Here is a 57,671-nt window from a genome sequence, read left to right on the forward strand (position 1 = left end):
GTCCGATCCAGGGTCCGGTGGACAATGGCGGCAGCACGGACGACACGACGCCGACGCTGGTGGGCAAGGGTGAACCGGGCGACACGATCGTCGTGATCGACAACGGCACGCCGGTTGGCGAGACGGAGGTCGACGAGGATGGCAACTGGAGCTTCACGCCTGATACGCCGCTGGACGAAGGCGAGCACGAGTTCACGGTGGTGGAACGTGATCCCGCGGGCAACGAAAGCAGGCCTTCGGAGCCGCACGTGGTGATCATCGATACGACAGTGCCAGCACTGGTACTGAAGGCACCTGAAGTACCGGAGATGGCAGATGGTGTAATCGACGCGGCAGAGGCCAGCGATGGCACATGGGTGTTGATCCCTGCCTATACGGGCATGGTCGAGGGTGACGTGATCACGATTGACTGGAACGGCAAGAGCTACGAGCACGTGGTGGGGGCGTTCGACCTACTCACCGGGATCAAGGTGAAGATCCCGGCAGACGATCTGATCGGGCAGGACACGGCGTTCGACATCTCCTATACGGTGACGGACGCGGCGGGCCACGTCTCATCGCCGAGCCCGACTACCCATGTGAGGATTTACACGATGGGACCGGACAAGCCAGAAATTGACGAAGTGATTGACGACGTGGGTCTGGTTCAGGGTCCGGTGGGCAATGGGGAGAGCACGGATGACACGACGCCGACGCTGGTGGGCAAGGGCGAACCGGGTGACACGATCGTCGTGATCGACAACGGCACGCCGGTTGGCGAGACGCAGGTCGACGAGGACGGCAACTGGAGCTTCACGCCTGATACGCCGCTGGACGAAGGCGAGCACGAGTTCACGGTGGTGGAACGTGATCCCGCGGGCAACGAAAGCAAGCCCTCGGATCCGTGGACGGTGATCGTGGACACGACCCCGCCGGATGCTCAGGCGACCATCACGTCAATGGGCAAGGACAGCGGCTCGTCCCACAGCGATTTCCTGACCAGTGATGGTTCGGCGGGCCGTTCGATTACGGGCTCGCTGACGGCGGCACTCGCACCTGGCGAGACGGTTCAGGTCTCAGTAGACGGCGGAAAGACCTGGCAGGACGCGTTAGTCGAAGATAATGGCAACTGGGTGTTCCAGGACAATACGGCGCATGACGCCAGCTGGACGATCCAGACGCGCGTGGTCGATGAGGCAGGCAATTGCGGCGATGCGGTGTCGCAACAGGTAGTGCTCGATACGATCGCCCCAGCTGCGCCGACCTCGGTCTCGCGTAGTGGCAGTGTCGTCACCGTGGAATTGCCGAAGAGTGCCGCAGTGGGTGACATCGTCAACATTGCCGCGGGCGACTATCGGTTCGACCATCGCCTGACGGCCGCCGATATTGCTGCAGGGAAGGTAAGTTCTACTGTCGACGGCAATGTAGATGGATCATATGGGGCTGCAATTGTTGATCAGGCTGGCAATATTTCTAGTTATACGGTGAGTACCGTGCCATCCGTGAAAATTGAGGAGGACTTTGAAACTTCCTCGTCATTAACACAGTTCAACGGCTTTACAATGGTGGCGTCTAGGTATTCGAGCACGCCTTACATCAACTACCTTGGTGATAGAGGTATTTGGCTTGGGACTGAGGGCAGCGACTCTACTGGTGATCACACAACAAGCTATAACGCAGTTATTACGCTAGATAGTCCTGCAAGCTCAGTGTCATATAAGCTGAGTTCTGTTAACAGCAGCGCCTCCTATGCAGTCTATCTGGATGCGGCAGGACACGAAATTGGAAGAACCAATTTTGCAAATAGTGGTCCTGCCCAAATCTATGGCTATACCGTGCCGTCAGGCGGCGTGCCTATCGCCTCGGTCAAGTTGTTTTTCGTCAATGAAATAAACGGCGCTATCCTTCAGGACTTCGCTTACCAGACTGTCGGTGGTTCCGACATCCCTGTCGACACGGCACAGCAGCATGTCGTGTCTGAAGGAGGCTATTACGGCACCAATGAGGACAACCTCTTTGCGGTGGGCAACGTGGATGTATTCGACAAGGCTGCTACGCACATCGATGGCAACGGCGGTACCGATACGCTGAAGCTGACAGGCGTAGACCAGACCCTGGACCTGACCAGCCTGCATGGCAAGCTGTCGTCGATTGAAGTGTTCGACATCACTGGCACGGGCAACAACACGCTCAGGCTTTCGCTGGGCGATGTGCTCGATCTGGGCGGCAAGGACCTGTTCGTTGCCGACGGCCGCACGCAGGTGATGGTCAAGGGCAATGCGGGCGACAAGGTCGACCTGTCCGATCTACTGCCGGACGGAGGCGACGTCGGCAACTGGATGCAGCAGTCTGGCACCACGACCGTGGGCGGCGTCGCGTATGACGTCTTCTACCACTCGGGTCTGAACGCCGAACTGCTGGTACAGCACGGTGTCGATACGACGCTGCTTAACCACTGAACTCCGGCCGGTCCGCGACGCATGACCTGCGTCGCGGACCCGGAATCACCAACCATTTAATCAGGCTCCCTGAACAGCATCGCGCTGCCCGGGGGACCGCTTTTGACGAACTGATCATGACTTTCAATCAAACCCTGATGCGTGCGCTCGCAGGCGCATTGCTCGTGACGGCGGGTACCTTGCCCGCCATCGCACAACAGACTTTCTCTAACCCGCAGCCGCCGGTCACCCAGGCAGCCGCACCCGGCACCGCGCCGACGGCCCGTGCCGGTACGCAGCCCGGCAGGGTATTCGGCCAGAGCTACGCGCCGGTTGGCCAGGTCGGCCCCCAGCAGGCGCAGATCGTCTACTACCGTGATGCATCCGCGGGTGCGGGCCGGTCGGCCGCTGCCGACGTCTACGTTGATGGCGAACTGCAGACCGCGTTGCTGCCCAATGGCTACAGCATCTTCTGCGTCAAGCCGGGCCAACACATGCTGGGCGCGTACATTCAGGATGCGCCGCTGTACAAAGGCAAGACCACCGGGCGATCCGGCGCAGAACTGAAGGGCGGCATGACCTACTTCGTGAAGGTCGGGCCGGCCGGCAGCAACGATGCACCGATCATGGTGCCGCGCAACGAAGCCGAAGCCCAGTTGCAAGGCATGCGCGCCCAGATGCACGTGCTTTCGCGCGCATCGGCAGTGGAGGCGTGTGACCCTGCGTCGATCCCGGTGACGTCAGCCCCGGTGGCGCAGCCTGTCGCGGCGAAAGAATACACGCTCAAGGGCGACACGCTGTTCGCCTTCGGCAAGTCTGGCAATCGCGACATGAATGTCAAAGGCCATGCGGCAATTGCACATCTGGCTGAGCAGATTCGCGCGGAAAACACCTCGCTGCAAGCCGTGACGGTGATCGGCCACGCGGACCTGATCGGCTCGGCGGCGGCGGCACAGAAGCTTGGCGAGCAGCGTGCGATGACGGTTCGCCGGATGCTGATCGAGCAGGGTATTCCGGCGCAGAAGATCACCGCGGAAAGCGCGGGCAATTCCGATCCGGTGGTCGCCGACTGCAGCGGCACGATGCAGCAGAAGATTGCCTGCAATGAGCCCAACCGCCGGGTGGTGGTGCAACTGAGTCTGTCGGGCCCGGCCCGATAAAGGTATGGGGGGATGCTGAGCCCTGATGTTGAGCCCTGAGGCGCGATCTTCCTGAATCGGGAAGGTCGCGCACCTACCGGCCTTCACCGCATGCCCAGGCAAACGGTGAGGGCCTTCCGAGAATGGGAGTGTCGCGATGACCAGACAAACAGAGATTCCTGCAATCAATGTGCTGCTCGCCTATGCAGAGTTGCGCGACAGGGATCAGGTATTTTTTAACGGGAAGCTCAACGAGTTCGTGTTTGCGTCCCGATCGAGCAAACGTGAGTTCATCAGGCAGTGGCAGCGAGCGCTCGCGGCTACCGGAACAACGCCGATAGACACGAATCTTCAAAATGAAGGGCACTGTCAGGTGCAGTCAGATCTCCAGGCTGCAACGGATTAGTTGCGGTTGATTCAGGGTTCGCGATGCCGAAATGCAGATCCTGGCGGCTGGAGAATTTGCCGGAATGCAGAGCATGAGTCTTTCGATCCGCGTGGAGCGTGCCCCTGCAAAAATCTCGAACAACAAATGTATATACTGAAGGGCGAAATCGTGTTCGGTAAGATTTTAATGGCTGCCTCTACCCAAGGGTAAAACCACATGACATCTACCCCGTCTGAGCACGCGCATCCCAACCCCACAGGCTTCGCCGCATTGTTCGCGCGATTGCGCTCCGTCGTTGAACCGCAGGTCAATCCCCTTGCGGCGTCCTGGCCATCCTTTGTCCTGTTCTTTTCATGGAGCGACGGGCAGCGGCGGGCCGACGTCGTGACCGCAACGGCGGCGACATTTGCCGAGGCCTGGGACGCAGGCATGGAGCAGGTGACGCAGGCTGCCGGCGCGGCCGGACTGGTCGTCCAGTGGCTTCGGGTGGACTGGGTTACCAGCGTTGAAGGAATGACCTGGGAGGCACTGCGGGGCCGCCTCGAACAGACCCGGCGCAGTTATTTTCGTTGCGGCCTGTCGCTGGACAGTAATTTCAGGCATGCCTTTCTGGAGACCGAACTGAATGGCAATGCCATGCTGTATGGCGGCCCGGCACAGACGCATGCGGTTGTGAACACAAAGAACTTCGAACGGTATGCCGCCATTCGGCACCAGCTTGCCAGCGTGAATTTCGAGGATCAGCAAAACGTTAATGTGTTCTCGACCCGTGGGGCGTTCGCAAGCCTGCAAGCGCCGGAGGTACACCTTCTGCACGGGACGGGTCTGAACGCGGGCCGCCGCATCATCGAACATCTCCGGCCGGCAGACGTGAGGGCGCTCGTCGCATCCGGCAGCCGCTATCTGGCCGGCCAGGTACAGCCTGGCGGGCGCTTTCACTATGGCTGGCATCCCTGTTTCGATCGCGAAATCGGCACTTACAACACCCTGCGTCATGCAAGTTCGATCTATGCGATGCTCGAAGCCTGGGAAGTGACCCAGGACAACGACCTCAAGACAGCAATCGACGCAGCGCTGCATTATCTCGTCAATGAACTCATCATGCCGGCGGAATTGCCGTCCGGTGCCCGCGCGGCGTTTCTGGTTGACCGGCAGGGCGAAGTCAAACTGGGTGGCAACGGCGTGTGCCTTCTGGCGCTGGTCAAATACAGCCAGCTGACCGGCTCAGACGAATATCTGACTCTGCTAGAACAGCTCGCAACAGGCATCCTCTTCATGCAGGATGCGGACACCGGCAAATTCAGCCATGTGCTGAACTATCCGGATCTGTCGGTTAAGCAGGCATTCCGGATCATCTATTACGATGGCGAAGCGGCCTTCGGCCTGATGCGCCTCTATGGTCTGACTGGCGATGCGAGGTGGCTCGCAGCAGTAGAAAAGGCGTTCGGCCATTTCATCGAGGCAAAACACTGGAAGGCGCATGACCACTGGCTCAGTTATTGTGTGAACGAATTGACCCGTCACAGGCCACTGGAAGCGTATTACAAATTTGGAATCCAGAACTTCGCCACCTATCTTGACTTCGTGGCTGAAAGGGTGACGACGTTTCCAACCCTGCTTGAATTGATGACGGCTGCCGAGCAGATGATTAGCCGCATGCAGCAGCAGCCGGGCCTGGAGCACCTGCTTGCCGAGGTCGATCTGGATAAGTTCTTCCATGCACTGCATGCGCGGGCGCAGCGCCTGTTAGATGGCCATTTCTGGCCGGAACTTGCCATGTACTTTGCCAATCCGGGCAGGATCACCGGCAGCTTCTTCATTCGCCACCATGCCTTCCGGGTCCGCATTGACGATGTCGAGCACTATCTATCGGGTTTTGTCGCCTATCTGAACTATCTGGAGTCGCAGCGGCATTCAGTATCCGCAACGCTGGCGCGGGAATGGAACGCGTCCCTGATCGAGGCGGCCACGCAGGGGACGTGGCTCAAGCAGCCGCCATTGGAGTGGACGGCAAGCGGCCTTTGCATTTACGCGCCTGCCATGCAGCCTGGAAACGTCGTGGTTGCCCGAACCGGTGAGGTAAGCCGGGGGATCCCTGTTCCTGTCATTCGACAGATGCAGCCGCGCCCCGCGGGTGTTATCTCGAGCCATTCTGATGTGCAGGCTCAACTTGCCGATTTGCCGGTCCTGCATGTCGCGGATACGGCCACGGCTATTCTTGCGATGGGAGCCTATGCACGCAGCCAGATGAGCGGCACTGTCCTAGCGGTGACCGGAAGCGCTGGCAAGACCACGCTCGTGGCCATGCTGGCTGACGCCCTCAATGCTTACGGTCCGACAGCGGCGAGCGCGTTCAACGCAAACCTTCCCCAAGGTGTGAGCTGGAATCTTGCGTCAATCAAGTGGGACACCCCTCATGTCGTCCTGGAAGTTGCCGTGGGCAAAATGAGACAGAGCGCGGCCATTGCCCGCCCGGACGTCGGCATTTTCACTAACATCCAGCCTGCTCACCTCGGGAAAAACAGCACAATCACTGATATTGCCCGGACCAAAAGCATGCTTTTTCTTGGCATGTCTGCGGGAAGTGTCGTGGTGCTCAATCGTGACATGCTGGAATGGGATACCGTCTACCAGGCGGCCATTGAACGGGATCTGAAAATCTTTACTTACGGCACGACTGCGGAGAGCGAGTTTCAACTCGTGGATCATGACGCGTCGGGGCAGCGGGTCGATGCGCGTATTAGAGGGCGCGATATCACCTATCCGATCGGGGCCGCAGGCTTGCACATGGCGTTGAACAGCTTGGCAGTACTTGCCGCTGTCTCGGCGCTCAACTATCCGTTCGCACCTGCGCTCGAACGGATCGCACGCTTTGCTGCCCTGTCCGGCCGCGGCGAGGAGTTTGAGCTGACACTCGACGGACGGCACGTGACCATTGTCGACCATGCCTACAATGCCAATCCCGGCTCGATGCAGGCCGCTCTGGAACATTTGCGGGACATGAAGAATGCAGCCAGACGAGTCGCTGTGCTGGGCGAGATGGCGGAGCTCGGTCCCCAGGCGTCGCTGCTTCATACCGACCTGGCTGCAGTGGTCGAGCGTTGCGGGATCGATCGCGTCTATGTCATGGGCAAGCTCTATACCGACTTCTGGGAACGGTTGCCGGCTGCACGCCATGGGCGCTACACGAATTCGCTTGACGAATTGAAGCTTGCACTCCAGGAAGAGCTTGTCGACAAGGACGTAGTGCTGCTCAAGGGCTCGAACAGTACGCGTCTCCATGAGGTCGTAGCGTGGCTGAGGGCTGGCGCGCAAAAGTAGCATTGACCTCTGGCCCTGCGAGCAATGGGTCTTCAGGCGTGCCTGAACGACCCGGAAGCTTCCAGCGCTCACCCCCGATGGCGGTAAGCCGCGCGGGGTAGTCTGCGCGCAGCACGGGGCCCGAATGCCAAATCAGCCGTACCACCCAAGGTGCTCGCCTGCGTCTGGTGCAGGCGAGTTCGTTGCCCGCGCGCATGGCCATCGTTGATCATTTCTGTCTTTTCTGCATAACCTCACGGAACCTTATTTATGAAATGGTTTGGCCGACATGGTCGGCGTTTATCGCACCTTCTGCGCTGGAGACTCCGGCGCTTCCTGTTCGTTGTCTTTGGCGTTTTTGGCGTTACCGAGCCCAGTCTGGCGGACCGACCCACACTGGGGCCGTTTGAGACTCCACGGCCTGGGGAGCTTAATATCCCTGTGGGAAGCGAGCCATTCGATGCCGCACAAGCCCTGAATGGTTCATTCAGTTCACCGGAACACTGCGCGCGAGTGCCCGATAGCCTGTGGGTCGAAGTCAACGGCAAGGGAGATTGCATTCGATACTACGCGCATGGATTGTCCGGCAGCGAAAGCCCCACTGTGCTGGTTTATTTCAGCGGGGATGTCATGCTGAGAACGACGAAGGGAGTCAGGTACGTTACACAATCCTACCTGGCTGTTTCGCCCATGGAAATTGGGAAAGATATGGCTAAATGGTCCGCCGATTCCGGCCGTCCCACGCTCTATCTTGCCCGGCCGGGTATCTATGGCTCCTCTGGCGACCATAACATGCGCCGCACGCATCGCGAGATCGAACTGATGGATCGCGCACTGGACATGCTCAAGGAGCGTTACAACATTGCATCATTCATTCTGACCGGACATTCCGCAGGAGGCCAGATCGCCGCTGCGCTCCTGAACAGACGCGCAGACGTTGCGGCATCGGTGGTTTCTTCTGCCCTTGTTTCCGCCAAACAGGTCGCGGCGTACTGGGAATACAAGCGGGAAATCCCCGGTCGACTGCTTTACGATGCCCGGAGCTATTACGATCCTGTGGACGAAATCGGGCGCATTCGCCAGGATCCACGACCGGAAATCTATGTGATTTCTGATCCGGAGGATCGTGTGGTTCCCTTTTACAGCCAGCTGTATTATGTTCGCCGTCTGCGTGCCGCCGGCCTCAAGCCGCATCACATCTACGCCAATGCTCCCGGGCCGCAGCATCACCTGCTCGCCGGACACGCGAAACGCGCTGCAACGCTTTTGGCTCAAGGGAAATCAGCGAAGGAAATCCACATGGCGCTTGCAGAACTTGACCTGTCGCAGGTTAAGTAAGCCACGAAAAGGTGCGACCTCCAGGGAGCACTGACTGGCGTTGTCATGGTGAGGAGCATTGGTCAGCAAATCGGGCCGGGCGTGGGGGCTGACGTTGATGCCGTCAAGCGACCCATGCAGCCGATTCGTAGTGGTCCGAAAGCTCGTTGTGTCATTGTCGCCGTCAGCCTGCGGCAGCCGATCGGACAGACCGCGCGCTTTCGTTTGGGTAGTTGTTTCCGTCGTTACGCTAGCCCGGAACAGCATCCACTGTCGATGGACACCTGACGGTATTTTTCCTAAACTTGTTCACGGCTGGTTGCTTGTTATTCGCTGCGTCCGTGGCTTCGACAGTGAGATTTGTGGTTGAAAGTTGCCGCCTCAATTTCCGTTCCGATTTGGCTGTATGACGCTTCGAAACCGGGCTCGTGCCGAAGTTGCTTGCGATGGGATGATCGCGAAACGGTGGTCGTGGGTTTGAGCAGGGGGCTATGTCTTTCGTCGCGCGTTAGGGGCACCCCCAGATACCGGCCTCGCTGGTCAAAGTCTCGATTAGCGGACGAGAAGATAAAGGTGCCTTGCGCATAAATAGGGAGCTCGATGGACAGTATCGATCCGAAGCGATTCGGCAAGGTGGCAGTGTTGTTTGGTGGAGTGTCCGCCGAGCGTGACGTGTCGCTCAATTCTGGTTGTCTCGTGTTGCAGAGACTGCGCGATGCAGGCGTCGACGCACACCCCTTCGATCCATCCACGCGGCCGTTGTCAGCGTTAAAGGACGAGGGCTTTGTGCGCGCGTTCAACGTGCTGCACGGCGGCTACGGCGAAAATGGACAGATTCAGGGCGCGCTCGATTTTTATGGGATCCGATATACGGGCAGCGGCGTGCTTGGTTCGGCGCTCGGGCTGGACAAGTTCCGCGCGAAACTTGTGTGGCAGCAACTGGGTATTCCGACGCCGCCGTTCGAGGCCGTGATGCGCGGCGACGATTACGATGCGCGTGCGCAGGAGATCGTCGCGCAACTCGGGTTGCCGCTATTTGTGAAGGCGGCGAGCGAAGGCTCAAGCGTCGCCGTGATCAAGGTAAAAGCGGCCGAGGCGCTACCCTCAGCGATCGCGGAAGCAGCAAAGTTCGACGCTATCGTGCTGGTCGAGAAGAGTATCGAAGGCGGCGGTGAATACACTGCGTGCATTGCGGGCGACCTCGATCTGCCGGTCATCCAAATTGTGCCAGCGGGCGAGTTCTACGACTATGACGCGAAGTACGTTCACGATTCGACGCAGTACCTGATTCCATGCGGACTGGCATCCCAGGAAGAGATGCGCCTGAAGCAACTCGCGCGCCGCGCGTTTGACGTGCTCGGTTGCTGGGACTGGGGGCGTGTCGACTTCATGATGGATGGCGAGGGCAAGCCGTACTTCCTCGAAGTGAACACATCACCAGGAATGACCGATCACTCGCTGTTGCCGAAGGCTGCTCGCGCGGTTGGTATCAGCTATCAGGAACTGGTCGTGAGGGTATTGTCGCTCACGCTGAAGGATTGACCTCGCCGAGAGGTATAGCAGAGTTCGTCAATCCGGTCCCGGCGTCGGCGCCCTGCTGGGTAAGGGCTGTGGGGCAATCGCAGTCCCGACCGGGGCAAAGAACGGCGTTGTCACATTAGCGTTCACGCGGCGGAAGATTGGCAGGCGATGCCACCATTCAAAGCTTAACGGACGGACCTTGGGCGACGCCTATGAAAAACGCCACGCATTGCGTGGCGAACTATTGGCGATAAAGCGAACAGCGCAGCAGTTGATGTGCTTCACGCTCGCCAGCGCGGCGAGTTCTGCTTTCGCGGTCAGGTAAATGCGTAACAGCTCGGTAACGATTTTCTTCGGTGCTTCGGGACAGGCCGTCAGCACGCGTGTAAAGAAGCGTTTCGCTGTTGCGCCGCGCGGTGGATAATCAGGTTGTTACCTGCCACGTGAACCTTCCTTCGAGGGGGCACCCGGCGAAAGCGTCAACTCCGCTGGCACCTATGACTCGATACGCACAACGCAATGTATTGGACCGCTTTCGCCGCTATCAGCATTTGTTGATGTTCGGCGGCGGGGCAGTGGTAACGGCGGTGGTGCTGGTTGCGTTCGTCCTGAACACGGTGGCCACTGTACGTACCTATGTTGCGCTCGAGCATCAAGAACTGATGTCCGGCGTGAACCGGCTCACCGACCTTAACTCGCGCAACGTCGTGCTTATGCAAAACGGCGTACGGCTCATCGAGGTCGCCTGGAGGGCCGGCGAACAGGCCGAGCCACGCCTTATCGAACAGTTCACAGGCAATGGCCAGATGCTTCGTCTTCAGCAGGCCCCAGATCATCTGCCGGTGCTCGTGGTGGGTGCCTCGTCTGCAACGCCTCCCGATTTGTTGGCAACCCGGTACATTCGGCTTGCTAAACAGATAAGTCAGGCGGCGACGGCAGCTTCCGAACGAAACGGAGGCCTGCTGACATTCTGGTTGTACAGGCCTGACCGTCCACTGCTCATCCTGGTACCATCGCCTGGCGATGCCCGGATGGCGACGTTGCTTGCCGATCGTGCTGCTTTTTTTTCTGCACTCGCGGGACCTGGCGGCAATCTCCTTGTTCCGCGAGACGTGCCCTTGCTCGATCCCCGCACCGGGGGGCGTGCATTTCGGTGGCTCCCTCCCTACGATAGTCCGTTAAGCGGCAGGCGATCAGTTCGAGTTGCAGCGACCCTGTTTGACAAGGAGCGGAAGCCGTTCGCCGTCGCTGTTTACGAGTTACCGGTCACCATTATCACTGCCGCTCTAGGGGACAGTGGGCTTGACGGCTCTCTTATGCTCTTCGCGCGCAATGGACAGGTTATCACTTCATTTTCGCGTCAACCGGTCGACCCGAAGGCGTCGGATACCGCGCGTGCTTTAGGTGTCGCAGGAATTGTCGAGCCGACAGGCAGGATCTTTCGTGACGGCCACATGCTGTTTGGCTGGCCAATCGGCGAGACTGGCGCAACGCTCGTGTTTGTGCAGTCGTGGCGCTCGATTGCCCGGGCACTGACTGGTCAGATTGGAACGTCGGCCGCGACGACTGGAGTGATCCTCCTCGTGGTGTGGTCGCTGATTCTACTGTTCAACCGGCGCGTGTTCCTGCCTGTTCTTGAGCGCTCTCGACGCGTGTTCGAGAGCGAGCACCTGAGCCGCGCGCTGATCGAGACGGCACCGGTAGGGCTGGGGCTGATTGCGGTGGAGAGCGGTAAGCCGTTGTTGCGCAGTCCGACGATGATCGAGGCCGCGGCGCGGGTGGTCCTGCCGGCGGCACGGACACTTTCGGCAGAACTGGTTCACCGTCACCGGCAACGCGCAGATGTAAGCGGTGTAACCGGTACAAACAGCATGGCGCACGAGGCGTGGTCGCTGCCGACACGCGAGGGTGGGACGATGGATCTCTCGGTGAGTGTCGTGCCGGCGCGCTACCAGGGCGAGGACGTGCTGGTGACGGCGTTCACGGACGTGACGGTGGAAAAGCGCCTCAATCGCCAACTGCGTGAAGCAAAGCAGGCGGCGGACTCGGCCAATGCCGCGAAATCCGCTTTCCTGGCGGCGATGAGCCATGAGATCCGCACACCGCTCAACGCGATCCAGGGGAATCTCGAGCTGCTGTCGCACTCGCAGCTCGATGCGCTGCAGCGTGACCGGCTGAAAACGATCCGGGGTTCATCGGACGGACTGCTTGCAATCGTGAGCGACGTGCTGGATTTCTCGAAGATCGAGGCCGGTGAGATGACGCTCGAGCGGATCGTGTTCGACGCGCAGGAGGTGGCCTCGCGGGCACTGACGATGTTCGGGCCGGTGGCGCGGGCGAAGGGCGTGAGGTTGTCGGGCGAATTTGGCACATCGACCACTCAACCGATGCAGGGCGATCCGACGAGGCTTGGCCAGGTGATGAACAATTTGCTGTCGAACGCCATCAAGTTTTCCGGGCACGGAGAGGTGACATTGAGACTGTCGGCGGAAGCGGGCGGTGATAATCAGCCAGAGCTTGTGATCGAAGTTGAAGACAGCGGGATCGGGATATCGCCGGAGCAGCAGGCGATGCTGTTCCGCGCGTTCAGCCAGGCGGATACGACGATCAACCGTCGCTTCGGTGGCACCGGTCTGGGGCTGGCATTATGCGCGCGGCTGACGGATGCGATGGGAGGGACGATCGCAGTGCACAGCGTGCCCGGCGAGGGCAGCCTCTTTACGGTGCGGGTGCCGCTGGGCGACTGTCACGGCGAGCCTGGGCTGGATATGCCGCACTTCGAGGGCGAGCAGGTGCTGTTCGTCGCGGCGGCGGACACCTGGCACGCGTATGCGGTGCCGGCACTGGAGGCCTGGGGGCTGAAGGTACAGGCGTATCGTCATCCTGCGCAACTCGATCTGGAGACGCTGGAGGAGGCGGATACCCTGATTGTCTGCGGCGAGCACGACACCTGGCATGCGGACGACGTCCGTCGTCTGCTGGAAGCGTCGTCCTGGATGATTGACTGCAGCGCGGAAGGACCGGCGTATCCCGTAGCGACGGGACGGGCGGTGAAGGTCTCGAGCTATGGTCTGAAAGGGCTGGCGGCGGCGCTACGCCATACCTTGCAGGGCATGCCGCTGGAGGCGGGCAAAGAGACACAGCGGGTATTGTCGCGCCGGCTGAAGGTGCTGGTGGCGGAAGACAACGCGGTGAACCGGGAACTGTTCAGCGAGCAGTTGAAGATGCTCGGGTGTGAGCCGCAGGTGGCGGAAGACGGGCTGCAGGCGCTGGAACGTCTCTCACGGGAGCGCTTCGATGTGCTGGTGACCGATCTGGCGATGCCGGTGCTGGACGGTTATGGGCTCGTGCGAGAGGCGCAGGCACGCTGGCCAGAAATGCCGATCGTGGTGGCGACGGCGAGCGTGTCGCAGGAGGAGCGAGCGCGTTGCGAGGCGGCCGGGGTAATGCGGGTAGTGGCCAAGCCGCTGCAGCTGGACGAGCTGTCGGCAACGCTGTCGGAGGTGACCGGCGTGCCGGGTGTGGCGGTGCAGGCGGAGGAACAGGAACAGGAACAGGAACAGGAACAGGAACAGGAAAGGAAACGTGATGGGATGCTGGGCGGCCGTGCAATGCCAGCCCACGTGCGGGCTACATTCCTGAAATCGTGCGAAGAGGCGCTGGCGGCGATCCATGCCGCGTACGATGCCGGCGACGCGGCCCGGATACTCGCCGAGTTGCATTCGTTGCGGGGCGCGCTAAATGTGTTTGGATACCGCACTCTTGCAGAGCAGTGCGCTCAAATGGAAGTCGCGATATCGAAGGAGGGTGTCGGGGCGGCGCAGGACATGATTGATGCTTTCGATAGCCAGTTGAGTGCCACTATCCTGACTTGATCCACTTGAAGTTCAAGGCCTTCATCGTCGGCGCGCTGCACAGCTTCTTCATCCGCGTATTCCTGATGCCGCAGCCGCCATAAGCCTGCACGCAGGCCGCTCTCGCCGGTTTATTGCATCGCGCGGGGCCAGGATAAAAGGCGGTGTGCGTCGCACAAACATTCGTGCAGTCATGCTACTCGTGGCACGATTAGTAATACTGGTCATATTGACATTTGTTGGGATCATATTCCATGTAGCGACGCAATCCGGATTCGTGCTTTTTGAGCAAGGTTCTTGCTGGAAAAACGCGGGCAGACATGCTAAGGTTAACTTCGAAAAGGAGTGGTAGTTCAGTTGGTTAGAATACCGGCCTGTCACGCCGGGGGTCGCGGGTTCGAGTCCCGTCCACTCCGCCAACATCTCAAGAAAATCGTCAACCTTTTCGCGGGCTACTTAAGTGCCCAAACGCGTCGAGACTCATCACGTTTCGGCGTAGGGCATCGTCGGTTCTGTTGTATCTGCTACGCAGGCAGCGAGGTTGCAACGTGCCGGGCGGGAATAGCTGATCGGATCGTCAAGGTGCCTCCACTATCCCCCTGCTGACCATCATTCCGTACATCCGTCGCTTGCCCCGATCGGGGCTGCGATACCCAACAGCCCACGCCCCGCAACACAACACGCTGCCACGGCCGCCATTTCGTATGCCGGCGATTGACGGAGCAGATGGTGAATCCGGTTGTGGCGATGGCGGCGTTGCACAGACACCCGCCCAACATTCCTACCTGTCGGGCAGATGAGTGGTCCTCATCGTGGCACAACCCGTCCCTGTGTCTGCTCCACTACTTAATGCTTATCGCGCGGTCTGGTTGCGGAACAGCCAGCGTCCATTCCGTTCTTTCGCGTGATGTGGCTGCTGCCTGATCTCGACCGTGATACCGCGGCCCCGTGCATCGACGATGAACGCGTTGATCAGGTCGCGCACATCGTGATCGATGTAGTCGGCACGGGTCATGTCGATGATAACGGCCGATTGGTCAGGAATCTGCCACAGGTAGTGCTTGACCTTCACTTGCCGACAAATGACACATCCTTGCGGAAAGACAGCAGGTAGTGGTCGTCTTGCTGCGCAAACATAACGGGACCACGCAAATTCGCACACGCGACCATGAGGACAACGACCGCGAGTCCGAGCGCGATGCCGAACAGGAGATCCACGGCGAGCACGCCGATTATCGTCGCGATGAACGGTGCGAATGCACCCGGTCCCTGTTTCGCAACGGACAAGAACAAACTCGGTTTGGCGAGCTTGACGCCGGTATGGATGAGGATCGCGGCAAGACTTGCCAGGGGGATCTCGTTAATCAGGCCGGTGAGTGCAAACACGCTGACTAGCAGACCTGGAATATTCGAACGATGTGGAATTGAGGAATTGTCAAATTGCCAGAATGACGTGAATGAGAAAGTGAGTGAAGTTAGTCATACTAATCTAGTAGAAAAAGCGATCCAGAATCGGATTTCCGGTTTCAGCTTCTTGCGCCTCGAAGCCCTTAGGTCTTCACCGACCAGCGTCGCACCGTTTCGTATGTGAATTTCATATTGTCTCAGCAATATCCGACTGACGCTCTCGCCGCCCGAAGCTCGTTGAAAACGAACCACTCCGTCGTCGGATCATACGGACGGCAATGCGCTATCTCCAGATATATCCCGTTGGTTTTTCGGATCAGTCAGACAATTTGGTGGATTGAATGAGGCTAGTAAGATACCCGCCCTCGATGGTCGCCGTTACATTAAGCATTCCAAAATTCGATTCATAAATGCAGTTGACCGATCGAGCGAGCAATGAAAATCAAGCTGCTACTTGCAGACGACCACCCGGCATTAATCACTGGCGTCAAATACGAACTATCCAGAGTCCATACTCTCAGCGTCCTTGGGACGGCGCAGGATTCGACGGAAATCGTCAATTTTCTGTCAAATGTCGAATGTGACATTCTCATCACAGACTACTCCATGCCTAGGGGAGAATACGGTGACGGGATGGCCATGCTTTCGTTCTTAAAGCGCCGATATCCCGACCTTAAGATAATCGTCTTCACCACGATCGACAATTTCGCCATTGCTTCCAAGATGCGGAAAATTGGTATCCAATCCGTACTGAACAAATCGAAAGATGTTGACTATCTGATTACCGCCATACATGCAGTTCACGCGGGTGCAACCTACTTTTCACCGACTTCACGCGAGCAACCCGGAAGAGTCGGCCCAACGCAAGCCATACCCCCGCGCAATCTTTCGGGGCGGGAAGCCGAGGTTGTACGTCTGTACGTGTCCGGCGTCACGATTAACGAAATAGCCGCCCAGTTGAATCGGACGAAGCAGACAGTGAGCGCACAGAAAAGGGCGGCGATGCGCAAGCTGGGCATAGAACGTGACGCTGATTTATTCAGGTTTGCATATGAAAGCGGATTTTCGGCCTCCGCGATTCACGCAGAGGATATCGACGCGAATGTCAGGTTATACCCAAATATGGGTGTCTAATCGTCAGCCAATGCCTGGTACTATTTAGTGGAAAGAATTCGAGCGATTTTGTTGAAAGGAGGAGTCGACGAATCTGACGAATATATATGAACTGGAGCGCAGACTTTAGGACGCCATATCGCCATATCGCCATGTCAGGCTTGAGGATTGATGTCGGGCTTGGTACTGCCATTGTCACGCAAGAGCGTCGAGCCTTATCCAGTTCACGCGAGCGCGAAGCATCGTTGGCGTGATGGACTCGTCGCCGTTGATCGGAGCAATGCCCGCTGACGCTCAGAAGGCTTCGAGTTCCGTTGTGACGATGGCTCGCCGTTACGTGAGACCTTCGCGCTGGACTGCCATGACCGGTAGGTGACATCCATTGGGCAGCGACTACTGGCGCACATAATGACGACGCGTCGTGCGTGATGTGATGCTCGCCGCGGTCGAGCGACGCTTCGGAGCGACCCAGGCGGGTGCGGCCGTCGAACGGCTGTCGGACAACGGCCCTGCCTACATCGACCATCACACGCGCAACTTCGCTCGCGGGTTCCGGCGAACTGCTGCGCCATCAACCTAACGGTGTCCACGTCCTGAGTTACAGGAGCAACTTCAGCCTCTCTCTATGCGCCGCCACAACCCCAAAAACAAATTTATGACGAGTCCGACTGGTGTAAAAGAAAAATAACACCCGTCGCATTTCCGTCGATACTCAGAAAAATAGAATGTATGAAAGGCGTTGGTTGATGCTATTTGCATAGCAAGTGCTTTTATTCCAGCATGAATATTCCGAGTGCGATCTGAATTCATAAAACTCACGGCAATGAAGGGTTTTGGATTGTGCACCTGGAGTCGCGACTCAGACGAGATGGCGCGAAAAACTGTCTTTCCGATAGATCGCGAGGTAGTAAAGTGCAAGGAATAATCAATATTATTGTGGCCGATGATCACCCTGTCGTATTATCGGGTGTCAGAATGGTACTGAGCGGACATACTGATTTAAAAATAGTAGCGACTGCGTGCGACTCGACTGATGTTGTTGAACGTCTTGCTCGCGTGCCCTGTAATGTACTCGTCACTGACGACGCGATGCCCGGAGGCGAATACGGCGACGGAGTTCCCTATCTGGCGTTCTTGAGAAAGTGTTTTCCGGATTTGAAGATCATCGTATTCAGTATGAATGGCGACCCTGATCTTCGACGGTCGCTCGCGCGGATTGGAGTGCATTCCCTTATTCTAAAGAGTGCTGACGTCGGCGAGCTTGTATCGGCAATACGCAATGCGTTCTCGGGCAACCTTTGCAACTTCAGTTAGCAACGTTTGGCTGTTATTTTTGTTGAGTTCTGGTTGATTTTTTCAGGGCGATATAAGTCTTTCCCTTCTTCGGCAGTTTTACAACTTGCGATGTAGTGTGAAGATCAAAGGAAATCGAAATGTCGAATAACAAAGAGGCCGCAACTGTTCAGGCGCTACTCGCGTTCGTCAATCTCCAAAAGAATGAAGAGCGCGAATTTTTAGTAACATTGAACCTCCTGCTTCGAGCCTCTCCAAAAGGACGGCGGGAAATCATTGCCCAACTTCAGGGGAAAACTTTGGTGAACTCTGATGTTCCCGGAAGGCCATAGGCATTGTCGTCGCTGGCCCGGCGCGGCGAATACAACGGTTTGATAGCCGTTATCGACGGTAAACACCATCAAGCAGACGGTTGATTGAGCGGCTCCGCGCGATAAGCCTCGTTCGTATGGGCGTCGTCAAAGGTGGCAAATTCATTCTTCACGCGCTCGCCGGCTGAGGCCCGCAAATACCTGGGCACGACATTGGCGATTTACCGAAGAAAACCCAGCGCACTTTGCGCCACGAGACGCGCAACGGCTCATCCGCCACGTTTCCAAAGTATTTGGGCGTAGATTAATTTCTCTCAAGGCTTGACGCTGCCAGCGCATGGCACGGAAGGTTTCGGATCTGCACCACCGTGAGATGTGAAACGGGAATCGAACCGACCAGCGACCGCAGTCCGTCCTCTATTCCGTTGCGCTCGAGCGACGTTGTCAGTTGCTGAGGTCGTCGCGAAGATGGCGAGAAGAAGAAATCAAAATCGCGGCTTCACGATCACCATTTGTCCGCTGACGTCATCGGTGCGCGATTAATGGGACGTACGCTCGAGTGTCTCGACACTATTCATCTGAGCCAAGCGATAGCCATAACCGTAAACCGCTGCGAGCCGATAACCGTTTTCCGGGCGCAGATTGAGCTTGGCACGTAGTACCGACACGTGCGTGTCAATTGTCCGCGACGAGATTTCGGCAATCTGATTCCAGATTACATCGCGAATGTGGGCGCGAGACAACGGTCGGCCCAAGTGTTGGAACAGCAGCAGTGCAAGTTCGAATTCCTTTGGGGTAAGCGCAGCAGCGGTACCCTTAAGCAGCGCCTGCTTCGCAATCAGATCGAAGTCGTAATCTCCATAGACTTCGCGCCCAGCAGCACTGAGCTGATAGGTGCGTCGCAACAGCGAACTGACGCGCGCGAGCAGGACACTTCCAGGGACCGGCTTGACGACGTAATCGTCGGCTCCGTGATTAAGTATTGACGCGATATCCGCTTCACCGCTGCGGCTCGTCATGAACAGAACAGGAAGTCGTTCAGAGAGGCTACCTCGAACCCAGCACAAGATCTCTTTGCCCGACATGTCTGGCACGTTCCAGTCGAGTATGAGTAGATCAAAGGTCTGCCGTCTCAGCTGCCGTGCCAGTTCCCGGCCAGAGGAAAACGCGTGGCAGATATGCCCTGCCGGCGATAACGTCTGAGAGCAAAAGTCGGTTTGTGCCTGATCATCGTCTAGGACAGCAATTCTCATAGAATCCTCAAAAGTATTGTCAAGTTGTCGTTCAGCGCGAGTTCTCTAATGGACTGCCCGCATCATCGATTCCTCTTCGTAAAAGGCCCCGAAAAAGCGTATTTGCGTGATAGGTATTGCTAAATTAATAATGAAAATTACAAAGGCACTGATGAAATCATTAACTAGTTCGTAGTCGATCGGGTGCTATATCGACATGCTTTTACTGCAGTAGGGTTGCGAATCACGGGAGTTCCTTTTGCGGACGACGCAGATGCCACCGCTGATCCCGGCTCATTCCCGTCTTGATGGTCGGTTAGATCTTGCCGATCGCGTTAGTCTTGACGTCCCTGGTTGGGCGTCTCGTCTGGGATTAGGCTCCTGAAAATAGCTCGCCAGCCGGATCAACCGCAGACGCGTTGCTTGGTCGGCGGCAAACATCTTGATAGCAGCAGACCGATGCGGCCCGGATGGCCGTCGACCATCTAGTAGATCTTGCGCGTGAGCTGTTTGAGAAACCGCTTCGTGAGTTCGATGAAGGTGGCATTCCTGAGCATTCCTTCGAAGATCATGAAGTTCAACTCGGCGCGGTTGGTGATCGCCGAAATCATGTTGTACCTTGAAGGGCTTTTCGGCCGCACGCACCGGCGTCTCGCCTTGCGGGCGAAACTAGTACCGTTCACACGGTTGCTGTGCAATCCCGTTTCTTCGTTCCAATAGATTCCATGCGCGCATTCGTGGCGAGTGGGTAGGTCCACTGCATAGACCGTAAATTGTTCAGCGCGACCGGGGCTACAGTTCTGAGAATCATCGACAGCGCCTGTAAAAACATGGCGTCACGCCGGCGCTCGCAAAAATCGGTTCACCACACGGCAGTGGTCTCGGAGAAACGCATTGGCCAGTCGAACGATCGATTGCTTGGCTTCGCTCGTTTTGACGCCTGAAGATTCGCTACGAACGATACGCCCATATCCATGAAAATTTCCTTTCTCTCGCTTGCGCTTTGATGTGTTGAGCGTGTCTCAAGCCGATGTTTAACTAATTTCGAAACAGCTTCTAACGGTAGAACTTGTCATCGCAAAGGCGAGAGCGGTCGTCTCTGGCATGTCTATGCCGATGAGCTGTATTCGTCGCGGTCTGTCAATGCAAGCGCCATCGCCGAGTTAGCCGCGAGGGATGGCAGATGTGATCCGTGCATGCCCGTGCGCCTGTCCGAATCAGTTTTGACGATTCACGGCATTCAGCCAATATGACACGTATGAATTTTGGGGCTCTGGCGAATTAGAAGAGGCTCGTATTGGACTTTCTGTCAACGCGTGGCTTAACCGCCCAGATCGGGCGGAAACTTGCCACCCTGTGCGGCCAGCGTCGCCGTCACCTCGCTATGCAGCCAGATGTTCACGCTCGCCGAGTCATTCAAGTGTCCGGAATACTTCAGATCCTGCGTCAGCTGTTTGCGATATTCAACGCTTCTGTGCCGGATCAGGAGCAGGCTCAACTGTCGGCGTCCTCGCGTCGGGATTTGCCTCGTGGAACAGCTTGTTCACGATGTCACCGAAAATGCCCAATTTTTTCCCATGAGTCGAAATTGGCCTGTTGGCAAACCCGTCGGCGTCATGAATCGCGCGGGAATCAGCCCAGCAAGTTGGATGCACTAGCTTGCGCCGGCGATCCCGAGAAGAACAACCGATAAAAGCGAGGAGGTATAAGGCGCGCCGCTTTACAAGTCCGAAATTGCATGCCTCCGGTCAAAGCAAATTGGGCGGGCGAAGAGTCGAATCTCCATGAACCTCTGGCGCTCGTCTGAGGTCGTCGAGCTTCGTGATTGTGCCGTGCGCGGGGGCGATGCGACTCGCTGCCGCAGGTCGATACTTACGGGGACAGAGTTCTTTCGGATTGGTCACATAGGGCGAAATGGGGCGCCGCCTTACTCTATCTCTATCGCATTAACCCTTTTAGGACTCGCATGTAGATAGCGAAGGGACCCTTTCCAACGGTTTCTGACCGGATTGTGTAGGCGGAAGGGTACCCAGACTGTTGGATTTTCGCTCTATGCCGTTTCCGCCCGCTGCCGCGCGTTTCAAGCACTGTCATTTACGCCTGCAGCCCTCTATTTTGACTGCGAGGTTTTGACATGATGTCGTTCCACTTTCTAGGTAACACCTTCCCCAAGGCGCAAGCCATTGCCATCGAAGTGGGCAATTCTATGCGTTCCAGATGTAAATCTCCAGCGAGTTCCATCGCGGGCGCAGGAGTGCTGTGTGGCATGGTCGCGATTCTGGGCCTATCAGTTTCGACTGCAGCACCAGAAATATTCAATCGCGTGAAGGCATCCAGCGCGATCTGGTCCGGCCTTGGGGTGACCGTGCCGGCTGCGCAACCCGTCGAGCGACCTCGGCAGATGTCCGAAGGTTCGGCCGATATTGCCGGCAAGTTCAGCGGGTTCGTTGGCGAGGCTCAAAATAGTCCGCTATCTGGCGCTGTGCCGTTTGTCGTGCCGGAGGCCGAAATCGGGTCATACGCTGGGCGGATCGAAGGCAACTTGCGCGATACTCTGGTGCGGGCCGACGTGCCTGTCGAGATACGGGAACAGATTGCACGTATTTTTGCCTCCCGGCTCGACGTTGCGGCGCCCGCGCAGAAGGGCGACACCTATCGCGTTTTCCACGGGCGCGATGCCGCGGCGCCACAGCGCAGGCGCGTGACGGCCGTCGAACTCCGCTCAGGCGCTAAGGTCTATCAGGCCGTGTGGTTTGTCGCACCGGGGCACGCCAACGGGGACTATTATTCATTCGACGGACGGCGGCTTGCCGCTGAACCCTTTTCGATGCCGCTCGATTACGTTAGGGTCAGTTCGACTTTCGGCAATCGTGTCCATCCGGTCGGCGGCAAGCAGCATTTTCACACTGGCGTGGACTTTAGCGCGCCGAAGGGGACGCCCGTAGTGGCGGCTGCTTCGGGAACCGTGAAGTTCGTAGGCAACGAAAGCGGATATGGGCAGTACGTTGTGCTCAATCATCCGCAAGGCTATACGACGTATTACGCACATCTGTCTAGCTTCGCCCGCGATTTGCGCGTTGGCGCGTCCGTGACTGAAGGACAACGACTCGGCGCAGTAGGCAGCACCGGCAGGTCCACGGGACCTCACCTGCATTTCGAGGTGCGGCGGAACAATCACCCTACCGATCCACTCGCATTGACGAGCCGAACTGGCGCTTCGCCGCTTACGGCCAGTCAGCGCATCGCGTTCGACGGTATGACGGGCGGCATGCGTGAGCAACTGGCGGCGTTAGCGGTCGACGCCCCGACGGTCAGGACAGCATCGAACGCCGGACGCACGCTGAACCACGCAGAGAATCCTAAAGACTCGTTGGTCTGAGTTACGACACTATGCTTCTCTGGATGAGTCGGTCGCTTCGCGCTCGGTGAGTCTCGCGTGCTTCAGTCGATATTTTCCGTGACTGGCATGTCAACTTGCCGAATGACGTGCATGCGAAATCGCATGACATAAGTTTGGCTCACCTGGTTGGCAAGGCGATCCGGAATCGGATTTCCGGTTGCAGCTTCTTACGCCTCGCAGGCCTCCTTGCGTGTCTGCCGCTTCTGTTGCGCGTTCGCGCTGTACCGGCAGCGTTTGAACCGATTGCTCACCTGAGCATGAGCCGACGCGAATCGCGTCAGATAGCGCGCTGATTTGGAGCGTGCAACACTTTTTCGCGCACTCGCGTCGGCTGGTGCCCGTTCTACGCCCGGTTGTGCAATTCTTTGTGCTGTGGGGGTTCCACGTCATTGGTGATCAGAACACGCGGAGCGCGGCGGTGCTTCCTAAGCAGATCACGCATGATGTGCGTCGCCGCATGCCACTCGCGCCGGCTTTGTGCGAGTACATCCGGTACCGCGCCAGGCTGGTCCATAGCACGCTACGGCGGGTACTGCTTGCCGTCGATCGTGATCACCACTTCGTTGAGGTACCACCTGTTGGCCCGGTCCAACGCGGTGGAACGGATGCGTCGAGCAATGGCAAGCCCGAACTTCACCGATCAGCGTCGCACCGTTTCGTACGTGAGCTCAATGCCGCGCCCAGCCAGCGATTCTCTGGCTATGCGCAAGTATCGCCACACCGCCTAGCCAATCGCGTCGGACGGAAATCGGTAGCCGGCATAAGAAATGACGTCTGTGGCAGGTGTGTTGTGTTGCTTCTCACCGCGATCCCGTCAACATGCCAGCAACGTGAAGATACCTGCATGGGTGAGGCGGCATTTTCAAATGTCGTAAAGACCACGATTCTGAGCTGAGCGCAGGATACTTTCGCAGCAGGAAGGCTAAAAACCTCAAGCCGTCACCGTATTATCCCCATGGCATCGCGTATTCCGTGACGAGGATGTCGCAAGAGGAAGCGTCTAGCGACTTGCCTGGTTCGCCTGAGTCCTTCGCCGTGCCTAAAACGTCGTGGGAGGACTACAGCCAGTAATTGCTTAATGCCGAAAAAGCACCGCGGGATGATCGTCAGCGAGCGCGATGCGGGATCTTCATTGCGCTCAATACAGTCTGCACAGAGATGAGTGAGGCAGGGGTGAAGAACCACTGTTGGCAAAAATGTTCGCGAGTACTGACTCGTCCGAACCTACTCGCGAAGCCTTGACTCACACTCAGTGCGCACGCCGGCACGTTGACGGGTCTGATTATTATTTGCTTTCGCATCGCATGGGTCTGATTTGTGGGGGCGGCTGATCGGATCCGCTCTCGCGCCGCGATAATCGTTTTGGTCCGGTGCGCTACGTCAGTGTGATTGTCAAAGGTGCATCGACAGTCTCCAGAACGAACCCGGTGCCGCCATGTCCTCCGCTCCACAGAATGATGCCTTGAACCAGTTGCAGCGCTACAAGAAGCTGCTGGTGTTCGGTGGGGGATTGGTGACCACGATCATGATGCTTTTCGCTTTCACGCTCGCGGCGTTGTCGGCGGTACGCGGGCAGGTTGCAGCCGAGCGGCAGAACTTCCTCGTCGATCGCAACCTCGTCATGAGCGAAGTCAACTCGAGCGAAGCATTGTTCCGCTCCGCGCTAGTCAGCGCGGAGCTGGCGTGGCAGGACGCGGATCAGGTCGATCTTGAGCTAATCACGCGATTTCGCAGTCAGGGGTACGCATTCGTGCCATTGCCCACGTCCACGGCACAACCGCCGTTGTTGTTCGACATGCCGGGTAAATCCCTGACCCACGATGAACGCCGTCGCTATCTTGGTCTCACTGCACAACTCGGTCGTGTCAGCGCAGTAAATTCATTGGTGCGGGGCCAGCAGGCGAGCCGCTATTTCTATGGTGCGCAGCACAATATTGCCGGAATTCTGTCTGCGCCCTTGCCCCACCAGGCAGCGATGGCCGGGACGTCTGCCGGCCGTGCGCATTTGATTGCGGATCTGGGGGATGGGCTGGATGGTCTGGCCGGCATCCATGCGGGCGAGCAACCCGATAATCGTCGGCCCGTATCCTGGATGCTGCCTGCTATCAGTCCCTTGACGGGAAAAATGGCGATTCGCATCGCCGCGCCGGTGTTCTCAGACGGATCACCGTTTGCGATCCTCGTGACGGAATACGACCCGGAGATCTTGACAGCACCTCTGACCGTTGGCGGGTTCGATGGCACGTATACGGTCGTGTCAGAGAAAGGAGAAATAGTAGCGAGCACGGCCTGGAATGAGCAGGCCCCTGCATTGATTGATCGCGTTCGGGCGTTAGGTGTCGCGGGAGCGACCGGCAGCATGCAACGCGAAACCTGGCGGGACGGTGTATTCACGATTGCGGATCGTCTTGGCGATACGGGCTGGGTGCTTGTCTATGTATTGACGTGGCGCGACCTTGTTGCGGGCATCGGCAAACAGATCGGTATCGGTGCTGTGCTTACGCTTGCGACGCTTGCCGTCGTATGGGGGTTTCTGATCTATCTCAAGCAACGCGTTTTCCGGCCGGCAATTGAGCGATCGCGACGGGTGTTCGAGAGTGAGCACCTGAGCCGCATGCTGGTCGAAACGGCGCCAGTGGGGCTGGGGCTGATCGCAGTGGAGAGCGGAAAGGCGCTATTGCGCAGCCCGACGATGATTGACGCTGCGGCGCGGGTAGTGGTGCCGACCGAGACGCTGTCGGCGGAATTGGTTCGACGTCACCGGGAGCGCGGCGGGGCAACGGGGGCGAACGGCATGCTGCACGAGGAACTGACGCTCCCTACGCGCGAGGGCGGGGCGATGGACCTCTCGGTGAGCGTCGTGCCGGCGCGCTACCAGGGACAGGACGTGCTTGTGACGGCGTTCACGGACATCACGGCGGGAAAGCGTCTGGAGCGGCAGCTACGTGACGCGAAGCAGGCGGCCGACTCCGCCAACGCGGCGAAATCGGCGTTCCTTGCGGCGATGAGCCATGAGATCCGCACGCCGCTGAATGCAATCATGGGAAATCTGGAACTGCTGTCGCGCTCGCAACTGGATGCGTTGCAGCGCGACCGTCTGACGACGATCCGGGCCTCGGCGGACGGACTGCTTGAGGTCGTCAGTGATGTGCTGGACTTCTCGAGGAGCGAGGCCGGCGAGATGAGACTGGAGCGGATCGCATTCGACGCGCAGGAGGTGGCGTCTCGGGCGCTGTTGATGTTCGGACCGCTGGCGCGCGCAAAGGGCGTGAGGCTGTCGGGCGTGTTCGGAACGTCGCCGGTGCTGCCGATGCAGGGTGATCCGACTCGGCTTGGCCAGGTGATGAACAACCTGCTGGCGAATGCCATCAAGTTTACGGCGTATGGGGAGGTGACGCTGCGGTTGTCGGTGGAGGCGGGCGTGGACGATCAGGACGCGATGTTGACGATCGAGGTGGAAGACAGCGGGATCGGGATGTCGTCGGAACAGCAGGCGCTTCTGTTCCAGGCGTTCAGCCAGACGGATGCAACGATCAACCGTCGCTTTGGCGGCACGGGACTTGGCCTCGCGTTGTGCGCGCGGCTGATCGATGCGATGGGCGGTACGATCGCCGTGCGCAGCGAGCCAGGTCAGGGCAGTTGCTTTACGGCGCGGGTGCCGCTGGGCGAGAGCGAAGGCGAGTCGGACATGCCGCGTTTCGCGGGAGAGCGGATACTGTTCGTGGCTGCGGCGGACGCCTGGCACACGTATGCAGTGGCAGCGCTGGAGGCGTGGGGGCTGCAGGTGCAGGCATACCGGCATCCGGCGCAACTTTACCCGGCGATGTTGAACGAGGCGGACGCGCTGATCCTCTGCGGCGAGCGTGACACCTGGCACGCGGATGATGAAAGCGGTTTGTTAGCGGAGTCGTCGTGGGTGATCGACAGTATTACGGAAGGTCCGGCATATCCGGTAGCGGTAGAGCAGGTAGTCAAGGTCTCGAGCTACAGCCTGAAGGGGCTTGTGGCGGCGTTGCGGTACACCTTGCAAGGCGAGGCGCTCCAGGCGTGCGATGAGACGCAGCAGGTGCTGTCGTCGCGCCGGTTGAAAGTGCTGATCGCGGAGGACAACGCGGTGAACCGTCAACTGTTCGAGGAGCAGTTGAGGATGCTGGGCTGCGAGACGCGGGCGGCAGAAGATGGGCAGCACGCACTTAACTGGCTATCGCGGGAACGCTTTGATGTGCTGCTGACGGATCTGTCGATGCCGGTACTGGACGGCTACGCGCTGGCACGCGAAGCACAGGTGCACTGGCCGGACATGCCGATTGTGGCGGCCACGGCGAGCGCAACGCTGGAGGTGCGAAGGTGGTGCGAGGCGACCGGCATGGCACGCGTGGTGACCAAGCCGCTACAACTGGATGAGTTGTCGGCGGTTCTGTCGGAAGTGACTGGCGTGCCACGCGTGGTGATAGAAGCGGATGGAAGCGAGCCCAGGCGCGACGGCATGCTGGGGGGGCGAGCCGTCCCGGAACAGACGCGTGAAACGTTCCGGAAGTCGTGTGAGGCATCGCTGAGGGTGATCTGTGCGGCACACAATGACGGGGATGCAACCCGGTTGCTGGCTGAGTTGCATTCGCTGCGAGGCGCGTTAGCGGTGTTTGGGCATGGCGCCCTGGCAGATCAATGCGCCCGGCTGGAAATGACGATATCGAAGGATGGTGTTCAGGTGGCGCAGAAAATGATTGAGACTCTTGACGCCCGTTTGCGCACCGATGTTCTGACCGACACGAAAACACTGCGTGAAGTTCTTGCGGAGGTATCAGAATCTGAGTGTCCTGAGGTCGGTTGAGAAATCTGATTCTGGTGAAAGGACGTCCGCAGGATGGGTTATCAACGTGACGATCCAGTGCCAGCGCATGTTGAGGCGGTTTGTCAAATAAGCCTCGCATGCGGCGCCCACGTTTACGCGTGGGTTGATGACTGTTCGGGGCCCGGCGTCATGTTCGTCAAGCAGGGAAGGGAGGGTGCGCAGCGTCAAAAACATCGCATCGAGATGCCGGGTGCTATCTGTCTCGCGTCGGGCCGCTTTCAAGCGGCATCAAAGCCTGCACGGAATCTGTCGCGCCAGCCTCGGATCGTCTCGTACGTCACGACCACGCTGCGCTCGAAGAGCAACTCCTCGATGACGTGCAAGCTCAACTGAAAGAGAAAATACCAACGCACGGCGTGCTGATGACGCCAGCGGCCAAACGGTGACCGTGAAGCGGCGATTTTGATTTCTTCATCTGGCCCTCTTCGCGACGACCTCAGCTACCTGACAACGTCGACAATGGCCCGGCTCTCGGTTCCAGGTGGCCAGCCCTCGGAAATCCGACACATACGAGGGAAAGCCATAAATTCTCCAGTCAGTCGAATTTGCCCCACTTTTTTTGCTTTCCAGTTTTCCAGAGGGTATTCTCGGATAAGTCAGATTCGGGTACATTGAGCTTGCCGTCGCGGCCCGGTTCATCCCATTTCCGCGGAGCTTTGCATGAGCAAAATGAAAATCCGTGTCGTGCTGGCCGACGATCATCCGGCACTCCTTTCCGGTATCAAGCACGAACTTTCCGCTGTACCTACGCTGGAAATTACAGGCACGGCAGGAGACTCCGGCGAGCTCATCAAGGTGCTGAACAGCGCCCCTTGCGATGTCCTCATTACCGATTACGCGATGCCCGGTGGAGAGTACGGGGACGGCTTGACGTTGCTGGCATTCTTGCGACGAACCTACCCGGCGCTCAAGATCGTAGTCTTCACGACTATCGAAAACCCTGCCATTACGCGTGAAATGTCAAAGCGTGGCGTGCATTCGGTGTTAAGTAAAGCTCATGACACGAGCCATTTGATCTCCGCGATTCACGCTGTCTATGCGGGCGCCACCTACTTTCTTTCTACCTCGCGAAGCCTGAAAGACGCTATTCCGGATTCCTCTCCTGGTCGGAACGAACGCACCCAAACGCTGAGCACGCGCGAAACGGAAGTCATCCGGCTGTTCGTGTCAGGTATGTCTGTGAATGAAATCGCCGACCGACTACATCGCACTAAGCAGACAATCAGTGCCCAAAAGACCCGCGCGATGCGAAAGCTCGGGATTGAACGGGACGCCGACCTGTTTCACTTTGCATACGAAGCTGGGCTCGGTGTGGCGACCGATGGGTCGCAGCCGGAGATCTGACCGGATCAGTCTTCGCATCACACGCGTCCAAACTCATCGCTTTTGCGCTTTTAGTGTTTTTTGTTGCGATGCTACCCTCGGTCGCGTATGCACTTAAAGGCCCTCGTCGCCGCTCTCATCTCGTCGTCAGGGTTTGCCGTCGCGTGGCTGCGTCGGATCGGACGCATCATGGGCACCATCTTCCGGTACGAGGGTAGGCGCCGTGTCAATCGAACACTTGATCAGCTCGATGTCGTTTCCCACGCCTAGCTTGCGCATTGCGCTGGCTTTCTGCGAACTGATGGTTTGCTTACTGCGCTTGAGTTGCGCTGCGATTTCGTTGACCGACCGTCCCGACACGAAGAGTCGGACCACTTCGGATTCGCGTGCAGTAAGCGCTCGACTGCCGGAGGCAGGCGTATCCACGTTGAGTTGCCAGACAATCTTTGAAATGGTTGGAGAGAAATAACGTGCGTCTGCATATGCGCCGTGAATCGCGGCGACCAGATGTTCCATCGGGTCGGCCTTGCTCAGAATGCACTGAATGCCGAGCTTGAGCAGCGAGCGGATGATACCTGGGTTGTCGATCATCGTCAGCACGACAATGCGCATGGCCGGATATCGGCGCCGCAAAAATGAAAACAGCGTAATGCCGTCACCGTAATTGCCGCCCGGCATGGAGTAATCGCACACCAGTACATCGCATGGCTGCGTGCCGAGTTCCGCGATCAGCTCGGTCGAGTTTGTGCAGGTGCCCACTGTCTTGATGGTACGGTGTTCTTCAAGCATGTAAATCAGTCCGGCAACGATCGCAGGGTGATCGTCGGCAAACATGACCTGGATGGCGGCATTCTCCATTTGGGGCGTCCTTTATCTCCGGGCACAATGCCTTGCATTACAACGAGACAAGATTAACAGGCGAATAGTGGGTTGGCCACCATTGATACTGGCGGCCCTATCTGGTCAGACAATCGCCGCGGAAATCAGTGCTTGTGAAAGACTGTGAACTAAAAATTCGTACCAGTCTCACTATGTTGTCGCGGCTGTCTGATTTCGCGGGGTCACCGATATCCGGACAATTGGAGCCAGTACGAAATCTTATGTTTCGTTCATCAGGTCACCCGAATTAGCCGAATCGATCCTTTAAACGACGAGCATTGCTTCATTGTTTTCTGAGTCTGGATTGCGGTTCAGGTGTCGCACCACATACTTCAATCTAACCGGTTACGATCATGACTCGAAACGATTTTCCTGACGTACAGGCTGCCGCGCCCCTCACCAACGAGGACGGCCTCCTCGGTTCCGTGATGTGGATCTGCGAGCGCTACGGTTGCGGCAAGACGGCGCAGGCGCTCACCGCGGGGCTGCCGAAGAGCGGCATGCTTTCGCCGTCACTGGCGCTCGACTCCCTGTCAAACGCGGGCCTCACGGCGGGCTTGGTGGAGCGTCGTCTGCAACTGCTGCCGGAGCACGTGCTGCCGGTCATCTTGCTGCATCGCCGCACGGGTGGCTGCGTGCTGCTGGGTCGGCGTGCGAATCCGGACAAGGAAGCCAAAAGCCGCGTTCTATATCAGGTGATGGTGCCGGAAATTGGTCCCGAGCCCGTGGAGTACACCCAAGAGGAAATGGACGAAATCTATTCGGGCTACGCCATTCTGGTCAAGCCGACGGCCAAAGTCGAGCTGCGCGAAGGGGATAGCGTCGAACCGGCCGGCCACTGGTTGCTGGGCACGCTATGGCGTTATCGACGCTACTACGCGAGTGCTGCGCTCGGTGCATTGCTGATCAATGTGCTCGGCCTTGCCAGCGTCTTTTTCACGATGAACGTGTATGACCGCGTGGTCCCGAACCAGGCCTACGTCACGCTCTGGTCGCTCGCGATCGGGGTTGGAATTGCGATGCTGTTCGAAGCGATCTCGCGCCATGTACGTAGCCATTTACTCGACGTCGCCGGCAAGAAAGCCGACCTGGTCATGGGCACGCTTTTGTTCCGCCAGGCGCTCTCCATCCGCATGGAGCACAAACCGTCGTCGGCAGGGTCATTCGCCAACCAGTTGCGCGAGTTCGAGTCGGTGCGCGACTTCGCAACCTCTGCCACGCTCTCTGCAATTTCCGATCTGCCATTCGTGCTCGTCTTTGTAGGCGTGGTATTCGCGGTCGGCGGTTCGCTCGGCTGGGTGCCGTTGCTGATGATCCCGTTGATCATCGGTGTGAGTCTGTTGGTGCAATGGCCGCTCGCGCGGATCATGAAAGAGAACCTCAAGGAAGCGTCGCTCAAGCAGGGCGTGCTGATCGAATCGGTTGAAGGTCTGGAAACACTCAAGGCGGTGGGTGGCGAAGGGCATATGCAAAAGCGCTGGGAGTCTTTCAGCGCGATGGCGGCATCTTCTTCGATGAAGTCGCGTCAGATTTCCAGCAAGGCGACGAGCTTCATTACCTTGTTGCAGCAGTTGCAGACCGTGGTGCTGATCGTGTTCGGCGTCTACCTGATCGACGCAGGCGAGCTCACGCAAGGCGCGTTGATCGGTACGGTGATGCTGGCTGGCCGGATTACTGCGCCGCTGAGCCAGGTGATGGGACTCGCCTTGCGCTTCCAGCAGGCAAAGGCCGCGCTACATTCGTTGAATAGCTTGATGGCGATGCCTGTCGATCGCGATTCATCGCGCACGTATCTGCCGAAGCCTTCGCTCTCGGGGCAAATCACCCTGAAGGACGTCTGCTTCTCGTATCCCACACAGGAGATGCAACCGAATCCGCCGGTTCTGAAGGACGTCAATTTGAGCATCCAGTCCGGCGAGCGGGTTGCTATCCTGGGCCGCATTGGGAGCGGTAAATCGACCCTTCTGCGTGTGATGGCGCGTCTTTACGCGCCGGTCGGAGGGCAGATGTTCACGGACGGTCTGGACGTTGAGCAGATTGACCTCGCCGACTGGCGCAAAGCTGTGGGGTACGTGGGCCAGGACGCGCGTCTTTTTCACGGCAGTCTGCGCGAAAACGTGATGATCGGACGGCCGGAAGCGAGCGCCGACGAGTTTCTACGCGTGATACGTTTGACAGGGCTTGATCATGTCGCTAGCCGCCACCCACGGGGTATCAACCTCCCAATCGGAGAAGGTGGTGCGGGCATCTCCGGTGGCCAGCGTCAGCTGGTGTCACTGGCCCGCAGCCTCCTTGCCCGGCCGGAGCTCCTGTTGCTCGATGAGCCGACGAGCGCAATGGACGCCCAAACCGAGGCGCTCTTCCTTGAACATCTCGCGCGTGCAACTGCGGGGCAGGCGATCGTTGTGGTGACCCATCGCCCATCCTTGCTGGCCCTGGTTGACCGGATTGTCGTAGTCGAAGAAGGCAAGGTCGTGGCCGATGGTCCGAAGGACAAGATCCTCGCGATGCTGTCAGGCAAGAGCGAACCGGCAGCGGTGGATGGAACGCCGAAGCGCGCGCGACCGGGCACCTCGCCCGGCGTCGCGGCCGCAACAAATACGCCCGTGGCGCCTCAGGCCGTTGCCGCGAAGATCAGGATCATGAGCGCCAAAAAGACGGTACCGGCAGCCGCTGCGCAAGCGGGTAATACGCAGGCAGGCGCACCGAACAAGGAGCAATCGCAATGAACTTCAATATTTTCAAACGAGGCAAGAAAAAGGCTAAGCTCGCCAAAGGCGACGCTGCTTTCATGAGCGACATCCGGGAATCGCTGCTGACGCAGTCGACGCCGGGCTCAATGATCATGCTTTACGTCATTCTCACGGTCCTGGCCGGCGGTCTGACCTGGGCGTACTTTGCGCGCGTGGAGGAGATAACGCACGGCGAGGGGACCATCATTTCGAAGAGCCGCGAACAGGTCATCCAGAGTCTTGAGGGCGGCATTCTCGAACAACTGGACGTACGTGAAGGCGACATTGTCAAGAAGGGACAAGTGCTGGCAAAGATCGATCCGACGCGAGCCGAGACGAGCTATCGCGAAGCGTGGTCCAAGTCAGTAGGACTGAAGGCGACGATTGCGCGTTTGCGTGCCGAGGCGTACGAGCAGCCGCTGACGTTTCCTGACGACGTGAAAGCCGTGCCTACGGTCGTGAAGCAGGAGACGCTTGCTTACAACGCGCGACGTCGTGCACTGAACGATAGCGTGGCCGCGTTGGAAAAGAGCTACTCGCTGTCGAGCAAGGAAATTGGCCTGGCCGAGCCGCTGGCGGCCAAAGGTCTTGTTTCTGAAGTCGAACTGCTCCGCATGCGCCGGCAGGCAAACGACCTGCGCTCACAGATCGTCGAGCGTCGCAACAGATTTCAGGCCGACGCAAACTCGGAACTCACGAAGCTGGAACTCGAACTGGCGCAAACCAGCGAAACCGTAGTGGGTCGTGCGGATGTTCTACAGCGTACGACTGTGATTGCACCGGTGTACGGCACGGTGAAGAATATTCGCTTCAATACGATTGGCGGGGTCATCCAGCCGGGCGAGCACATTATGGAAATTGTCCCGCTGGAAGATCAATTGCTCGTCGAGGCACGCATCAAGCCTTCGGACGTCGCATTCCTGCATCCTAATCAACCGTCCACCGTGAAGATTACGGCTTACGACTACGGAATTTATGGAGGCTTGAAAGGCACGGTTCAGCACATCAGCCCCGACACGCTCAAGGACGACCAGAAGGCCGCATCGGGCCGGCCCGATGCGACGTATTACCGCGTGCTTGTGCTGACAGACTCCAGTGAGTTGCATGCAGGCGGAAAAAGCTTACCGATTCTGCCCGGGATGATCGCGACGGTCGACATCCGTACCGGTGAGAAAACCATTCTTGACTACATTCTGAAGCCGATTTTCAAGGCTCGTGAAGCGTTCAGGGAGCGGTGATTATCTCGTTGGATCTGGTGACTTCCGGTAATGCCATGCACGGGCGAGCTTGGAGGAAACCGGAAGATTCCCGGTTGGAAGCCCGCGTCTTTCCGGGTCTGCATGCCGTGGTCGGAAGAAGCTCGCTGCGCTGGAGCGCGCCTGACCCGGCACGACACGCTGCGGCGCTTGGAATGATTCGCGCGTCGTAGTTGATCGTGGCGCTACGGTACGCATGATTGCGGCCGGTTGAACCAGCAAGAGGCGAATCCAATGACTACGACTACGCAGATCAACGTATTGCCGGTGCCTCAAGACCGGATCAATGACATAGCGAAGGGTGCAACCACGGTCATAACTGCGACGGCGCTATGACGATTCCCTAATCTTACTGTGTCAGATAATTAGTTGCGCGCTCTATTGCCATACAGGAAGAGAGCCATCGTTGCATGAGCCTTAGCCCAAGCAGGATGCGCAACGTAGTAGTGGAATCAGGAACGTGGCGTTGAGCGCGCTGGACTGCCCCGGGGGATGTAATCCGGGGGAAGGGCAGACAGCGCGCGTTCAAGGAAGTTTTTTTATCGCGTCCATCTGATTGCATTCGGAGTCGCTGAGCCATCAGAAACCCATACGCAGCGATACTCAGTGTGGCGTGGTGGTGAAAGCCACGCCAGCCTCGCCCTTCATAATGACCGGGCCCGAACTCCTGTTTCAGGTCCTGATAGTCGCGCTCGATGCGCCAGCGCATTTTGGTCACGAACACAAGCTTCTCAAGTCTCGCTTCGTCAGGGGCGGTAGTAAGAAAGTATTTGAGCGGCTCCGGATCGCCATCAGGCCATTCAATAAGCAGCCACTCTTCGTCGCGAACGGTGCTTCGCCAATAGTCGCGATATGCGGGACGAACCCGTACGGCGGCAAAGCGCGAGGAAAGTGCTGCGTTGCTGCCTTCGCGCCAGGTTACGGATTGCCAGGCGCTTACGGGTAATTGCATGGCCAGTTCCTTCACGGCGATCGGCTCGTGGCCGGGCGCACGGCGCAACAATCTCGGTGGCTTACCGCGCCCGCTCCAGGGCTTGGGCGGAAGCGGCGCCGTACCTCGTGCCCACACAGAGGTGCCCGGCCGGATCCCTACCGCGTACAACAAATCCAGTTCCGTTACGCCTTCCCGGAAAGCGGTTTCGTCGCCATACCCAGCATCGGCCAGCACGATGCCCGGTGCAACGCCGGATGCCATAGCCTCGCGAAGCTGGGCCAGCGCAATCTGAGGCTTGGTCTCGAAGGCCAGATCGTCGGGAATGCCCGCACGACGGGCACGTTCCCGGTCGTCAACCCATTCCTTGGGGACATACAGCTGCCAGGCAATCGGCAGGCTGCCGCGTTGCGTCGCGATCGACAGGCTCACTGCAACCTGGCAGTTGTCCTGCTTTCCGAGTTGCCCACAGTACTGACGTGCCACTCCGACCGAATGACGTCCCTTCTTTGGAAAGCCGGTGTCGTCAATGATCCAGTAGTAGCCGTTTTCTTCAGCAGCGTGTTAAAGGAAGAGACGTCTGTCGGCGTAATTGCGGGCGACTAAGGCGGGTTTGGGACTGTCATTTGCTGAACGCGAGAAGTGTCCGCTCGCCAACATCTGCCTGCGAACGGCAGCGAAGCGACCTGCAGCCTTCGCCGTCAAACGGGCGAGCGTCAGCTTTGGCCGACGTGGCGGCCGGATCAGTCGGCGCGCGACCCGCAACGGTGGATCGGATTTGGTCCTTCGGTCGGTGGGGGGTATGCCGGGAGAGGCGCAATTCGAGCATTCGGAGCGGGTTGCCGCACTGACATCCACCTCCCGATAACGCCTTTAGCTGGGTTGTGCCCGTAAATCGGAGGCTCTACATCTTTCGTTTTGCTTGCATTTTCGTTCTTTATTGAGTCGCGTCGGCAACGGTTTTTTCATCTTTATTGTTTTCTTTTTTCTTTTTTTGTGGGCAAACACGAGCGTGACCAGCAGGTTCAGGTCGAGTCTTCTGAGATTAACCACGGCAATACCTGACATATTGGGGAATTCATTTCCAATATACCTCGGCGATGCCTATCGTGACTGTTTTCAGCCACGAAGGTCCCATCATGAACGTTCTCATCATCTATGCGCATCCCGAACCGAAATCGTTGAACGGTTCGATGAAGGACTTCACTGTCCGCCATCTCGAACGCGCCGCGTGTCCGATCTGTACGCGATGAACTGGAAAGCGTCGCTAGACGCACACGACACCAGCGAGCGTCACAGCGGCGAGCGCTTCTTCGCGTCGCTCGAATCGAAGCATGCGTTCGAGAACGGCCTGCAGAGCGAGGACATCGCGCGTGAGCAGGACAAGCTGAAGTGGGCCGATGCGGTGATCCTGCAGTTTCCTCTGTGGTGGTTCTCGATGCCGGCGATCATGAAGGGCTGGGTGGAGAGTGTCTATGCGTACGGTCTCGCGTATGGCGTCGGCGAGCATTCCGATGCGCGCTGGGGCGAGCGTTATGGCGAGGGCCGTTTCGCGGGCAAGCGCGCGATGCTGATCGTCACGACGGGCGGCTGGGAGTCGCACTACAGCGCACGCGGCATCAACGGTCCGATCGACGACGTGCTGTTCCCGATCCAGCACGGTGTGCTGTATTACCCCGGCTTCGAGGTATTGCCGCCGTTCGTCGTCTATCGCACGAGCCGCGTCGACGAGGCGAAGTATGCCGAGGCCAGCGAGGCGCTCGGGCGACGGCTCGACACGCTGTGGACGGCCGCGCCGATCGCGTTCCTGCCGCAGAACGGCGGCGCGTATGAGATTCCGGCGCTCACATTGCGGGACGATCTGGCGCCGGGGCGAGTGGGGTTTGCCGCGCACGTCGAAGATGCGGGCGCAGAGACGGCAACTGAAGCCGATGAAGCGACCGAAGCCTGACTGGATCGTATGTTTCGCTGAAATTTGGTTGTAAGTCGCCATTGCTACAGTCGTTCGCGGACATAGGCCGAGGCATGCCGGGGCGCTCTTCTTCGGATGCCTGACGAACGTAAGCAGCCGGAAGCAACCGCAAGGGGCGACTCACCATGAATCCAGTCCATACGTTCTGGCTCATTCTGATGCTGATCGCATCGCCGGCGTGGGCGTTCCAGTCGCGCGTCGTCACGATTCCGAGCGCGGCGATGCATCGTACGTTCGACGCAACCGTCGTGCTGCCCGATCGATACGCGCGTGGCAACCAGGCCGCGCGCTTTCCGGTCGTCTACGTGCTACATGGCTCGGGCGGCGATTACACGGACTGGACCGCGAATTCGCATATCGGCAAGCTCGCCGACCGCTATCACGTGATCCTCGTGATGCCCGACGGCGGCCGCGACAGCTGGTACATCGATAGCCCCGTCGATCCGCGCAGCCGCTACGAAACCTACGTGGGTACGGAAGTGGTGGCCTATATCGACAGCCATTTCCGCACGATCGCGACGAAGCAGGCGCGCGCTATCACGGGCTTGAGCATGGGCGGCTTTGGCGCGCTACGCATTGCGCTCGACCGGCCCGACGCGTTCGGCGCGGCGGGCAGCATCAGCGGTGCGGTGGACCCGCGCGGCAGCGAGGACGAGTCCGGCATCGAGCGGGTGTTCGGCGACCCGATGCAATATGCGGACTTCTGGAACAGCAAGGCGATCGTCGCGAGTGCGGAGGATTTCGGCCGCGACCATATCGCGCTGACGATCGATTGCGGCGTGAACGACTCGCTCGTGCAGTCGAACCGGCTGCTGCACGAGCGGCTCGTCGAACTCGGCGTGCCGCACGATTACGCCGAGCGGCCCGGCGGCCATACGTGGAAGTACTGGTCGAACGCGGTCAAATATCAGGTGCTGTTCTTTGCCGGCACGTTCAGGCAGGCTGCGCGCGAAATGCGTGACGCGCGGGCCGCGGCCTGACGGCGGATGGCTATCCGCGTCAATCGATTCCGTGAAACACCGCGTCGTCAGGTCCCAGGTAGACCGGCGGGCGCCACGCGGCATCGCGCATCGAATGCTGGACCTGTTTGTCGACGCCGAGCAGCACCGCGAAAATCGCCATCCGCACCGGAATGCCGTTGTCGGTCTGCCGGAAAATCGCGAGCCGCGAATCGTGATTGAGGTCGGTGCTCAAATCGTTCGCGCCGGGCCGGCTGTCGCGCGGCAGCGGGTGCATGATCAGCGTGTCGGCGCCGCACACGCTATCGACGAGCGCCTGGTTGATCTGGAAGTCGGGCGTGTAGCCTTCGAACGATTCGTCGGTGAAGCGCTCCTTCTGGATGCGCGTCGCGTATACGACGTCGGCGCCGCGCAAGCCAGTGCGCAGGTCGTGCGTCTGTTCGATCACGTGAGCGTTGCGCGAAATCTGCTCGATGATATAGCCCGGCAATTCGAGCATCGGCGGCGAAATCAGCGTGAACTTGATGCCGCGATAGAGCGCCAGCAGCTTCACGAGCGAATGCACGGTACGTCCGTACTTGAGGTCGCCGACCAGCGCGATGTGCGCGCCGTCGACGATCTTGCCGAGCCGCGAGAACTCGCGCTGGATCGTGTAGAGATCGAGCAGCGCCTGGCTCGGATGCTCGCCGGGACCGTCGCCGCCGTTGATCACCGGCACGTTGGTCGCGCGCGCGAATTCGGCCACCGAGCCTTGCTCCGGGTGGCGGATCACCAGCGCGTCGACATAGCCGCTCATCACCCGGCTCGTGTCGTAGATCGATTCTCCCTTCGCCATCGACGAAAACGTGAAGCCGGTCGTGTCGCACACCGAGCCACCGAGCCGGCAGAACGCCGCGCCGAAGCTCACACGGGTACGCGTGCTCGCCTCGAAGAACAGATTGCCGAGCACCGCGCCTTCGAGCACGCGCGAGATTTTGCGGCGCCGGGCGATCGGCTGCATGATGTCGGCGACGCGAAAGAGCGCCTCGACCGAGTCGCGCGAAAACTGATCGACCGACAGCAGCTGCGGCTTGCCCTCGAACAGAATCTGGCTTGCGAGCGATTGCGAGTCTACGCTTTGCGTATATCCTTCGCCCGGCTCCGTGTTCGCGACGATCTCCGACACGAAACGCTCGACGATTTCCGGCATCGCCCGCGATTCCTGCGAGTCGTCCGGCAGCAGCCACGTATCCAGCGCCCGGCGCGACACGCCGATGCGGTTAGCGAACGTATCGCGCGTCATGTTCAGGCGACGCATCGCATCGCGTAGGAAGGCTTGTTGCGGAACGCTCATGAGGGCACCTGTCGCAAAAGTGGGGTCGGCGGGAGTAAGGCAGCAAAACGCGTTGATGTACGCGGTGCGTATATTAGTTTCCGGCGCGTAGAAGTCAAGCGTTTTCCTTCGCGAGCTGGTTCGCGAGGCGCCGAAGACCCTGCGACGCGGGTTTCGCGGTTACACTGCGGTCCATGCACTCCGGCCCCACGTTCCCGCTCCGTTCTTCGACCTTCGCCCGCGTCGCTCTGGCGAGCGCGGCGGTCGCACGCGCGATCGGTGTTTCGCGCAACGTCGGCGCCAAAGCCAAAAAACAGCCGCTCATCTGACCGGAGCACGCTGTTCCGTCGTCAGATGTGCGACGGAACGACCGGTCAACCGCCCGCCTGCGGCTTTCTCCTCTGTTCTCCCTCGCACCGCTGACCCGGAATCGATACGGTCGTCATCGAGGTAGAAAACATGTCTGATTTCTCGGGTATCTGGATTCCGCTGATCACGCCGTTCGCCGACGGCGCCGTCGATCACGCCGCGTTGCGTGCGCTCGTGCGTCGCTATGCGGAGGCCGGCGTGGCCGGGCTCGTCGCGCTCGGCACGACCGGCGAGCCCGCCACGCTCGACGCCGCCGAACAGGACGCCGTGCTCGCGACGATTCTCGACGCGGTGCAAGCCGTCAGCGCGTCGCCGCAGCAGCGCGCGTTGCCGGTGCTGGTCGGCGTCTCGGGCAATCACACGGCGAGCATGCGCGCGCGGATCGAGCAGTTGAATCCGTTGCCGATTGCCGGCGTGCTGATCGCCGCGCCGTATTACACACGGCCCTCGCAGGACGGCATCGTCGCGCATTTCAGCGCGCTCGCGGACGCGAGCGTGCATCCAGTCGTGCTCTACGATATTCCGCAACGCACCGGCGTGCGGCTCGAGCTCGACACGCTGCTGACGCTCGCCGTGCATCCGCGAGTTCAGGCGATCAAGGATTGCGCCGGTTCGCTCGACACGACGCTCGCGTTGATTCGCGACGGCCGTCTGCAAGTGCTCGCGGGCAACGACCTCGAACTCTTCTCGACGGTGTGCGCGGGTGGAAGCGGGGCGATCGCGGCGTCAGCGCACTGGCGGCCCGAGCGTTTCGTCGCGCTTTATCGCGCGTTGACGCAGGGGAAGCTCGACGAAGGACGACGCATTTTTCACGCGCTCGTGCCGCAGATCCAGCTCGCGTTCGCGGAACCGAATCCCGCGCCGGTGAAGGCGCTGCTCGCGGCGAGGGGATGGGTGCGCAACGAATTGCGTTTGCCGATGACGCGTGCGAGCGAGGCGTTGACCGAACGGCTCGCGGCGTTGGGGGAGACGCTGCTCAGATAGAGACTCCGCTTGCGGCCATCGTTCTGCCGCGGAGCATTGCGCCGAAGTCGTCGGCGTTGATCGGCTTGCCGAGCAGGTAGCCCTGCACTTCGTCGCACATCATCGAGCACAGCTTGTCGAGCTGCGATTGGGTTTCGACGCCCTCGGCGACCACGTCCATTTCGAGCGAGTGCGCGAGCGCGATGATCGCCGACACGATTGCGCTGCCCGCGGCGCCGTTCGCGTCGAGACCGTTGATGAAGAAGCGATCGATCTTCAACTGCTTCACCTGGAAGCGCTGCAGATACGCGAGGCTCGAATAGCCGGTGCCGAAGTCGTCGATCGAGATGTCGAAGCCGCTCGCCTGAAACGCGCGGATTACTTCGACGGTGCGCGCGGCATCCTGCATCGCTACGGTCTCGGTGATCTCGAACATGATCTGCTCGCACGCGACGCCCCCGCTCCTGACGATGTCGAGGATCGTCTCGACGAGGTCCGGTTGCAACAGCTGACGCGGCGACAGGTTGATCGCCACCTTCATCGCCGGCAGGCCCTGTTCGATCCAGCCGCGAATGCGCCGGCAGGTTTCGCGCACGACCCAGTAGCCGATCTGCACGATCTGCCCGGAGCGCTCGGCGACCGGGATGAACTCGGCCGGCATCAGCGCGCCCATCTCCGGATCGTGCAGGCGGATCAGCGCCTCGGCGCCCGCGAGCGCGTCGCCGCCGCGCTGAAACTTCGGCTGGAACAGCAGCGAGAAACGATCATTCGCGAAGGCGTCGTGCAGCACTTGCTGGATCCGCAGCGTGCGCGTGGCGGCTTCGTTCATGCTGCGCTCGAAGAAGCGGTAGGTGCCGCGGCCGGCGCGCTTCGCTTCGTACATCGCGGCGTCCGCGTGCTGGAGCAGCGTCTCGACGCTGTCGCCATCGCGCGGATAGAGCGCAATGCCGATGCTCGGCATCACCTGCAGCGGTTGTTCGTCGCTCCACGTGCCTTGGCGCATCCGGTGAAGCACGCCGTCGGCGAGCGCGGCCGCGTCGTCGCCGCACGTAAGGTGTTCCGTGAGCACGACGAACTCGTCGCCGCCGAGCCGCGCGACGGTGTCGCTCGAACGCACGCATTGCTGCAGTCGTTGCGCGAATGCGGACAGCACCGCGTCGCCAGCCGAGTGACCGAGCGAATCGTTGATCGTCTTGAAGCCGTCGAGATCCATGAACAGCACCGCGAACGACGTACGCTGGCGAAGCGCGCCGCTGATCGCGCGTTCGATCCGCTCGGTCAGCGTCGCGCGGTTCGGCAGGCCCGTCAGCGCGTCGAGCGTCGCGAGCCGCACGATCTGGCCGTTCAGCCGCGACACCGCGCCGAGCAGGAAGGTGGTGCGCACGTCGAAGCGCGACAGCATCAGCGTGACGATCAGCACCGCGAACGTGAGCAGGATCACCGAGGTGGCGAGCCATCGCGCGTTCATGTCGTTGGCCGCGCCGCAGATCGCGCCCGGCGCGAAGTCGGCGGCGGCCATGCCGGTGTAGTGCATGCCGCTGATCGCGACGCCCATCACCAGCGCCGCGGCGAGACGTTTGCGCGCGATATGGCGCTCGTGTTCGTTGCTGAGCGCGCGCGCCATCCACAGCGCGGCGCTCGACGCACCGATCGCGATCGCGATCGAGGCCGCGAACCATGCCGGCTGGTAGTGGATCGCGGGCGCCATGCGCATCGCCGCCATCCCGGTGTAATGCATGCCGGCGATAGCGATCCCCATCGCCACGCCGCCCATCAGCAGCCGGACCGGCGTGAGGCGCTGCTGGGTCGTCAGCGAGAGCGCCAGATACGAAGCGCCGATCGCGAGGGCCAGCGAGCAGGCGGTCGTCGCCGGGTCGTAGCCGAGCGGGATAGGCAGCGAGAACGCGAGCATCGCGACGAAGTGCATCGACCAGATGCCGACACCGAGCGCGAACGCGCCGCCGAGCCGCCATGCGTGCCGCCGGCGCGTCGAGCCGAGCAGGAAGATGCGGCCCGTCAGATCGAGCGCGGTGTACGACGCGAGGGTCGCGACCGCGAACGAAATCGCGACGAGCCAGAAATTATATGAACTCTGCATATTGGGTCCGCCGGGAGGAGTCCGGCTGGACATGTTATCGGCACCTTTCGAACTTTTGTTTAACTTATTTGCGATTTGCGAACAGGGAGCAAAACGGGCGCGCGGACGGCGGCGGATGCCGCGCTGGAACGCGTGTCGGATTACGAGTCACGCTATGCATCGGAGCGTGGATCGGACGGCGGATCGGCGTCCTCGCGGCTCAGCTGGAAGCCTTCGTCCAGCCAGCCGGTGACGCCGCCCGCCATCAGCTTGACGGGCCGCCCCAGCTGCGCGAGCCGCAGTGCGCCGCGCGCCGCGCCGTTGCAGTGCGGGCCCGCGCAGTAGGTGACGAACAGCGTGTCCGGCGCATAAACCGCTAGCTTTGACGCGACGATCTTGCCGTGCGGCAGATTCAGCGCGCCCGGCACGTGGCCCTGCGCGAACAGCGCGGGACTGCGCACGTCGAGCAGCACGAAGCCGGGCGCGCCGCTCGCGAGCGCGGCGTGGACGTCGGTGCAATCGGTTTCGAAGCGCAGCGACGCCTGGAAGTGCGCGAGCACGGCGGCGCTGTCGGCGGCAGGGATCGCGGTGACGGCGTTCGGGACGGTGGTGAGGTTGTCGTGAGTCATGGCAGCAGGGGTGAGTTGATTGGGTGGTGGGACGCGCGCTTTTCAGGCACGGTCGATTGTGACGAGCGGCGGGTCGCCCGGTAAGTGGCGTGATCGTCAATCTTCGGTAACATTGCGCCATGCACAATCATCTCGTCGTCGCGCTGGCCTACGACCGGCTTTGCACCTTCGAATTCGGCTGCGTGACCGAACTGTTCGCACTCGAGCGTCCCGAACTCGGCGTGCCGTGGTATCGCTTCGCGGTCTGTGCGAGCGAGCCCGGTCCGATCCGCGCGGCGGGCGGCATCACGCTGGCCGCGCCCTACACGCTGAAGCTGCTCGCGAGCGCCGACACGATCGTGATTCCGGGTTGGCGCGATGCCGACGAGGTGCCGCCGGCCGCGCTGCTGCGCAGGCTTCGCGCGGCTTACGAGCGCGGCGCGCGGCTCTGCTCGATCTGCTCGGGCGTGTTCGTGCTCGCGGCGGCCGGCGTGCTCGACGGCAAGACCGTGACGACCCACTGGCGCTACGCGGACAAGTTGCAGCAGCGCTATCCGCAACTGCGTGTGCAGCCCGACGCGCTGTATGTCGATGAAGGGCAGGTGATCACGTCGGCGGGATCGGCGGCCGGGCTCGACATGCTGCTGCATCTGGTGCGGCGCGATCATGGCGGCGCGGTTGCGAATCGCGTCGCGCAACGGCTCGTGGTGCCGCCGCACCGCGAGGGTGGCCAGGCGCAGTTCGTGCCGCGCCCGATGCCGCCCGACGAAAGCGGACGTATCGCGAAGCTGATGGACTGGGTGCGCAGCCATGCGGCCGAGCCGCATACGCTGCGCTCGCTCGCCGGGCGCGCGGCGATGAGCCCGCGCACGCTGCAACGGCAGTTCCGCGACGCGACCGGCATGGCGCCTTATGAATGGCTCGTCAGGGAGCGCGTCGCGCTTGCGCGTGAGTTGCTCGAAGCCGCGACGCCGCTGCCGATGGCGCGCGTCGCCGAGCTCGCGGGGTTCGGGTCGGAGGAGTCGTTGCGGCGGCATTTTCGCCGGATCGCGTTGACGAGTCCGGGGGCGTATCGGCGCAGGTTCGGTGGGGAAGGGTGAGTGGGGCCGGCGCGTTCGTCAGCAACAGGAGCGCGGTCGCGTTGAACGCCAACAACGACGCATAGAACTCGAAGTTCGAGCCTGTCGAGCACGCCCACTGGCGATACCCGTAGGCAAGCAGCCCGCCGATCGCCACTGCCGCGACAAGCAACGACAGCCACGTCACTGCATCCGGGTTGAACCCGCATTGAATTCGCGGCACGCCCCGAGGTCACAGCAGCAGGCACGGAGCTCACGTCGAGCTTGCCCATTCAACGGAACCCGCTATGTCCGATATCGCAAAGATCATCGCCAACTTCAACGCCGGGCGGGACCCCGAACGACTCGCGATGAAATACAAAGCCATGCGCGGCTCGCCGTTCGTGTTTCTGCGCGGCACCTGCCATCTGTTCTATGCGCGTCTGCCGCGCGCGAACGTACTCGACGACGCGCCGCACGTGTGGATCTGCGGCGACATGCACCTCGAAAATTTCGGCAGCTACAAGGGCGACAATCGCCTCGTCTACTTCGACAACAACGACTTCGACGAAGCCTGTCTCGCACCGGTTCCGTACGAGCTCGTGCGTCTGTTGACGAGCGTGCTGGTCGGCGCGGCCAACCTGAAGCTGAGTCGCGCTGAAGCGCTCGCGCTGTGCCGCACCGCGCTCGATGCCTACGGCGCCGCGCTCGCGTACGGCAAGTCGCGCTGGATCGAAGCGGAGACCGCGACCGGCATGGTGCGCGATCTGTTCGTCGCGCTCGCGAGCCGAACGCGCGCCGCGCATCTGGACCGTCGCACGGTGCTCAAGGGCAAAACGCGCATGCTGAAGGTCGACGGCAAGAAAGCGCTGCCCGTCAGCGATGAACGGCGTGCCGCGGTCGCGCAGTTCATGCAGCAGTTCGCGGTGACGGAGCCGAATCCCGAGTTCTACCGCACGCTCGATGTCGCGCGCCGCATTGCGGGGACGGGCAGCCTCGGTGTCGATCGCTATGTGATTCTGGTCGAGGGCAAGGGCTCGCCCGATGGCAACTACCTGATCGATTTGAAAGAGGCGCTGCCGTCATCGGTGAGTGCGCACGTGACGGCGACGCAGCCGAAGTGGCAGACCGAGGCGCAGCGTGTCGTCGAAGTGCAGCGGCGCAATCAGGCGGTCTCGCAGGCCTTTTTGCACGCGGTGGAATTCAACCAGCGCTCCTATGTGCTGCGGAGTTTGCAGCCATCGGAAGATCGCGTCGCGCTTGCCGACTGGGACGGCAAGCTGCCGCGGCTCGAGGCAGTGATCAACAGCATGGCCGAGTTGAGCGCGTGGGCGCATCTGCGCAGCGGAGGGCGGCAGAAGTCGGCGATCGCGGACGATCTGATCGCGTTTGGCAGTCGGCGCGATTGGCAACTGCCGTTGATCGATCTCGCGACGCAGTGTGAGGCGCAGGTCGCGGCGGACTGGAAGGCTTATTGCGAAGCTTATGATCGGGGAACCTTCGAGACTGGCGGCACGGGCAACTGAAGCGTTGCATTGGAGGGCCGACGCGGGCGTCAGGGCTGCGGACGGCGTCGCGGTGATCGGCGGCGATCGATGACGAGCGGGGAAGTTGCGCGAGTCATGACCGCTCGCGATTGACGAAGCGGGAAGCGGAGCAGGATCACGTGTGCGCGGGCCGTACGAGCCGCGCGGCGAAAGTCGCGTTGTCTCATACGTGCCCCAGCACCTTCCACCAAAGCGGCCCAACGACCAGCCAGGCCACCATGTAAAACAGGCTCATCAAAAATCCCGCCTTCCACCATTCGCCCTGGGTCACGTAGCCCGCGCCGAACATGACGGGACCGGAGCCGATGCCATATTGCGTCAGGCAGCCATTCACATTGCTCAGAATCCCGAGCGAGACTGCGGCGACGAAGGGCGGAACGCCGGCGGCGACCATCAGTGCCATGGAGAGCGGAAACAGCGCGCTGATATGCGCGGTGGCGCTGGCGAAAAAGTAGTGAATGTAAACGTAGATCGCCGCCACCATCATATAGACCGCCAGCATCGGAAAGCCCGCGAGATGCGCGCCGAATTCCTTGCCGAACCAGCTCACCATGCCATATTCGTTGAGCTTGGAGGCCAGCATGATGAGCAGGCCGATCCAGATCATCGTGTCCCAGGCGGACTTCTCGTTCAGCGCGTCCTGCCAGGTCAGCACGCCGCTGATGAACAGCAACGAAACGCCGATCGCCGCCGCGAGCGTCGCGCCGACGCCGAGATCGTCGCCGAACACCCACAGCACCAGCAAGCCGACGAAGATGCACGCCATGATGATTTCTTTGACCGAGATGGGCCCCATCGTCGTGAGCTCTCGTTGCGCGAGGTCGGTGGCATCGGGGGTGCGTCTGACCTGCGGCGGGGCGATCCACAGCATGGCGATCGGAATGACGGCGAGGCACAGCAGACCGGGGATCGACGCCGCCACCGCCCAGTCGAGCCAGCTGATCGACACGCCCTGGTCCGCGGCCAGCCTGACCGCCAGCGGATTGCCCGCCATTGCCGTGATGAACATGCCCGCCGTGATGATGTTCGCGTGGAAGGCGCAGAGAATCAGGTAGCGTCCCACCTTCACGCGTGATTCCGGATCGTCGGCGTGACTGCCCAGCACGTCGGAAATGGCTCGCGTGATCGGCAACATCACGCCGCCCGCGCGCGCGGTGATGCTCGGCATCGCGGGGGAGATCACGAGTTCGGTCAACACGAGCCCGTAGCCGAGCCCGGTCGTTCGCTTTCCCAGCAATCGCATGAACAGAAGCGCGATCCGGCGGCCAAGGCCGGTCTTGATCACGCCGCGTGAAATGAAAAACGCGAGCATCACGAGCCATACGAGGTCGGTGCCGGTGGATTTGGTGACGTCGGCAAACGACAGAACGCCGACGAGCACGCCAATGGTCGAGCCGATGATGGCAACCACCGACATCGGCAGCGGGGCGGTCATGATGCCGGCAATGGTCGCGACGAACACGGCGAACATATGCCACGCCTTCGGCTGGAGGCCGGCGGGCGCGGGCAGAAACCACAGCGCGACGCCGACCGCGATCGGTACCAGATATTTCCAGACGCCGGCCGGCAGTCCGACCGAGGGCTTCGGCGTGGCGGGAGGCGAGCTGGTGGGCCGTGAAACCTTGGCAGGTGTAGGAGCCATGATGGACCTCGTGCCGGCGTGGTTGGGTATTTTCGGAGTGCGCGGGAAGGCGTCACCGCTCGTGGAGCACCCTTTCCGTCGCGTCCTTGACGATGCGCGCGCTACCTAGCAAGGTCTCGCGCTCGATAGGGTCGAGTTCCGGATAGGCGATCAACCGCGCGCCCGCGCCATTGACGACCATTGGCAGCGACACGCACACGTCCGGTACGCCTTCCACTTCGGGCTGGACGATGCCAACCGTGAGAATCAGATCGGTGTCGTGCACGATGGCCTCGCAGATCCTTCCTATCGCGCTGGCGATGCCGTAATGGGTGGCGCCTTTGCCTTCCTTGATGAGCTTCGCCGCCTCGTGGACGGAGCGCAGGATCAGATCCCTGCTGGCGGGGCCCAGCTCCTTGCCGTTGCGCGTCAGGAAGGTCTCGAGGGGCATGCCGCAGACCGTTGCGGCGGACCACTGGATCACGGCCGATTCGCCGTGCTCGCCGAGCACATAGGCGTGAATCGCGGAGGCCACCACGCCGAGCCGCTCGGACAGCAGGGAGCGCAGCCGCCCGGTATCGAGCGAGGTTCCCGTGCTGATGACGCGCTCGCGCTCGCAGCGCAGTTGGTCGTAAACGGCGCCGGTCAGCACGTCGCATGGGTTGGTCGCGATCAGATAGATGGCGTCGGGCGCGAGCGGCGCGATCCGCCCGACGATTTCGGTCGCGATGTCCGCATTGGTTCTGGCAAGGTGCAGGCGAGTCTCGCCGGGTTTGACGCCGGCGCCGGCCGTGATCACGACGATGTCGGCGTCACGCGCGTCTTCGTAGTCCCCTGCGCGAAAACGGCTGTGCCCCCAGAATGCCGCGGCGTGGGCGAGATCGAGAACCTGTCCCTCAGCGCGCACCCGCGCGACATCGATGATGACGACTTTCGCGCTCGGAATGGCCAACGCCACGAACAGGGCTGCCGATCCCCCGACCAGCCCCGCGCCGACGATAACGATCTTGGCCTGCCGCATAGCGAACCTCGTCAAGTTCGGGCTTCAGCCCCCTCGAAGCATAGTCGCATGCGCGCGTTTGTCATCAATCGGACCTTGGTCCTACACGGCCGCGGCGCGTTTTTTCACGCTGTCCGCTCAACCCATTGACTCCGCCAATCCGGGGCCTCGAACGGATCAGCAAAATACTGCGTCTCGTGGACGACCTTGCCTTCGCGGAACTCCATCACGCTGACCGTGTAAGCGATGCGCCCCTGATAGTTGATCGTGTACTCGGTGATCCACAGATTGCCCTCGCCTTGAATTCGCCTGATCGCGAAACCCGATGGCTTGCCGGGATGATGGCCGCGCAGAGCCTGCAAATTGGCTCGTCCATGAATTCGCTCGCCTGATTGGGGATAGTCGCAGATCGCATCGTCGGCGTAGATAGCGTGTTCGGCGTCGAGATCGCCGTCCGCCGACGCTCGCCAGTGTGCGTTCAAGGCTTCACGTATCGCTTGTTCGTTCATGGAGTGCCTCCAGAGTCGGGTATTGCAGTCGACCAGCCGCGCGTTGCCGTCGCGTTGAAATTTCGCCGCCAGCGCATAGTCTGCGCCATAAAATCCCTGGCTCCACCCTTGCTGCAAGTACTCCCCCGGACGTGCAAAAAATGTCTGGCGCCTGCAGGGATTGCTCGCCGAGTAGTCCGGTCATTCGGACTGCCGGCCTGCACGCGCGGGCCGCGACATCCGCTTGCCGTCTCCTTTGTTGCGAAGTCTCTGCAGAGAAGGCGAGCGCTCGGTGAGCATTGGCGACATCTGTTGCTCCGCCCGCCGCGCGCCCGCGAACTGCTGCCTGAATTCAACCGGCGTCATGTCCTTGGCGGCTTTGAATTGCCGGTTGAAATTCGCGACGTTCGCGAATCCGGAGCGCGTCGCAATGACGGAAATCGGCGCTTGCGTATCGGTCAACATCCGGCACGCGTGGCCGATTCGTACGCGCGTCAGGTAGCGCCCGACGCTCTCGCCAAGATGCTGCGTGAAATGCCGCGTCAACGAGCGCTCGGAAAGCCCCGACGCCTTGGCCAGCGCGGAAAGCCGAAGCGGATGCGCGAACTGTGTTTCGATCAACGCGAGCACGCGATTGATCTGATCGGATTCGTGGCCAGTCGGCGTGCCGGTTCGCGCGTCGAATGCGCTTGGGGACGCGAGCGGCGTGGCGGGCAGCGCCGACAGCAGATCCAGTACATCGAGCGCCGCCTGCAAGCGTTCGCGCGGTTTGTCGGACAGCAGGCGGCCGAGGTGTTCGCGCATGCGTGTGCCGGCACCGTCTTCGAACGCGAGGCCGCAGGCCGCTCTGCGCAACAGGTCGCAAAGTCCGTTGTATTCGGGGCAGACATCGGCGAGTCGCCGCACCCACGCGCCGTCGAACCATACGACGATCGCGACCTGCGGGTGCGCCGCGTCGATCGAACGGTTCGAGGCCCAAGTGTGCGGCAGATTCGGGGGCACCAGCACCAGATCGTCCGCGCCGTAGGTCGCGACGGCGTCTCCGATGTACCGCTTGCCCTGACTGTTCATCGTCAGCGTCAGCTCGTACTCGGGATGGTGGTGCCATTCGAAAGGGATGCGGGGCAGCCGGCGGTGGTAAACCCTGACCGAACAGTCCCGGCCAAAATCCACATGTTCAAAAGCGGCTTTCATGTCCGAAATCGTCAAATCTTTGACCGGATAGTATCACGCAGGTGGCGATCGTTCGCGTACGCTTCAAGCATCAGAAACCACATGGAGACGATGCCATGGCCTTGCAAATCGACGACCTGCCGGCAGCCATCCGTCAAGCGAAGCGCGAACTGCGCGCGATGCTGCCGAACTATCGCGACGTGTTCGCCGACGTCGAAGCGGCGATGACGAAGGAGGCGGAGCGAATCGCGACGCTGCGCGAGCGCGGCGAGCCGGTCATTCCGGAAATCCAGTTCGCCGACATCGTGACGAACCGGGTCACCGACGAGCAGATCGCGCTCGTCAAAGCTCGCGGCGCCTGTGTGATCCGCAAGGTGTTCGACCGGTCGCTCGTCGAGCAATGGGATCAGGACATCGCCGGCTACGTCGAGCGCAACGACCTCGACGCAAAGCTGCAGAATCGCGCGGAAGACAAGTACTTTGGGCAGCTCGCCTCGAGCAAGCCGCAAATCTACGGTGTGTACTGGTCGAAACCGCAGGTGCTCGCGCGGCAATCGACCGAGCTCACGCAGGCCCGCGTGTTCCTGAACCGGCTGTGGCGCACCGAAAGCGAAGGGCGCGTGCATTTCGATCCGAACCATGTGCCGGTGTATGCGGACCGCCTGCGCCGCCGGCCGCCCGGCTCGGAATCGCTCGGGTTGTCGGCGCATTGCGACGGCGGTTCGGTGGAGCGCTGGATCGAGCCGAACTTCCGCAAGGTCTATCGCCATGTGTTCTCGGGCCACTGGCGCGACTACGATCCGTTCGACGCCGCGTGGCGAACCGAAGTCGAGGAGATCGCATCGCCGGCCGTCTGCTCGATGTTCCGCACGTTTCAAGGCTGGACCGCGCTGACGCCGCAGGGTCCCGGCGACGGCACGCTGCAGTTGGTGCCAATGGCGAACTCGATGGTCTACATCCTGTTGCGCGCGCTTCAGGATGATGTCGCCGAAGACGATCTGTGCGGAGCGCTGCCGGGGCGCGCGCTGTCGATCAAGTCCGACTATCACGCGCCGCTGTTTCATGCGCTGTCGTCGATTCCGCTGATGCAGGCGGGCGACACCGTGTTCTGGCATAGCGACGTCATTCACGCGGTCGAGGACGCGCATCGCGGCAACGGCTATAGCAACGTGATGTATATCGCTTCGCTGCCGGGCTGCGCGAAGAACGATGCGTATCTGAAGCGGCAACTGCCGGGCTTTCTCGAAGGCAGGAGCCCGCCGGATTTTCCGGCCGATCATTTCGAAGTCGATTTCGTCGGCCGCGCGACGCCAGACGATCTCACCGAGCTTGGCCGTGCGCAAATGGGCTTCGATTTGTGACCGGAAAGGGCATGGCCGCGTCTGGATCGGGAACGGAACTTGCTGCCGCTTCAGCATGGCAACGACCTAAGGAGGACCGGCCATGGCAACCACACCGAACAAGGACGAAAACCCGATCCGCCCGGATCAGTCCGACGTCGTGCAGACGGATCTGCCCGACGTCGGTCCATCGCAGGACCCGGATGAGCCGCCGCTCGATCCCGACGTCGACCCCGATCGCGAGGACGACGAGCCATAGACGAGCGCATTCGCCCGATAAACAGAATCGAAGTGAAATGCGGGCGTTTCTGATAACCGCGGCATTTCCCACATGGCAGAATCGCCGCGCGAAGCGTGTGAGCGCGGCGTGTCCCTGAGCCGCTACAACTGACTCTCGATCGCGGCTTTATCGATGACCGACCAGACTTGCTGGATCTTGCCGTCACCAAACTCGTAGAAGACGTTCTCGGAAAACTCCACCCGTTTTCCTTGCACGGGAAGCCCAAGTAACATGCCGATGGGTGTGCAGTCAAAATGCAATCGGCTTGCGATATGTGGCGGCTCGCAAACCAGCATCTGAATCTCGAAGTGCAGGTCGGGAATTTCGCGGAAGTCTCTTTCCAGCATCTCGCGATAGCCGGACAAACCGATTCGTTGGCCGTTGTACTTCACGTCTTCGCCAACGAAGTCTCGCAGCTTTGACCAGTCCTGCATGTTCAGGCAGGCGATATAGCCGCGGTAGAGTTCCGACAGATTGAATTCGCTCATCGCAATCGTCTTCCATGCTTCAGTGGATAAGCCGATTGTCGGCGATCCGAGACTTTGCGTTGCACGGCTGCCAGGGATTTTCGTCGGAAGCCGCAACTATCCGTTGCAGTCGAACAACCTCGATGCGCGCCGCATCACCCTCGCACGCATGCCAGAAACCCCTCCAGACAAACCCGGATTGCTGCGCCGATTTCCCCGCTGCTATCGTTCGCTGGACAGTGTGGAAGCGCTTCCACTTAAGCGTTCGCAGTAAGTCCGAACGCCAGCGCTCGAGTTCCACCACACCCGGTTCAACGACCTCATTGGCAGGAGAGAATCCGTGGTAAACGACGCATCCGCAGTCATCGACGCCGCCCGTCCAACCGCTCACGGCGACCCGCATACCGATCCATTCACACCGCCCGCCGATTCGTCGCTGTGGCGCCAGGATTTCCTGCTCGGCGCGGCCACCGCGTCGTATCAGATCGAAGGCGCGGTCAACGAAGACGGCCGCCTGCCGTCGATCTGGGACACGTTCTCGGCCACACCGGGCAAGGTGTTGGCCGGCGACACCGGCGCCGTCGCGTGCGATCACTACCATCGCTGGGAACAGGACGTCGACCTGCTCGCGGGCCTCGGCCTCGAAGCGTACCGGCTGTCGACCGCATGGCCGCGTGTGATGGACGAAAACGGCACGCCGAACCGCAAGGGGCTCGACTTCTACAAGCGCCTGCTCGGACGGCTCAAAGAGAAGAACATCACGACTTTCGTCACGCTTTATCACTGGGATCTGCCTCAGCATCTCGAGGATCGCGGCGGCTGGCTCAATCGCGAAACCGCGTACCGTTTCGTCGATTACGCGGATCTGATGAGCCGCGAGCTGCACGGCCTCGTCGATGCATGGGCGACGCTCAACGAGCCGTGGTGTTCGGCGTACCTCGGCTACGGCAACGGCCATCACGCGCCGGGACTCTCGAACCTGCGTTTCGCCGCGCAGGCCATGCATCATCTGCTGCTCGCGCACGGTCTCGCGATTCCGGTGCTGCGCGCGAACGATCCGCGCTCGCACAAGGGCATCGTCGCGAATGTCGGGCGCGGCACGCCGAATAGCGACAGCGCCGCCGACCGTCGCGCGGCCGAGCTGTTCGAAGTTCAGCACAACGCGTGGATTCTCGATCCGCTGTTCAAGGGCGAGTATCCGCAAGATCTGTTCGAGTTGTGGCCTGGCAGCGAGCCACTCGTGCTCGAAGGCGACATGCAGACGATCAATACGCCGCTCGATTTTCTCGGCATCAACTATTATTTCCGCACCAACGTGGCGAGCGATGGTGGGCACGGTTTCAAGGAGGTGTCGCTCGAGGGTGTCGAGCGCACGCAGATGGGCTGGGAGGTTTACCCTGACGGTCTTCGCGATCTGTTGACCGGTTTCAGGGATACCTATGCGAATCTGCCGCCGATCTACATCACCGAGAACGGCATGGCATCGGACGACAAGGTGATGGACGGCCGCGTCGAGGACACGCAGCGCATCTCGTTCCTGAAGCGCCATCTCGCCGCGGTCGATCAGGCGATCAAGGCGGGCGTCGACGTGCGCGGCTATTTCCTGTGGTCGCTGATGGACAACTTCGAGTGGGCTTTCGGCTATGAGCGGCGCTTCGGCATCGTGCACGTCGACTACCAAACGCAGAAGCGTACGGTCAAGCGCAGCGCGGAGCTGGTGTCGAAATTCCTCGAAGATCGCAACGCGCAAGCGCAATAAACACAATTAAAACGACGCAGCAACGATATAAAACCGGGTGGAGCTGATTGGTATTTCGACTTGACACACGGGCACTCAGCCTGGAGGAGACGGAATGAACAGCAACAGAATGGTCTTGCGAGGCGTAGTTGCGGCACTGGCGCTGTATGGCGTCGTCGCGCATGCGGAACCGCTCAAGGCTAACGTGATTCACTGGTGGACCTCGGGCGGCGAGTCGGCCGCGATTCGGCAGTTTGCCGTCGCGTACGACAAGGCCGGTGGCCAATGGGTCGACAACGCAGTCGCCGGCGGAGATCAGGCGCGTGCTACCGCGATCAACCGGATCGTCGGCGGTGATCCACCCACCGCCGCCCAGTTCAATACGTCGAAGCAGTTTCACGATCTGATCGACCAGGGACTCCTGAATAACGTCGACGACGTCGCCGCGAAAGAAAACTGGAACGGCATTTTCCCGCAGTCGATTCTCGACAGTATCCGCGTGAAGGGCCATTTCTACGCGGCGCCGGTCGACATTCATATGCCCGCGTGGTTCTTCTACTCGAAGCCGGTGTTCCAGAAAGCGGGCATCGCGAGCGAGCCCAAAAGCTACGACGAATTCATCGCGGATCTCGGCAAGCTGAAGAGCGCGGGCGTGATTCCGCTCGCGTTCGGCGGCCAGCCGTGGCAGGAGAAGATCACGTTCGACGCGGTGCTCGCCGATGTGGGCGGCCCGGACCTGTATATGAAGGTCTATCGCGATCACGATCAGAACGCGGTGAACTCCGATGCGTTCAAGAAGGTGCTCGTGTCGTTCAAGCGGCTGCACGATTTCGTCGATCCGGGCTCGCCTGGCCGCAACTGGAACGACGCGACCGCGCTCGTGACTTCGGGCAAGGCCGGCGTTCAGATCATGGGCGACTGGGCGAAGGGCGAGTTCGTCGCGGCGAATCAAACGGCGGGCAAGGACTTCGGCTGCTTCCCGGGCTTCGGTCCGCGTTCGCCGTATCTGGTCGCGGGCGACGTCTTCGTGTTCCCGAAGACCGACAGCGCGTCGGCGATCAAGGCGCAGAATCTGCTCGCCACGGTGATGACCTCGCCGTCCGCGCAGGTCGCGTTCAGCGCGAAGAAGGGCTCGATTCCGATCCGGTCTGACGTCGACGCAAGCAGCCTCGACATCTGCGCCAAGGAGGGCATCGCGATCATGAAGGACAAGTCGCGCCAGTTGCCGAATCCGGAAATGCTGCTGTCGCCCGATACGCAGGGTGCGCTGACTGACGTCGTGACGAACTTCTGGAACAAGAACGAGTCCGTCGACGACGCGCAGAAAGCGTTCGCCAGCGCGTTGAAGGGCTAGGCCTCGCCATGCACGCGCTCAAGCTGCCAGCCGAGGGTTCGAAGCCACAGGACAAGTCGCACCCCAAACCGCGAAACAAGCCGCTGAACCGGCGGTTTTCGATCGCGGTCTGGCTGGCCTTGCTGCCGATGCTCCTGACTGTCGTGTTCACGTACCTGGGCACGATGGTCTGGACCGCGCGCGTGTCGCTCAGCAATTCGCACACGTTTCCGTCGAACGACTTCGTGGGCTTCACGCAGTACGTGCGGCTCTTTCACAACGACCGCTGGTTGACGTCGCTGCAGAACATCGTGATCTATGGCGCGTGTTTCATCATCGCGTGCATGGTGATCGGCTTGCTGCTGGCGATCTTTATCGATCAGCGCGTGGTCGCGGAAGGCGCGTTGCGCACGGTGTTTCTGTATCCGTACGCGATGTCGTTCGTCGCGACCGGGCTCGTGTGGCAATGGATCCTGAATCCCGCGCTGGGTGCGCAGCAGGTGCTGCGCAATCTCGGCTTCGCGCATGCGCGCTTCGACTGGATCGTCGATCAGGACTGGGTCATCTACACGATCGTGATCGCGACCGTGTGGCAGGCTTCGGGCCTCGTGATGGCGCTGTTGCTCGCGGGCCTGCGCGGCATCGACGAAGAGTTGTGGAAAGCCGCGCGCATCGACGGCATTCCTCGCTGGCGCGTGTACGCGAGCATCGTGGTGCCGATGCTCGGACCGTCGATCTCGACCGCGTTCGTGCTGCTGTTCGTGATGGTCGTGAAGCTGTACGACGCGGTCGTCGCGATGACGCAGGGCGGCCCCGGCACCGCGAGCGAAGTGCCGGCCAAATTCATCATGGACTATCTGTTCGGGCGCGCGAACATCGGCCTTGCGTCGGCTGCATCGATCGTGCTGCTCGCGACGGTGCTGGCGGTGCTCGCGCCGTTCTTCTATGCACGCAGCCGTGCAGCGCTGCGCGGGGAGAGAGGATGAACACGCTCGATTCCACGCTCAAAGGCGGCATGCCGCATCGCGCGCGCACGCGGCCCCGCCGCTCGGCGTTTTCGCCGGCGCGGCTCGGCATCTACGTGTTTCTGCTCACCGCGGCGGTGTTCTTTCTGCTGCCGCTCTACGTGATGCTGGTCACGTCGGTCAAACCGATGAGCGAGATCCGCCTCGGCAATCTGCTCGGCTTGCCGATGCATTTCACGCTCGACGCGTGGAGCGCCGCATGGCAGTCGGCCTGCACCGGGCTCGATTGCAACGGCATTCGCGTCGGCTTCTGGAACTCGGTACGCATCGTCGTGCCAAGCACGGTGCTGTCGATCATGGTCGGCGCGGTGAACGGCTACGCGCTGTCGTTCTGGCGGCCGCGCGGCGCGGGTCTGCTGTTCGGCGTGCTGCTCGTCGGCGCGTTCATTCCAGTGCAGGTAATGATCTATCCGCTCGTGCGCGTGCTCGCGAGCGTGCATCTGTTCAGCTCGCTGCCGGGCATCGTGCTGATCCATACGATGTTCGGCATGCCGGTGATGACGCTGCTGTTCCGCAACTACTACGCGTCGATTCCGCAGGAGCTGTTCAAGGCCGCGCGCATCGACGGCGGCAGCTTCTGGCGCATCTTCTTTCAACTGATGCTGCCGATGTCGACGCCGATCATCGTCGTCGCGCTGATCATGCAGGTCACGAACATCTGGAACGACTTCATTCTGGGCCTTGTGTTCGCTGGCACGAAGAATCTACCGATGACGGTGCAGTTGAACAACATCATCAACACGACGACCGGCGAGCGGCTCTACAACGTCAATATGGCGGCGACGATCCTGACGTCGCTGGTGCCGCTCGCGGTTTACTTCATTTCGGGCCGCTGGTTCGTGCGCGGCATTGCGTCGGGCGCCGTCAAGGGGTAGGGCATGGCAAACATGGCTAATACGATCGATGCGGCCGGCGTGCCGGGTGCAAGCGCTGACGTTGACTCCGACGCCGCGGCGCTCACGCATCCGGCCAATGTGGCGGTCCGCAATCTGACGATTCGCCTCGGTTCGAACACGGTGATCGAGAACCTCGATCTCGACGTGCTTGCCGGCGAGTTCGTCGTGCTGCTGGGGCCGTCGGGTTGCGGCAAGTCCACGCTGTTGCACAGCATCGCGGGATTGATCGATGTCAGCGACGGCAGCATCGAGATCGCCGGCGAGGACATGACGTGGGCCGATCCGAAGGATCGCCGCATCGCGCTGGTGTTCCAGTCGTACGCGCTGTATCCGACCATGAGCGTCGAGCGCAACCTGTCGTTCGCGCTGCGCATCAACGGCACGCCGAAGGCGGACATCGCGCGGCGTGTCGCCCGCGCGTCGGAGATGCTGCAACTGGGGCCGCTGCTCAAGCGCAAGCCGTCGCAGTTGTCGGGCGGACAGCGGCAGCGCGTCGCGATCGGCCGCGCGATCGTGCGCGAGGCCGACGTGTTCCTGTTCGACGAACCGCTGTCGAACCTCGACGCGAAGCTGCGCACCGAACTGCGCCGCGAACTGAAGCAGCTGCATCACAGCCTGGGCGCGACGATGATCTACGTGACGCACGACCAGGTCGAGGCGATGACGCTCGCGACGCGCATGGCCGTGATGCGCGGCGGCGTGATCCAGCAGTTCGGCACGCCGGCCGAGGTCTATGCGCGGCCGAACAATCTGTTCGTGGCGACCTTCCTCGGCTCGCCG

39 protein-coding genes, 1 tRNA gene and 6 pseudogenes (1 of these 46 running past the window's edge) are annotated in these 57,671 nt (G+C 60.6%); 31 read left to right on the plus strand and 15 right to left on the minus strand.

Going from position 1 to position 57,671, the window contains the following annotated elements; translation table 11 throughout:
- From F6X39_RS27460 to F6X39_RS27495, 8 genes are all read left to right on the plus strand, one after another.
- Window positions 1–2,438, plus strand: a 2,438-nt coding sequence (locus F6X39_RS27460) for an Ig-like domain-containing protein (RefSeq protein ID WP_262414834.1), incomplete at its 5' end; no start/stop codon positions are given.
- Window positions 2,439–2,617: 179 nt separating this feature from the next.
- Window positions 2,618–3,577, plus strand: coding sequence for an OmpA family protein (locus F6X39_RS27465; RefSeq protein WP_262414835.1), 960 nt, complete (start codon window positions 2,618–2,620; stop codon window positions 3,575–3,577).
- 136 nt (window positions 3,578–3,713) lie between these two features.
- A complete protein-coding gene (locus F6X39_RS27470; RefSeq protein WP_187618896.1) occupies window positions 3,714–3,962 on the plus strand; it encodes a hypothetical protein in 249 nt (82 codons plus the stop codon).
- Between the two features lie 198 nt (window positions 3,963–4,160).
- On the plus strand, window positions 4,161–7,265 hold the full coding sequence (locus F6X39_RS27475; RefSeq protein WP_187618897.1) for a UDP-N-acetylmuramoyl-tripeptide--D-alanyl-D-alanine ligase: 3,105 nt from the start codon (window positions 4,161–4,163) through the stop codon (window positions 7,263–7,265).
- A 249-nt stretch (window positions 7,266–7,514) separates the two neighbouring features.
- Window positions 7,515–8,582 carry an alpha/beta hydrolase family protein gene (locus tag F6X39_RS27480; RefSeq protein ID WP_187618898.1) on the plus strand — a complete coding sequence of 356 codons (1,068 nt, stop codon included), beginning with the start codon at window positions 7,515–7,517 and terminating at the stop codon, window positions 8,580–8,582.
- A gap of 579 nt (window positions 8,583–9,161) precedes the next feature.
- The gene (locus tag F6X39_RS27485) at window positions 9,162–10,103 is read left to right on the plus strand and encodes a D-alanine--D-alanine ligase (RefSeq protein ID WP_184012006.1); all 942 of its coding nucleotides are present in this window, start codon (window positions 9,162–9,164) and stop codon (window positions 10,101–10,103) included.
- A 503-nt stretch (window positions 10,104–10,606) separates the two neighbouring features.
- On the plus strand, window positions 10,607–13,957 hold the full coding sequence (locus F6X39_RS27490) for an ATP-binding protein (RefSeq protein ID WP_187618899.1): 3,351 nt from the start codon (window positions 10,607–10,609) through the stop codon (window positions 13,955–13,957).
- Window positions 13,958–14,278: 321 nt separating this feature from the next.
- A tRNA-Asp gene (locus tag F6X39_RS27495) sits at window positions 14,279–14,355 on the plus strand.
- A 434-nt stretch (window positions 14,356–14,789) separates the two neighbouring features.
- Here the strand turns inward: F6X39_RS27495 and F6X39_RS27500 are convergent.
- A pseudogene (locus F6X39_RS27500) lies at window positions 14,790–15,334 on the minus strand (SulP family inorganic anion transporter); the annotation flags it as partial.
- Window positions 15,335–15,778: 444 nt separating this feature from the next.
- Between F6X39_RS27500 and F6X39_RS27505 the strand changes: the two are divergent.
- The 4 genes and pseudogenes from F6X39_RS27505 (at window position 15,779) to F6X39_RS27520 (ending at window position 18,081) form a co-directional block, all read left to right on the plus strand.
- Window positions 15,779–16,477: a response regulator transcription factor gene (locus tag F6X39_RS27505; RefSeq protein ID WP_187618900.1), complete on the plus strand. Its 699-nt coding sequence runs from the start codon at window positions 15,779–15,781 to the stop codon at window positions 16,475–16,477.
- Between the two features lie 222 nt (window positions 16,478–16,699).
- A pseudogene (locus F6X39_RS27510) lies at window positions 16,700–17,003 on the plus strand (IS3 family transposase); the annotation flags it as partial.
- A gap of 389 nt (window positions 17,004–17,392) precedes the next feature.
- Window positions 17,393–17,770, plus strand: coding sequence for a response regulator transcription factor (locus tag F6X39_RS37685; protein ID WP_410450467.1), 378 nt, complete (start codon window positions 17,393–17,395; stop codon window positions 17,768–17,770).
- A 119-nt stretch (window positions 17,771–17,889) separates the two neighbouring features.
- Complete coding sequence (locus F6X39_RS27520; protein WP_187618902.1) at window positions 17,890–18,081, plus strand: hypothetical protein; 192 nt, start codon at window positions 17,890–17,892, stop codon at window positions 18,079–18,081.
- A gap of 518 nt (window positions 18,082–18,599) precedes the next feature.
- On the opposite strand, the gene F6X39_RS27525 is transcribed toward F6X39_RS27520, so the two are convergent.
- Together F6X39_RS27525 and F6X39_RS37050 are read right to left on the minus strand one after the other, a co-directional pair.
- Window positions 18,600–19,313, minus strand: coding sequence for a response regulator transcription factor (locus F6X39_RS27525; protein ID WP_187618903.1), 714 nt, complete (start codon window positions 19,311–19,313; stop codon window positions 18,600–18,602).
- A 464-nt stretch (window positions 19,314–19,777) separates the two neighbouring features.
- Entirely contained in the window at window positions 19,778–19,903 is a 126-nt protein-coding gene (locus tag F6X39_RS37050; protein ID WP_262414836.1) for a hypothetical protein, read from the minus strand.
- A 143-nt stretch (window positions 19,904–20,046) separates the two neighbouring features.
- Here F6X39_RS37050 and F6X39_RS27530 point away from each other — a divergent pair.
- A pseudogene (locus F6X39_RS27530) lies at window positions 20,047–20,307 on the plus strand (transposase); the annotation flags it as partial.
- A 306-nt stretch (window positions 20,308–20,613) separates the two neighbouring features.
- On the opposite strand, the gene F6X39_RS27535 reads toward F6X39_RS27530, so the two are convergent.
- Window positions 20,614–20,790 carry a DUF3597 family protein gene (locus F6X39_RS27535; protein ID WP_410450459.1) on the minus strand — a complete coding sequence of 59 codons (177 nt, stop codon included), beginning with the start codon at window positions 20,788–20,790 and terminating at the stop codon, window positions 20,614–20,616.
- A 636-nt stretch (window positions 20,791–21,426) separates the two neighbouring features.
- On the opposite strand from F6X39_RS27535, the gene F6X39_RS27540 reads away from it, so the two are divergent.
- Together F6X39_RS27540 and F6X39_RS27545 are read left to right on the plus strand one after the other, a co-directional pair.
- Complete coding sequence (locus tag F6X39_RS27540; RefSeq protein WP_262414837.1) at window positions 21,427–22,671, plus strand: M23 family metallopeptidase; 1,245 nt, start codon at window positions 21,427–21,429, stop codon at window positions 22,669–22,671.
- A gap of 1,456 nt (window positions 22,672–24,127) precedes the next feature.
- A complete protein-coding gene (locus tag F6X39_RS27545) occupies window positions 24,128–27,523 on the plus strand; it encodes a hybrid sensor histidine kinase/response regulator (protein WP_187618904.1) in 3,396 nt (1,131 codons plus the stop codon).
- Window positions 27,524–27,667: 144 nt separating this feature from the next.
- Here F6X39_RS27545 and F6X39_RS37055 read toward each other — a convergent pair.
- A pseudogene (locus F6X39_RS37055) lies at window positions 27,668–27,959 on the minus strand (IS6 family transposase); the annotation flags it as partial.
- Between the two features lie 245 nt (window positions 27,960–28,204).
- On the opposite strand from F6X39_RS37055, the gene F6X39_RS27555 reads away from it, so the two are divergent.
- A complete protein-coding gene (locus tag F6X39_RS27555) occupies window positions 28,205–28,888 on the plus strand; it encodes a response regulator transcription factor (RefSeq protein WP_187618906.1) in 684 nt (227 codons plus the stop codon).
- A gap of 126 nt (window positions 28,889–29,014) precedes the next feature.
- On the opposite strand, the gene F6X39_RS27560 is transcribed toward F6X39_RS27555, so the two are convergent.
- Window positions 29,015–29,725 (minus strand): response regulator transcription factor, encoded by a 711-nt coding sequence (locus F6X39_RS27560; RefSeq protein ID WP_187618907.1) that lies wholly within the window; start codon window positions 29,723–29,725, stop codon window positions 29,015–29,017.
- Window positions 29,726–30,099: 374 nt separating this feature from the next.
- Here F6X39_RS27560 and F6X39_RS27565 point away from each other — a divergent pair, with 374 nt between their 5' ends.
- The gene (locus F6X39_RS27565) at window positions 30,100–32,475 is read left to right on the plus strand and encodes a type I secretion system permease/ATPase (protein WP_187618908.1); all 2,376 of its coding nucleotides are present in this window, start codon (window positions 30,100–30,102) and stop codon (window positions 32,473–32,475) included.
- Complete coding sequence (locus F6X39_RS27570; protein WP_187618909.1) at window positions 32,472–33,716, plus strand: HlyD family type I secretion periplasmic adaptor subunit; 1,245 nt, start codon at window positions 32,472–32,474, stop codon at window positions 33,714–33,716. Before F6X39_RS27565 ends, F6X39_RS27570 begins: the two co-directional genes overlap by 4 nt.
- A gap of 470 nt (window positions 33,717–34,186) precedes the next feature.
- On the opposite strand, the pseudogene F6X39_RS27575 reads toward F6X39_RS27570, so the two are convergent.
- Window positions 34,187–35,214, minus strand: a pseudogene (locus F6X39_RS27575) (IS701 family transposase); the annotation flags it as partial.
- Window positions 35,215–35,804: 590 nt separating this feature from the next.
- Between F6X39_RS27575 and F6X39_RS27580 the strand changes: the two are divergent.
- Window positions 35,805–36,616: pseudogene (locus F6X39_RS27580) on the plus strand (NAD(P)H-dependent oxidoreductase).
- A 146-nt stretch (window positions 36,617–36,762) separates the two neighbouring features.
- Window positions 36,763–37,617: an alpha/beta hydrolase gene (locus F6X39_RS27585; protein WP_187618910.1), complete on the plus strand. Its 855-nt coding sequence runs from the start codon at window positions 36,763–36,765 to the stop codon at window positions 37,615–37,617.
- Between the two features lie 19 nt (window positions 37,618–37,636).
- On the opposite strand, the gene F6X39_RS27590 is transcribed toward F6X39_RS27585, so the two are convergent.
- A complete protein-coding gene (locus F6X39_RS27590; RefSeq protein ID WP_184049474.1) occupies window positions 37,637–38,929 on the minus strand; it encodes an aspartate carbamoyltransferase in 1,293 nt (430 codons plus the stop codon).
- Window positions 38,930–39,367: 438 nt separating this feature from the next.
- Between F6X39_RS27590 and dapA the strand changes: the two genes are divergently transcribed.
- On the plus strand, window positions 39,368–40,261 hold the full coding sequence (gene dapA, locus F6X39_RS27595) for a 4-hydroxy-tetrahydrodipicolinate synthase (RefSeq protein WP_187618911.1): 894 nt from the start codon (window positions 39,368–39,370) through the stop codon (window positions 40,259–40,261).
- Here dapA and F6X39_RS27600 read toward each other — a convergent pair.
- Both F6X39_RS27600 and F6X39_RS27605 read right to left on the minus strand, forming a co-directional pair.
- Complete coding sequence (locus F6X39_RS27600) at window positions 40,254–42,338, minus strand: putative bifunctional diguanylate cyclase/phosphodiesterase (RefSeq protein ID WP_187618912.1); 2,085 nt, start codon at window positions 42,336–42,338, stop codon at window positions 40,254–40,256. The genes dapA and F6X39_RS27600 overlap by 8 nt on opposite strands.
- A gap of 152 nt (window positions 42,339–42,490) precedes the next feature.
- On the minus strand, window positions 42,491–42,946 hold the full coding sequence (locus tag F6X39_RS27605; RefSeq protein WP_187618913.1) for a rhodanese-like domain-containing protein: 456 nt from the start codon (window positions 42,944–42,946) through the stop codon (window positions 42,491–42,493).
- Between the two features lie 119 nt (window positions 42,947–43,065).
- Between F6X39_RS27605 and ftrA the strand changes: the two genes are divergently transcribed.
- Window positions 43,066–44,025 carry a transcriptional regulator FtrA gene (ftrA, locus tag F6X39_RS27610; protein WP_187618914.1) on the plus strand — a complete coding sequence of 320 codons (960 nt, stop codon included), beginning with the start codon at window positions 43,066–43,068 and terminating at the stop codon, window positions 44,023–44,025.
- A gap of 266 nt (window positions 44,026–44,291) precedes the next feature.
- A complete protein-coding gene (locus F6X39_RS27615; RefSeq protein ID WP_187618915.1) occupies window positions 44,292–45,509 on the plus strand; it encodes a DUF2252 domain-containing protein in 1,218 nt (405 codons plus the stop codon).
- A gap of 184 nt (window positions 45,510–45,693) precedes the next feature.
- On the opposite strand, the gene F6X39_RS27620 is transcribed toward F6X39_RS27615, so the two are convergent.
- From F6X39_RS27620 to F6X39_RS27635, 4 genes are all read right to left on the minus strand, one after another.
- A complete protein-coding gene (locus tag F6X39_RS27620; RefSeq protein ID WP_187618916.1) occupies window positions 45,694–47,172 on the minus strand; it encodes a DASS family sodium-coupled anion symporter in 1,479 nt (492 codons plus the stop codon).
- A 52-nt stretch (window positions 47,173–47,224) separates the two neighbouring features.
- A complete protein-coding gene (locus tag F6X39_RS27625; RefSeq protein ID WP_187618917.1) occupies window positions 47,225–48,172 on the minus strand; it encodes a lactate/malate family dehydrogenase in 948 nt (315 codons plus the stop codon).
- Between the two features lie 104 nt (window positions 48,173–48,276).
- A complete protein-coding gene (locus tag F6X39_RS27630; RefSeq protein WP_187618918.1) occupies window positions 48,277–48,660 on the minus strand; it encodes a nuclear transport factor 2 family protein in 384 nt (127 codons plus the stop codon).
- Between the two features lie 180 nt (window positions 48,661–48,840).
- Window positions 48,841–49,833, minus strand: coding sequence for a helix-turn-helix domain-containing protein (locus tag F6X39_RS27635; protein WP_187618919.1), 993 nt, complete (start codon window positions 49,831–49,833; stop codon window positions 48,841–48,843).
- 95 nt (window positions 49,834–49,928) lie between these two features.
- Between F6X39_RS27635 and F6X39_RS27640 the strand changes: the two genes are divergently transcribed.
- On the plus strand, window positions 49,929–51,173 hold the full coding sequence (locus F6X39_RS27640; RefSeq protein ID WP_187618920.1) for a DUF1479 domain-containing protein: 1,245 nt from the start codon (window positions 49,929–49,931) through the stop codon (window positions 51,171–51,173).
- Window positions 51,174–51,255: 82 nt separating this feature from the next.
- Entirely contained in the window at window positions 51,256–51,411 is a 156-nt protein-coding gene (locus F6X39_RS27645) for a hypothetical protein (RefSeq protein WP_184074006.1), read from the plus strand.
- Between the two features lie 122 nt (window positions 51,412–51,533).
- Here F6X39_RS27645 and F6X39_RS27650 read toward each other — a convergent pair whose 3' ends face one another.
- A complete protein-coding gene (locus F6X39_RS27650) occupies window positions 51,534–51,920 on the minus strand; it encodes an ester cyclase (protein ID WP_187618921.1) in 387 nt (128 codons plus the stop codon).
- Between F6X39_RS27650 and F6X39_RS27655 the strand changes: the two genes are divergently transcribed.
- From F6X39_RS27655 to F6X39_RS27680, 6 genes are all read left to right on the plus strand, one after another.
- A complete protein-coding gene (locus tag F6X39_RS27655; protein WP_187618922.1) occupies window positions 51,907–52,173 on the plus strand; it encodes a hypothetical protein in 267 nt (88 codons plus the stop codon). The genes F6X39_RS27650 and F6X39_RS27655 overlap by 14 nt on opposite strands.
- A gap of 66 nt (window positions 52,174–52,239) precedes the next feature.
- Window positions 52,240–53,658, plus strand: coding sequence for a GH1 family beta-glucosidase (locus F6X39_RS27660; protein WP_187618923.1), 1,419 nt, complete (start codon window positions 52,240–52,242; stop codon window positions 53,656–53,658).
- 94 nt (window positions 53,659–53,752) lie between these two features.
- A complete protein-coding gene (locus F6X39_RS27665) occupies window positions 53,753–54,991 on the plus strand; it encodes an ABC transporter substrate-binding protein (protein WP_184040308.1) in 1,239 nt (412 codons plus the stop codon).
- 8 nt (window positions 54,992–54,999) lie between these two features.
- The gene (locus tag F6X39_RS27670) at window positions 55,000–55,956 is read left to right on the plus strand and encodes a carbohydrate ABC transporter permease (RefSeq protein ID WP_187618924.1); all 957 of its coding nucleotides are present in this window, start codon (window positions 55,000–55,002) and stop codon (window positions 55,954–55,956) included.
- Window positions 55,953–56,870: a carbohydrate ABC transporter permease gene (locus tag F6X39_RS27675; protein WP_187618925.1), complete on the plus strand. Its 918-nt coding sequence runs from the start codon at window positions 55,953–55,955 to the stop codon at window positions 56,868–56,870. Before F6X39_RS27670 ends, F6X39_RS27675 begins: the two co-directional genes overlap by 4 nt.
- Window positions 56,871–56,873: 3 nt before the next feature.
- Window positions 56,874–57,671: the 5' portion of an ABC transporter ATP-binding protein gene (locus F6X39_RS27680; protein WP_187618926.1), read on the plus strand. 363 nt of this gene lie beyond the right edge of the window; only the first 798 of its 1,161 coding nucleotides appear in the window; its start codon is at window positions 56,874–56,876; the stop codon falls past the right edge of the window.

This window comes from Paraburkholderia sp. UCT2, from assembly GCF_014397665.1.
GTDB lineage: Bacteria > Pseudomonadota > Gammaproteobacteria > Burkholderiales > Burkholderiaceae > Paraburkholderia > Paraburkholderia tuberum.

What these genes read in the sequence shown, in the direction of transcription:
- F6X39_RS27470 (WP_187618896.1), top strand. Translation starts at nt 3,714, where the DNA reads ATGACCAGACAAACAGAGATTCCTGCAATCAATGTGCTGCTCGCCTAT.
- F6X39_RS27475 (WP_187618897.1), top strand. Translation starts at nt 4,161, where the DNA reads ATGACATCTACCCCGTCTGAGCACGCGCATCCCAACCCCACAGGCTTC.
- F6X39_RS27480 (WP_187618898.1), top strand. Translation starts at nt 7,515, where the DNA reads ATGAAATGGTTTGGCCGACATGGTCGGCGTTTATCGCACCTTCTGCGC.
- F6X39_RS27485 (WP_184012006.1), top strand. Translation starts at nt 9,162, where the DNA reads ATGGACAGTATCGATCCGAAGCGATTCGGCAAGGTGGCAGTGTTGTTT.
- F6X39_RS27505 (WP_187618900.1), top strand. Translation starts at nt 15,779, where the DNA reads ATGAAAATCAAGCTGCTACTTGCAGACGACCACCCGGCATTAATCACT.
- F6X39_RS27520 (WP_187618902.1), top strand. Translation starts at nt 17,890, where the DNA reads ATGTCGAATAACAAAGAGGCCGCAACTGTTCAGGCGCTACTCGCGTTC.
- F6X39_RS27525 (WP_187618903.1), bottom strand. Translation starts at nt 19,313, where the DNA reads ATGAGAATTGCTGTCCTAGACGATGATCAGGCACAAACCGACTTTTGC.
- F6X39_RS37050 (WP_262414836.1), bottom strand. Translation starts at nt 19,903, where the DNA reads ATGATTTCGGCGATCACCAACCGCGCCGAGTTGAACTTCATGATCTTC.
- F6X39_RS27540 (WP_262414837.1), top strand. Translation starts at nt 21,427, where the DNA reads ATGATGTCGTTCCACTTTCTAGGTAACACCTTCCCCAAGGCGCAAGCC.
- F6X39_RS27545 (WP_187618904.1), top strand. Translation starts at nt 24,128, where the DNA reads ATGTCCTCCGCTCCACAGAATGATGCCTTGAACCAGTTGCAGCGCTAC.
- F6X39_RS27555 (WP_187618906.1), top strand. Translation starts at nt 28,205, where the DNA reads ATGAGCAAAATGAAAATCCGTGTCGTGCTGGCCGACGATCATCCGGCA.
- F6X39_RS27560 (WP_187618907.1), bottom strand. Translation starts at nt 29,725, where the DNA reads ATGGAGAATGCCGCCATCCAGGTCATGTTTGCCGACGATCACCCTGCG.
- F6X39_RS27565 (WP_187618908.1), top strand. Translation starts at nt 30,100, where the DNA reads ATGACTCGAAACGATTTTCCTGACGTACAGGCTGCCGCGCCCCTCACC.
- F6X39_RS27570 (WP_187618909.1), top strand. Translation starts at nt 32,472, where the DNA reads ATGAACTTCAATATTTTCAAACGAGGCAAGAAAAAGGCTAAGCTCGCC.
- F6X39_RS27585 (WP_187618910.1), top strand. Translation starts at nt 36,763, where the DNA reads ATGAATCCAGTCCATACGTTCTGGCTCATTCTGATGCTGATCGCATCG.
- F6X39_RS27590 (WP_184049474.1), bottom strand. Translation starts at nt 38,929, where the DNA reads ATGAGCGTTCCGCAACAAGCCTTCCTACGCGATGCGATGCGTCGCCTG.
- dapA (WP_187618911.1), top strand. Translation starts at nt 39,368, where the DNA reads ATGTCTGATTTCTCGGGTATCTGGATTCCGCTGATCACGCCGTTCGCC.
- F6X39_RS27600 (WP_187618912.1), bottom strand. Translation starts at nt 42,338, where the DNA reads ATGCAGAGTTCATATAATTTCTGGCTCGTCGCGATTTCGTTCGCGGTC.
- F6X39_RS27605 (WP_187618913.1), bottom strand. Translation starts at nt 42,946, where the DNA reads ATGACTCACGACAACCTCACCACCGTCCCGAACGCCGTCACCGCGATC.
- ftrA (WP_187618914.1), top strand. Translation starts at nt 43,066, where the DNA reads ATGCACAATCATCTCGTCGTCGCGCTGGCCTACGACCGGCTTTGCACC.
- F6X39_RS27615 (WP_187618915.1), top strand. Translation starts at nt 44,292, where the DNA reads ATGTCCGATATCGCAAAGATCATCGCCAACTTCAACGCCGGGCGGGAC.
- F6X39_RS27620 (WP_187618916.1), bottom strand. Translation starts at nt 47,172, where the DNA reads ATGGCTCCTACACCTGCCAAGGTTTCACGGCCCACCAGCTCGCCTCCC.
- F6X39_RS27625 (WP_187618917.1), bottom strand. Translation starts at nt 48,172, where the DNA reads ATGCGGCAGGCCAAGATCGTTATCGTCGGCGCGGGGCTGGTCGGGGGA.
- F6X39_RS27630 (WP_187618918.1), bottom strand. Translation starts at nt 48,660, where the DNA reads ATGAACGAACAAGCGATACGTGAAGCCTTGAACGCACACTGGCGAGCG.
- F6X39_RS27635 (WP_187618919.1), bottom strand. Translation starts at nt 49,833, where the DNA reads ATGAAAGCCGCTTTTGAACATGTGGATTTTGGCCGGGACTGTTCGGTC.
- F6X39_RS27640 (WP_187618920.1), top strand. Translation starts at nt 49,929, where the DNA reads ATGGCCTTGCAAATCGACGACCTGCCGGCAGCCATCCGTCAAGCGAAG.
- F6X39_RS27645 (WP_184074006.1), top strand. Translation starts at nt 51,256, where the DNA reads ATGGCAACCACACCGAACAAGGACGAAAACCCGATCCGCCCGGATCAG.
- F6X39_RS27650 (WP_187618921.1), bottom strand. Translation starts at nt 51,920, where the DNA reads ATGAGCGAATTCAATCTGTCGGAACTCTACCGCGGCTATATCGCCTGC.
- F6X39_RS27665 (WP_184040308.1), top strand. Translation starts at nt 53,753, where the DNA reads ATGAACAGCAACAGAATGGTCTTGCGAGGCGTAGTTGCGGCACTGGCG.
- F6X39_RS27670 (WP_187618924.1), top strand. Translation starts at nt 55,000, where the DNA reads ATGCACGCGCTCAAGCTGCCAGCCGAGGGTTCGAAGCCACAGGACAAG.
- F6X39_RS27675 (WP_187618925.1), top strand. Translation starts at nt 55,953, where the DNA reads ATGAACACGCTCGATTCCACGCTCAAAGGCGGCATGCCGCATCGCGCG.